The organism is Streptomyces sp. NPDC006384 (assembly GCF_042870695.1).
GTDB lineage: Bacteria > Actinomycetota > Actinomycetes > Streptomycetales > Streptomycetaceae > Streptomyces.
In genome coordinates, this window is the sequence record NZ_JBIAHR010000027.1 from 57,672 (window position 1) to 111,397 (window position 53,726).

At 72.9% G+C, this 53,726-nt stretch carries 35 protein-coding genes, 1 tRNA gene and 1 pseudogene (1 of these 37 only partly in view); 12 read left to right on the top strand and 25 right to left on the bottom strand.

All coding sequences use genetic code 11. The annotated features are described in order from the left end of the window. A protein-coding gene (locus ACFYOJ_RS29905) for a tetratricopeptide repeat protein (RefSeq protein WP_356555316.1) crosses the window boundary here: on the top strand, positions 1 to 1,836 show its 3' portion. It extends 909 nt beyond the left edge of the window; only the last 1,836 of its 2,745 coding nucleotides appear in the window; the start codon falls outside the window, past its left edge; the stop codon is at positions 1,834 to 1,836. 68 nt (positions 1,837 to 1,904) lie between these two features. Here ACFYOJ_RS29905 and ACFYOJ_RS29910 read toward each other — a convergent pair whose 3' ends face one another. Next, complete coding sequence (locus ACFYOJ_RS29910) at positions 1,905 to 2,447, bottom strand: MOSC domain-containing protein (RefSeq protein WP_356555314.1); 543 nt, start codon at positions 2,445 to 2,447, stop codon at positions 1,905 to 1,907. Between the two features lie 201 nt (positions 2,448 to 2,648). Between ACFYOJ_RS29910 and ACFYOJ_RS29915 the strand changes: the two genes are divergently transcribed. Further along, entirely contained in the window at positions 2,649 to 3,206 is a 558-nt protein-coding gene (locus ACFYOJ_RS29915) for a hypothetical protein (RefSeq protein WP_356555312.1), read from the top strand. 62 nt (positions 3,207 to 3,268) lie between these two features. Here ACFYOJ_RS29915 and ACFYOJ_RS29920 read toward each other — a convergent pair whose 3' ends face one another. From ACFYOJ_RS29920 to ACFYOJ_RS29930, 3 genes and pseudogenes are all read right to left on the bottom strand, one after another. Next, positions 3,269 to 5,077, bottom strand: a complete 1,809-nt coding sequence (locus ACFYOJ_RS29920) for a cholesterol oxidase substrate-binding domain-containing protein (RefSeq protein WP_356555311.1) — start codon at positions 5,075 to 5,077, stop codon at positions 3,269 to 3,271. A gap of 246 nt (positions 5,078 to 5,323) precedes the next feature. Then, positions 5,324 to 5,575: pseudogene (locus ACFYOJ_RS29925) on the bottom strand (esterase family protein); the annotation flags it as partial. A gap of 58 nt (positions 5,576 to 5,633) precedes the next feature. Continuing rightward, on the bottom strand, positions 5,634 to 7,292 hold the full coding sequence (locus ACFYOJ_RS29930; protein ID WP_356555309.1) for a phosphodiester glycosidase family protein: 1,659 nt from the start codon (positions 7,290 to 7,292) through the stop codon (positions 5,634 to 5,636). Between the two features lie 338 nt (positions 7,293 to 7,630). Between ACFYOJ_RS29930 and ACFYOJ_RS29935 the strand changes: the two genes are divergently transcribed. The 5 genes from ACFYOJ_RS29935 to ACFYOJ_RS29955 all read left to right on the top strand — a co-directional run bounded on the left by ACFYOJ_RS29935 (position 7,631) and on the right by ACFYOJ_RS29955 (position 15,146). Then, positions 7,631 to 8,149 carry a hypothetical protein gene (locus tag ACFYOJ_RS29935; protein ID WP_356555307.1) on the top strand — a complete coding sequence of 173 codons (519 nt, stop codon included), beginning with the start codon at positions 7,631 to 7,633 and terminating at the stop codon, positions 8,147 to 8,149. Continuing rightward, entirely contained in the window at positions 8,149 to 9,558 is a 1,410-nt protein-coding gene (locus ACFYOJ_RS29940; RefSeq protein WP_356555305.1) for a hypothetical protein, read from the top strand. The genes ACFYOJ_RS29935 and ACFYOJ_RS29940 overlap by 1 nt, the downstream gene beginning before the upstream one ends. After that, entirely contained in the window at positions 9,555 to 10,979 is a 1,425-nt protein-coding gene (locus ACFYOJ_RS29945) for a VWA domain-containing protein (protein ID WP_356555303.1), read from the top strand. Before ACFYOJ_RS29940 ends, ACFYOJ_RS29945 begins: the two co-directional genes overlap by 4 nt. A gap of 67 nt (positions 10,980 to 11,046) precedes the next feature. Next, positions 11,047 to 12,171, top strand: coding sequence for an AAA family ATPase (locus ACFYOJ_RS29950; RefSeq protein WP_356555302.1), 1,125 nt, complete (start codon positions 11,047 to 11,049; stop codon positions 12,169 to 12,171). Then, positions 12,168 to 15,146: a hypothetical protein gene (locus ACFYOJ_RS29955; protein WP_356555300.1), complete on the top strand. Its 2,979-nt coding sequence runs from the start codon at positions 12,168 to 12,170 to the stop codon at positions 15,144 to 15,146. The genes ACFYOJ_RS29950 and ACFYOJ_RS29955 overlap by 4 nt, the downstream gene beginning before the upstream one ends. A gap of 60 nt (positions 15,147 to 15,206) precedes the next feature. Here ACFYOJ_RS29955 and fusA read toward each other — a convergent pair whose 3' ends face one another. The 18 genes from fusA to ACFYOJ_RS30045 form a co-directional block, all read right to left on the bottom strand. Continuing rightward, complete coding sequence (gene fusA, locus ACFYOJ_RS29960; protein WP_356555299.1) at positions 15,207 to 17,264, bottom strand: elongation factor G; 2,058 nt, start codon at positions 17,262 to 17,264, stop codon at positions 15,207 to 15,209. A 408-nt stretch (positions 17,265 to 17,672) separates the two neighbouring features. After that, positions 17,673 to 17,757 (bottom strand) — tRNA-Leu (locus ACFYOJ_RS29965). Between the two features lie 217 nt (positions 17,758 to 17,974). Next, positions 17,975 to 19,183 (bottom strand): sugar phosphate isomerase/epimerase family protein, encoded by a 1,209-nt coding sequence (locus ACFYOJ_RS29970; RefSeq protein ID WP_356555298.1) that lies wholly within the window; start codon positions 19,181 to 19,183, stop codon positions 17,975 to 17,977. Positions 19,184 to 19,306: 123 nt separating this feature from the next. Continuing rightward, the gene (locus ACFYOJ_RS29975) at positions 19,307 to 20,704 is read right to left on the bottom strand and encodes a nucleotide pyrophosphatase/phosphodiesterase family protein (protein ID WP_356555297.1); all 1,398 of its coding nucleotides are present in this window, start codon (positions 20,702 to 20,704) and stop codon (positions 19,307 to 19,309) included. Next, complete coding sequence (gene eboE, locus ACFYOJ_RS29980) at positions 20,701 to 21,876, bottom strand: metabolite traffic protein EboE (RefSeq protein ID WP_356555296.1); 1,176 nt, start codon at positions 21,874 to 21,876, stop codon at positions 20,701 to 20,703. The genes ACFYOJ_RS29975 and eboE overlap by 4 nt, the downstream gene beginning before the upstream one ends. 3 nt (positions 21,877 to 21,879) lie before the next feature. After that, a complete protein-coding gene (locus ACFYOJ_RS29985; protein ID WP_356555294.1) occupies positions 21,880 to 22,728 on the bottom strand; it encodes a TatD family hydrolase in 849 nt (282 codons plus the stop codon). Beyond that, the gene (locus ACFYOJ_RS29990; protein WP_356555292.1) at positions 22,728 to 23,546 is read right to left on the bottom strand and encodes an EboA domain-containing protein; all 819 of its coding nucleotides are present in this window, start codon (positions 23,544 to 23,546) and stop codon (positions 22,728 to 22,730) included. The genes ACFYOJ_RS29985 and ACFYOJ_RS29990 overlap by 1 nt, the downstream gene beginning before the upstream one ends. 13 nt (positions 23,547 to 23,559) lie before the next feature. Next, the gene (locus ACFYOJ_RS29995; RefSeq protein WP_356555291.1) at positions 23,560 to 24,594 is read right to left on the bottom strand and encodes a sugar phosphate isomerase/epimerase family protein; all 1,035 of its coding nucleotides are present in this window, start codon (positions 24,592 to 24,594) and stop codon (positions 23,560 to 23,562) included. After that, on the bottom strand, positions 24,591 to 25,778 hold the full coding sequence (locus ACFYOJ_RS30000; protein WP_356555289.1) for an SCO3242 family prenyltransferase: 1,188 nt from the start codon (positions 25,776 to 25,778) through the stop codon (positions 24,591 to 24,593). Before ACFYOJ_RS30000 ends, ACFYOJ_RS29995 begins: the two co-directional genes overlap by 4 nt. After that, a complete protein-coding gene (locus ACFYOJ_RS30005; RefSeq protein ID WP_356555288.1) occupies positions 25,775 to 26,950 on the bottom strand; it encodes an inositol-3-phosphate synthase in 1,176 nt (391 codons plus the stop codon). Before ACFYOJ_RS30005 ends, ACFYOJ_RS30000 begins: the two co-directional genes overlap by 4 nt. A gap of 148 nt (positions 26,951 to 27,098) precedes the next feature. Then, positions 27,099 to 30,824, bottom strand: a complete 3,726-nt coding sequence (locus ACFYOJ_RS30010; RefSeq protein WP_356555286.1) for a ThuA domain-containing protein — start codon at positions 30,822 to 30,824, stop codon at positions 27,099 to 27,101. A gap of 293 nt (positions 30,825 to 31,117) precedes the next feature. Further along, positions 31,118 to 32,116 carry a sugar phosphate isomerase/epimerase family protein gene (locus tag ACFYOJ_RS30015; protein WP_356555285.1) on the bottom strand — a complete coding sequence of 333 codons (999 nt, stop codon included), beginning with the start codon at positions 32,114 to 32,116 and terminating at the stop codon, positions 31,118 to 31,120. A gap of 14 nt (positions 32,117 to 32,130) precedes the next feature. Next, entirely contained in the window at positions 32,131 to 33,420 is a 1,290-nt protein-coding gene (locus ACFYOJ_RS30020) for a Gfo/Idh/MocA family oxidoreductase (protein WP_356555283.1), read from the bottom strand. Positions 33,421 to 33,502: 82 nt separating this feature from the next. Beyond that, positions 33,503 to 34,555 (bottom strand): substrate-binding domain-containing protein, encoded by a 1,053-nt coding sequence (locus tag ACFYOJ_RS30025; protein WP_356555281.1) that lies wholly within the window; start codon positions 34,553 to 34,555, stop codon positions 33,503 to 33,505. Positions 34,556 to 34,572: 17 nt separating this feature from the next. Then, the gene (locus ACFYOJ_RS30030) at positions 34,573 to 35,592 is read right to left on the bottom strand and encodes an ABC transporter permease (protein ID WP_356555279.1); all 1,020 of its coding nucleotides are present in this window, start codon (positions 35,590 to 35,592) and stop codon (positions 34,573 to 34,575) included. Beyond that, the gene (locus ACFYOJ_RS30035; RefSeq protein ID WP_356555278.1) at positions 35,589 to 37,109 is read right to left on the bottom strand and encodes a sugar ABC transporter ATP-binding protein; all 1,521 of its coding nucleotides are present in this window, start codon (positions 37,107 to 37,109) and stop codon (positions 35,589 to 35,591) included. The genes ACFYOJ_RS30030 and ACFYOJ_RS30035 overlap by 4 nt, the downstream gene beginning before the upstream one ends. A 286-nt stretch (positions 37,110 to 37,395) precedes the next feature. Beyond that, a complete protein-coding gene (locus ACFYOJ_RS30040) occupies positions 37,396 to 38,580 on the bottom strand; it encodes an ROK family transcriptional regulator (protein WP_356555276.1) in 1,185 nt (394 codons plus the stop codon). 244 nt (positions 38,581 to 38,824) lie between these two features. Then, positions 38,825 to 39,772: a beta-ketoacyl-ACP synthase III gene (locus ACFYOJ_RS30045; RefSeq protein ID WP_356555274.1), complete on the bottom strand. Its 948-nt coding sequence runs from the start codon at positions 39,770 to 39,772 to the stop codon at positions 38,825 to 38,827. 318 nt (positions 39,773 to 40,090) lie between these two features. On the opposite strand from ACFYOJ_RS30045, the gene fdhD reads away from it, so the two are divergent. Together fdhD and ACFYOJ_RS30055 are read left to right on the top strand one after the other, a co-directional pair. Continuing rightward, the gene (fdhD, locus tag ACFYOJ_RS30050) at positions 40,091 to 40,921 is read left to right on the top strand and encodes a formate dehydrogenase accessory sulfurtransferase FdhD (RefSeq protein WP_356555272.1); all 831 of its coding nucleotides are present in this window, start codon (positions 40,091 to 40,093) and stop codon (positions 40,919 to 40,921) included. Positions 40,922 to 41,076: 155 nt separating this feature from the next. Beyond that, positions 41,077 to 42,963 (top strand): sialidase family protein, encoded by a 1,887-nt coding sequence (locus ACFYOJ_RS30055; protein WP_356555270.1) that lies wholly within the window; start codon positions 41,077 to 41,079, stop codon positions 42,961 to 42,963. 53 nt (positions 42,964 to 43,016) lie between these two features. Here ACFYOJ_RS30055 and ACFYOJ_RS30060 read toward each other — a convergent pair whose 3' ends face one another. Then, a complete protein-coding gene (locus ACFYOJ_RS30060) occupies positions 43,017 to 44,048 on the bottom strand; it encodes a bile acid:sodium symporter family protein (RefSeq protein ID WP_356555268.1) in 1,032 nt (343 codons plus the stop codon). A gap of 396 nt (positions 44,049 to 44,444) precedes the next feature. Between ACFYOJ_RS30060 and ACFYOJ_RS30065 the strand changes: the two genes are divergently transcribed. Together ACFYOJ_RS30065 and ACFYOJ_RS30070 are read left to right on the top strand one after the other, a co-directional pair. Continuing rightward, positions 44,445 to 46,271 (top strand): AMP-dependent synthetase/ligase, encoded by a 1,827-nt coding sequence (locus ACFYOJ_RS30065; RefSeq protein ID WP_356555266.1) that lies wholly within the window; start codon positions 44,445 to 44,447, stop codon positions 46,269 to 46,271. Between the two features lie 83 nt (positions 46,272 to 46,354). Then, entirely contained in the window at positions 46,355 to 47,191 is an 837-nt protein-coding gene (locus ACFYOJ_RS30070) for an aldo/keto reductase (RefSeq protein WP_356555264.1), read from the top strand. Positions 47,192 to 47,294: 103 nt separating this feature from the next. Here the strand turns inward: ACFYOJ_RS30070 and ACFYOJ_RS30075 are convergent, their stop codons facing one another. Continuing rightward, a complete protein-coding gene (locus ACFYOJ_RS30075) occupies positions 47,295 to 48,221 on the bottom strand; it encodes a class I SAM-dependent methyltransferase (protein WP_356555262.1) in 927 nt (308 codons plus the stop codon). A 147-nt stretch (positions 48,222 to 48,368) separates the two neighbouring features. After that, complete coding sequence (locus ACFYOJ_RS30080) at positions 48,369 to 50,096, bottom strand: glycoside hydrolase family 6 protein (RefSeq protein ID WP_356555260.1); 1,728 nt, start codon at positions 50,094 to 50,096, stop codon at positions 48,369 to 48,371. Between the two features lie 531 nt (positions 50,097 to 50,627). Here ACFYOJ_RS30080 and ACFYOJ_RS30085 point away from each other — a divergent pair. Beyond that, positions 50,628 to 53,549 (top strand): glycoside hydrolase family 48 protein, encoded by a 2,922-nt coding sequence (locus tag ACFYOJ_RS30085; protein ID WP_356555258.1) that lies wholly within the window; start codon positions 50,628 to 50,630, stop codon positions 53,547 to 53,549. Positions 53,550 to 53,726 lie beyond the last annotated feature (177 nt).

Here is a 53,726-nt window from a genome sequence, read left to right on the forward strand (position 1 = left end):
AAGCTGAAGCAGCGCTCCGGTTCCAGTCTCGTCCGCATGCGCGCGCTCCTGGAGGACGAGAGAAGCCGCCTGGACCATCTGAAGTTCGAGAACCGCAGCCTGGCCGCCTGTCTCGTCTTCAGCTTCCAGGGCCTCACGCCGGCCACGCGTTCCTCCTTCGCCATGCTCGCCTCCCTGCCCGCGGGCCGGCTGACCGACTGGCACTTCGCCCGGCTCGCGGCCACCCGTGGGGCCGGTCTCGCGGCCGGCGACGAACTGGTCGAGGTCGCGATGATGGAGACGCTGGACGGGGAAGGGGACGGCGGGGCCGAGAGCGGTTACCGCATCCATGACCTGATCCGTGTCTTCGCCGCCCGCCGGTACGAGGAACTGCCGCCCGAGGAACGGAACGCTCTGGAGGAGCGCCTGGTGAGAGCCTACCGGGACGCCGTCGTCCACTGGGCGGCCCAGCGCGCCCCGGAACTGCGCGCCGAGGTCGATCCCGAACGCGTGCTGGACCTGCGCGACTCGCCGACGACGGCCGCCGAGTGGGTCGCCGCGGAGCAGGACCGTCTCCTCTGGGCGATCGACCGTGCCCGCAGCCTCGGGCTGAACACCGTGGCGGCGGAGATCGGGGAGGCGCTGTCGTATTTCCTCGACGACATCACTCTGGCCCCGAACTCCGCCGACTGGATCTTCCACGTTCCCGGGGAGACCCGGCCGCGGGTGCTGGCCGGTCTCCGCCGGGCACGCGCGAGCGCCGCCCTGACGGCAGGCGACCCGGACAGGGTGCTCTCCCTCCTGAATCCGGACGACGACGACCTGGCCTCGGACGGCGACGACGCGGCGGACAGCTCCGTACGGGCCCGGGACACCGTGCTCGTCGCCCGGGCGCACTCGGTGAAGGGCGACTACCGCACCGCCCTCGACCGCATGACGGCCGCGGTGGACCGGTTCCGTGCGGCCGGCGACTCCTGGCACACCCTCGGGTCCCTCGAGCTGCTGGGCGAGCTGCAGCGCTGGCGCGGCAAACCCGAACTGGCCGAGCAGAGCCAGCGGGAGGCGCTGCGCCTCGCCGAACGGACAGGTGACCTGAGGGCTCAGGCGCGTCTGCGGCGCACCCTGGCCGAGACACTGGGCTATCTGCGCCGCCCGGCGGAGGCGGCTCCCCTGCTCGAGGCGGCCAGGGACGACTTCAGGCTCCTCGGCGACCGCCGCTGGGAGGGCGCGACCGAGTACGCCCTCGGCAAGATCTACCGGCTCATGGGAGAGCGTCAGAAGGCACTCGACTGCTACAGCAGGGCGGAGGGCCTGTTCGGCCCGATGGGCGAGCGGCTGTGGATCGGCCGGGTGAACAACGCCCGTATCCGCGTCCTCGCCGGCCTGGGACGGCTCGACGACGCCGCCGCCACCGCCCGTGAGGCGATCGCGTTGTTCGAGCAGCTCGGCAACGGCATGTGGGTGGCGCACACCCAGCGGGACGTCGGCTGGCTGCACCTGCGTGCCGGACGTCCCCAGGACGCCGAGGCGCCGCTCACCCACGCCGTGGACGCCTGTGCCGCGGCCGGTGACGCCTACGCGGGCGCCATGGCGCGTCACCTGCGCGGCGTGGCCTACCGCGAACTCGGCCGGTACCCGGAGGCCCATGCCGACTTCGACGCCGCGCTGGAGATCTACAGGTCCGGCTCGTACGAGTGGAACGAGGCCGCGGTGGCCCACGACGTGATCCGCGCCCTCCGGGCGGAGGGCCGTACCGAGGAGGCCGACGTCATGGAGCGTGACGTCTCCGCCGCCAACCCGGTCTTCGACCGGATGCGCGGCCGGGACGGGGCGACCGCGGTACCGGACGAGGACTGACGTCCGCAGCAGCATGCTGCCGGAGGCCGACGCCCTGGTGTCACCGCCCGGCCCCGGGGCCGCGTCGGTCAGACCCGGTCCAGGGGCCGGTGCGGGCCGTCGGGAAGCTCCACTGCGATCGTGTCGTCGGGGCGCACCGTTCCGCCCTCCTTCACGATGCTCATGATCCCGGCCTTGCGCACGATGTTCCCGGCCTCGTCGCGGCCGACGACCTGCTTCAGCAGCCCGTCCTGGAAGTTGTCGATCTGTACGCAGGGATTGCGCAGGCCGGTCACCTCCAGCACCGCCTCGTCGCCGATGCGCAGCAGCGTGCCGACCGGCAGGCCGAGCAGGTCTATGCCACGGGTGGTGATGTTCTCGCCGAGGTCGCCGGGGGTCACCTCGAATCCCTCCGCGCCGACCTCGGTGAAGAGCTCTTCGTGGATGAGGTGGACCTGGCGCAGGTTCGGCTGGGTGGGGTCCTGGGCGACGCGTGAGCGGTGCTTGACCGTCACGCCGGCGTGGACGTCCCCCTCCACACCGAGTCCGGCGAGCAGCGTGATGCTGTCCCGGTTCGGCTTGGTGAACGAGTACTCGCCGTTGCTGCTGACCGCCGATACTGTCCCGCTCATCCTCGGCCCTCTCTCCTCCATGCCGATGCATCAGCCACGACCCTACCTCCGGGCCCCGGCGCGCGGCCGCGGTGCGCGGACAAGGCGCTCGCTCTGGTCGCCGCCAACGATGGGAAGAAGGCCGGTGTCTGGATCGTCCAGTACTCCGAGGAGACGGCACCGGGTCCGGGGATCGGCGTAAGGATGGGAGAGCGGCACGCGATGGCCTTCACGAACACATGGGACTGGCGCAGCCTGGAGACGCTGAGCGTTCCGGCGGCCGACCTGCCGGCGTATCTCGACCGGCTTCTCGGGCAGGACCCCGCGGAAAGAGCCCGTGCAGAGGGGGTCCTGTACTGCCAGGTCGCCAACCAGGGACACCTGTACAGCGCCGCCGCTCCCTGCGTCGACGCCCTTACGACCCGTGCCCGGACGGGCGAGCCGCTGACACCGCAGGCCGTGAGCCTCCTCGAGTGCGTGCTGAACGCCCGGAATGCCGGCGTACGCGCCGCGGTGGAGGGCGGGTCCGTCGATGTCGCGGACTACTGCAGGAGGGAGATCCTGGCCGTGCTCCCCCAGTTGCTCCGGTACGCGGACGGTGTGGACGCCGAGTACTTCCGCGAGGTCTGCTATCTGATTCCCCAACTGGCCGATTCCTCCGACGCCGTGCTCTCCTTCCTGCGCAGGTCCGCCTCGTCGTTCGTCGGCGAGCTGCGACAGGTGGCAGCCGACGCGTTGGAGGAGGCCGAAGAGGTGGCCTCGGAAGGACACATGCCGTAGAACCAATGGCCCCCGGGGAGTTATGTGCCAGGCCTCGGGGGGTTATGCGTCAGGCCCCGGGGTCACACCCGTACCAGCCGGTCCGTGAAGTCGTTGCCGAAGACGCCGTGGGGGTCGAGGCGGTCGAGGATGCCGATCGCCTCCGCCCACTGTCCGCGCCCGTAGGAGGCCGGGACCACGGTGCCGATGACCTCCTGGTCGGCCCAGGCCGCGGTGTCGGTGTACCCCCAGCCCTTGGACCACTCGACGCGGGCGAGCGCGTAATCACCGTCGAAGGTGCGCAGCAGGAAGCGTTCCAGGTCGCGGTAGAAGGCGTGCGCACCGGGTGTGGTCGGCTGGGTGAGCACGTCGATCCACACCGCGCAGTCGAACTCCGGGTGGTCGGGGTGCGGCCGGACGACGGACAGCAGTGGCGGACGGGCGCCGGGGGCCGCCGACTCCTCGGGCCTGTCCAGTCCTCCGACGCGGATCTCGACCTGACCGTTGACCGGGTAACTTCCTCGCAGCGCGGCAGACTCGAGTTGTTCGCTGTAGTAGGCGGCGAATTCGGAGACGACTCTTTGCACATCGGCGCGCCGGGTCAGGATGGCGTAGCCGTTCGCGGTCTCGCGCAGGGTGGTGGGGCGCAGGTAGAACTGGAGCGCGTACGCGGGGCCCCACAGATCGGTGGCGAGGGTGGCGGTCAGGCCGGTCGCCGCCACGGTGTACTGGGCGAGACCGAGTTCGGGTGCGAGGAACCAGGCTCCCTCGCCGACGAGGCGCCCCGCGAGGCGGGCGACCGGTGTCGGCAGGACGTCGCTGAACGGGTAGTTGTACGGGTGGCTGACGGGTCGTGAGGTGGCGGGGCGCTCGGGGCTGAGGCTCCACACCTTCAGCCACGGCCGGTCGGTGAAGGCGAACCAGATGGCCTCCACGCGGCCCGCGCGGTCGAGGAAGTCGGCGAAGGTGTTGCCCCGTCCGGCCGCCGCGCTGCCGGGAGCCGCGAACAGTTCGTCACTGCTGATGTCGACGCGGCTGACACAGCGCAGCGGCACCTCCTTCCCCGCCTGGAGCACCACCTCGGTGAGCAGTCCGCGTCCGATGTGGGTGGCCAGCGCCTCGCACTCGTCGTCGGCTCCCCGGTGGAACGTGCGCACCACGTACTCGGCGCGTCCGGTGTCCCAGACGACGGCGGTGAGGGAGAGGACGAGGTTGCTGAGCGAGCCGTAGGTGTGTCCGGGGCGCGGGGCCTCCCCGACGGCCGGGACGCTGGTGCCGTGGGCGTCGATGGCCAGGGTGCCGCCGAGGGTCAGTTCCCCGGGCGCCGGTGTGTTGGTGACTCCGAGGCCGTGGTCGGCGAGGAAGGCCATCAGGGTCTCCAGGAGCACGCCGGTCTGCGCGCGGACGGCACCGGGCGCGCCGGGTGGCGGCGTGACGAGTTCCATGGCGGTGAGGTGGCGGGTGGTGTCCATGAGGAGGACGCGCTCGTCCGGCCGGGACGAGCCGGTGATGGTGAGCGGGGACCAGTTGTGGGCCTTGCCGCGTGCGCGCAGGCGCCAGCCTTCACGGTGGGCCCAGTTGGCCAGGTCGGCGATGTCCTGGGCGGTGCGCGGCGCGCAGGCCCATAACCCGCTGTGGGTGATCTCTCCCGACCAGTTCACGTAGGGGGAGCGGTACGCGACCAGCCCGGCGGGCAGTTCGGGCGCGACCGAGGAAGTGCTCGAGGGGGTGGCAGAGGGGACGGCCACGGCCGGGGATGCGCCCGCCGTCCACGCCTGGATCGGGACGCCGACCACCGCGGCGGTCACCGCCGCCGCCCGTATCACCGCGCGGCGGGAGGGGCGGGAGGTTGTGGCTTCGGCTTCGGCTTCGGGAGTGGGTTGTTCAGTCATAAAATTGAATGTACATAGCCATTCTGTTGAATTGGCGGAAAAGAAGGAAGTGCGACCGAAACGCCCCCACACGGTCCGTGCGCCCGGGAGCACCGCCACGATCCCGTCACCGCCGTCGGCTCCTGCGCGCCGGAGCACGTACAGCGCGGGGGCGTGGTTGTCCCCGGGCGGACGTCGACGCGGAGACCGCCGTCGGCTGGGCGCGCCTGCTCAGTGGTCGATCGCGAGCGCCTTTCGCAGCATCGGCAGTGAGCGGACCTCGACCGTCCGGCCGCCGAGGGCCGCTGATCGTACCGACAGGTCGGCCTGCCGGTCCGCGACCCGGGTGACGGCGACGACCTCCGCGCCGTGCGGTGAGGGGGCGCGGGGCGTCTTCGCCTGCTCACCGGTGGCGGCCAGTGCGGGGACGGTCGGTGCGAGAAGGGCGAGGAGGGCGAGGAGGACGGTGAGGGCGAGCAGGACGCGGGATCGGAGGGGCGGGGCGGTGGTCGCGGGCACGGCGGCTCCCTGTGGTCGGTGCGCTGCGTCGCTGCGTGGACGGTGCGGCCGGGCCGGGTCAGGGCCTCCGGGGCAGGATCAACAGGGCGTCGCCGACCGGGCGTTCGCCTGCCGCGTCGGACGGATCGTTGATGACCTTGCCGTCGGTCACCATCGTCGTCGAGCCGCCTCCGTCGAGGTTGACCGCGTCGCGCAGGCCGAGGGCCTTGGCGATCCTGGCGCTCTCCAGGATGCTCAGGCCGAGGGCCTCGGTGCTGCGTCCGTCGGCCGTGACGAGTACCGTGCGGCCGGCCGCGTCCACTCCGGCGAGGGTGCGCGGGTTGCGTTTGTGGACCCAGCCGTAGTACCAGCTCGGGTCGCCCGGGCGGACCATGCCGTCGGTGGCCGGGGTGACGTGGAGGCGTCCGTCGCGGACCAGTTCGGGGCCGGCGTTGACGATGTCGGTGCCGGGGGACGGGGTGACGCGCCTGCCCCGGTCGTCCAGCAGGGTGGTCCTCACGTCGAGGCGGGCGCCGGGGCGTGCCAGGGCGGTCAGTTCGGCGACGCGTCCGCCGGTCGCCTGGACCGAGGTGCCGCCGGGCGGGAGCGGTCCGCCGCGGGGTGAGCGCAGTTCGACGACGCGGTCGTGGGCGTCCAGTACCGCCTCCAGGCCCTCGCCGGACGGTGTCCGACGGCCGTAGTCGGGGGTGAAGGCGACGAGTTCGTCCGGGTCGGTGCAGGTGACGTCGTGGAGGGGGAGGGAGGTGGGCCGGTCCCCCGCGCCGCCGCCGCAGTTGCGGATCAGGCCCGGTACGCGGTTGACGCCGTCCAGGGCGAGGGTGGTGCCGCGGGAGGTGATCCGGCCCTGCCAGGTGTGGCGGACGATGTCCGTCCGTCTGCCGTCGCCGTGGAGGACCAGGCTGGGGCGTCCGCTCACCGGTTCGCTGAGCAGGCGTCCGTCGTAGACGCCGGTCCCGGCGGGGTCGCCGGGTGCGCCCGCCTTCGGGTCGAGGACGAAGAAGCCCGCGTTGACCGCCGCGGTCGCGTCGGCCGCGTCCGCCAGTTCGCTGGTGGTCTCGCGGTTCTCGATGTCGGGGCCGTAGGACGCCTCCAGGCCGCCGCGGAAGGTGCGCGGGTCGATGGTGAGCACGTCGATGTGCCAGGGGCCGCGGTCGCCGGCCTCGCCGTCCCAGCCGGTGAACACGGCGGAGCCGGTGTGTCCGGCCGACCTCAGCCGTGCTCGTTCGGCCGTCGCGGCGGACTGGGAGTCGAACGATCCGACGCGTACCCGCCAGCCGAGGGTGCCGCCCGCGTAGTCGGCCGTCCTCGCCGTCGTCACCTTCTCGACGCGGGCCGGGAAGCCGTCCCGCCGTAGGGCGGCGGCGAGTTCGTCGGCGCTCGCCCTGTCCTTCAGGGCGGTCGGCGGTGCGTCGGGGTCCGGTGAGGAGTCACCGCCGGGGATGGCGACCTCGACCGTCCAGCGCAGGGACGGGTCGTCGTCGCCGCGCACGATGCGGGTGAGGGTGACGCCCGGTTGCAGGGTCGTCGTGGTGCGGGTCTCGGTGAGGCCGGAGGGGCCGAGCGGGAGGGCGTCGCCGCCCGGCCGTGGGAACGGGTGCGTCCGGGCCGGGGAGGCCTGGGCCGGGGACGCGTGGGCCGGGGACGCGTGGGCCGGCAATGCTCCGCACGTGGCGAGGACGCCGAGAACGGCGCCCGCCGCACACAGTCTCTTCTTCATCTGCACCGCCTGGAGGCACGGGTGTCGGGTTCGGGTCGGGGCCGCGAATCTTCGGCGCACGGCCCTGCGGGCGCGCTTTCGGTGGTTCGTGGACCGGGTACGACCATGCGTCGCCGCTCCTGCCTTCCGCTGACACGGAGATGGACAGTCACCCAACGTCCCTTGCACAAGTAGTGGCCACTTCCGGCTCACCGTCAAGGTGCGGAACAGGGACGACGCCGGGGCCGGCACGCCCCGTCGTCCACAGGCGGCCGTCAGCGGCCGGAGGCGTTGTCAGTGGTCGCCGATAAGTTCGTTCTCGTTCCGCCGGGGTGGCGTGAACGTCCCCTTTCGCATGCATGGGAGATGGTGCGTTGTCGGTCTGGGAGAGGTCGAGCACGGCACGGGTGGTGCCGGCCGCGCGGCCGCGGAAGCTGGCGAAGGTGCCGTTCGTGGAGCTGGCCGACGGGCGGCTGCAGGGCGTGGTGTCCAGCGGGTCGGACATCGGGCGGGTGTACGTGTCGTCGGTGGCCGCGGGGACGTACGCGTTCTCGTGCAGCACGAACAACAACCGGCCCTGCGGCGGGGCGCGCGGCATGTTCTGCAACCACATACGCGCGCTCGTCGGGGAGGCCGTGCTGCAGTACGGCGTCGAGCGCGTCGCGCGGTATCTGAAGGTGGAGGTCGAGGCGGAGGAGCCGGACGCCCAGGCCGTCACCCTGAGGATGACGAGTGCGCGGCCCCCGCAGGACGACAGTTCCGCCGCCGCCCAGGTGTTCAGCCGGTTCCTGCGGCAGCTGACCTACCTCGAACTGGACGCCACGACCGCGCCGCTGCCCGAGATGCAGTGGTTCCCGACGACGAGGGCGGTGGCCTGATGCGTGCCGATCTGCTGTCCGACGGCGTCGACGGACTGGACGAGGCGCTCGCGGCCGTGGACGGCTTCGACGACGTGCTGGTGGGCGGTCTGCTGCGGCCGCAGCCGGCGCAGGCCGGCGGGCTGACCGGGCTGGCCGACGCCGTGGCGGGGTCGCCGCTGGCGGCGCGGGTCGCGGAGGCCGCCGAGAAGACGGCCGCGGGGGCCGGGGGCGAGGACCACTTCGTCGCGCTCGCGGCGGCCCGTACCGCTCTGCTCGGTTCGGTGCACGACGCGCTGATGGGCCGGGTCGGGGAGGTCACCGGGCGGCCGGACGCCGAGACGGCCGGTGCCGTACCGGGCGGGGACGCTCCGGGCGGGGGCGAGGAGCCTGCGGGGAACCTGCTTCTCGCGGCGCGCAGCTGGCTGTGCGATCTCGCCCGGGCCGGGTGGCAGGGCATCGACCACGAGCTCGTCGCCGGGGCCGCGCCGGTGGTCTCCGCGATGCTGCCCGATCCGGCGCTGCGCCGCCCGGCCACGCTGCTGGACGGGTTCGCGGCCGAGCTGGCCGCCTCCTGCCCGGGGGCGACGCTGGAACGGGTGCCGGTGCGGCGCTGGGCCGACCTGTGGTCGCGCGCCCTGCTGCTGACGCTGCCCGGGGCCGCCCGCGCCGGTGCGGTGGCGAAGGTGTCGGGGCGGCTGCTGCCGCTCGGGGTGGACGTGCAGGAGCACGCCACCGCCGTACAGGCGCAGGTGCACGCGGTGCTGGAGCCGTCGGACGGGGGCGCGGCCCGGCTGGTGCGGGCGTCGGTGTCCGCGCCGAAGCCGGACACGGTCGTCGGGGCGGGGCTGTGGCAGCTGCTGCGACCGCGCATGTCGCTGCTCGCGGCGGTGAGCGAGGGCCGTGCGATGGAGCTGGACGCGATGTCCGTCACCGCCGAGGGAGACCTGGTGTGGGACGACGCCCGTGCCCGCGCCGGTGAGCTCGCCGAGGTGTTCGCCACGGCCCGGGTGGCCCTGCCCACCGCCGTCGCCTTCCCGGTGGCGCCGCTGGACCGGCATCCGGCGCGGATGGCCGTGCCCGTGCTGGTGGAGGGGTACGCCGTGGAGGAGGACGAGGACGGGATGGCGCTGGTGGTCGCCGGGCACCGTGTCGCCGTCGACGCCGGCCGGGTGCCGGCCGCGGGGCCGCTCACGCCCAAGGTGGTCGCCGCGTCCGGCGCGTGTGTGGGGCTGCTGCGCTGGGACGCCGGGGAGTTCCTGCTGCAGCCGCTCGCCGTGGAGCGGACGGTGCGGAAGAAGACGGTCGCCGTGCACGCCGGGGCGTGGGCCGGGGGGACGACGGACAAGGCCGGGGTGCGGGCGGAGAAGGCCGCCACCGACGCCGTCACGGTACTGCGCGAACGAGCGGGAAAGCTGCTGCGGAAATGAGCCGTCACACCGACGGGGACGTCCCCGAGCCCGATGCGTACGAGAGCCGGCGGCAGGTGCTGTACTGGCGGCTGCTGGCGCGGCTGTTCGACCCGGAGGAGCAGGCGTCGCTGGAGTCGGCGAGCCTCGCCGTGGTCGAGGACATCGGTCTGCCGCCCGCGCTGCTGGACCCGGGCGCGTCCGTCGACTCCGTGGTGCAGCGGCATCCGGAGCTCGCCGGCGAGTTCGACGGGCTGATGACGCCCGGGCCGGAGGAGGACGGGGCGCGTGACCGGGCCGCCGAGGTGCGGCGTGCGGCGCTGGCGTCGAAGGTGCTGCTGAACGTGTTCGCGAATCCGCCCGGCACCGTCACCGCCGAGCGGCTGGCGCGCTGGCAGTCGGACGCCGGCTGGCTGGAGCGGGCGCTGGGCTGCCGGCCCGGCGAGCTGCGCGGCGGTCGCGGCGGCGCGCACCGGGCAGGTGGCGGGGCGGGCGTCGGCCCCACCGGCACCGGATTCGGCGCGCCCTCCCCCGACCTGAGCCGGCTGATCCCCGAGATCGGCCCGGAACTCGGTGCCATGGAGGGCGATCTGGTCAAGCGCATGCACCTGCGCGAGGTGCTGGCCGATCCGCAGCTGGCCGCGCGGCTGACGCCGAGCATGTCCCTGATCGAGCAGCTGCTGCGGGACAAGGACAACCTCTCCGGCGTGGCCCTGGCCAACGCCAAGGCGCTGATCCGGCGTTACGTCGACGAGGTCACCGAGGTGCTGCGCACCCAGGTGGAGAAGGCCACCGTCGGCGAGCTGGACCGGTCGGTGCCGCCGAAGCGGGTGTTCCGCAATCTCGACCTGGACCGCACCATCTGGAAGAACCTCACCAACTGGAGTCCGGAGGAGGAGCGGCTCTACGTCGACCGTCTCTACTACCGGCACACCAGCCGGAAGACGACGCCGCAGCGGCTGATCGTCGTCGTGGACCAGTCGGGGTCGATGGTCGACTCGATGGTCAACTGCACCATCCTGGCGTCCATCTTCGCCGGGCTGCCGAAGGTGGACGTCCACCTGATCGCGTACGACACGCAGGCGCTGGACCTGACGCCGTGGGCGCAGGACCCGTTCGAGACGCTGCTGCGCACCAAGCTGGGCGGCGGCACCGACGGCACCGTCGCCATGGCGCTGGCCCAGCCGAAGATCGCCGAGCCGCGCAACACGGTGGTGGTGTGGATCTCCGATTTCTACGAATGGCGTCAGCAGGAGCTGTTCGACAGCATGGCCGCCGTTCACCGGTCGGGGGCGAAGTTCATCCCGGTCGGCTCGGTGACCAGCTCCGGGCGCGGCAGTGTCAACCCGTGGTTCCGGGAGCGGTTCAAGGACCTCGGCACGCCGGTGATCTCCGGCCACATCAAGAAGCTCGTGCACGAGCTCAAGACGTTCCTCACCTGACCGGCGGGCGCACGTCCGTCACCCACGCACCAAGTCCCACCGGTCAACGTACGAAAGGTTTTCCCTCATGTCCGACCTGCTGCGCGCGCCCGCCGAGATCAAGTACGCCGAGGAGCTCGACTGGCTGGAGTCGATCGACGACGGCCCGAAGCCGTTCTCGTGGCGGCTGTCGCCGAAGATGGTCCGTCTGTTCATCCTGGGTTCCGAGCGTGCCGACGGCCTGGACCGGGAGGTGTCGCAGAAGTGGTTCGGCGACCGCAGTTTCGTCGAGCGGTCGATCGTGACGCTCGCCTCCGACCGGGGCCTGCTGCTCATCGGCGACCCGGGCACGGGCAAGAGCTGGCTGGCCGAGCTGCTGTCGGCCGCGATCTGCCGCAACTCCACGCTGGTGGTGCAGGGCACGGCCGGCACCACCGAGGACCACATCAAGTACTCGTGGAACGTGTCCATGGTGATCGCCAAGGGGCAGTCGCGGGAGTCGATGATCCCCTCGCCGATCATGACGGCGATGGAGACGGGCGCCATCGGCCGCTTCGAGGAGCTGACCCGCTCCACCAGTGACGTCCAGGACGCGCTGATCTCGATCCTGTCCGAGAAGTACATCTCCGTACCGGAGCTGGAGAGCGGCGGCGGGGACGACAACATCGTGTTCGCCAAGCCCGGTTTCTCGATCATCGCCACGGCCAACAGCCGCGACCGGGGCGTCAACGACCTGTCGTCCGCGCTCAAGCGCCGTTTCAACTTCGTGCGGATCCCGGTGGTGACGAACAAGAAGAGCGAGGCGGAGATCGTCCGTTTCCGCACCGAGGAGCTGCTGCGCCGGCACTCCATCGACCTGGAGGTGCCGCCGACGCTGCTCGACGTGCTGCTGCAGAGCTTCGCCGACCTGCGGGCGTCGGCCGCGGCGGCCGGCAGCGACGACGAGAAGCTGGAGTCGGCGCTGTCGACGGCGGAGCAGATCGGCGTGCTGGAGGACGCCGTCCTGCACAGCAACTTCTTCGGTGAGCGCGCCCTGACCGCCCGTGCCCTCGCCTCCTCGCTGGTCGGTTCCCTGACCCGGCGCGAGCCGGAGGACCTGGCCATCCTCAACAAGTACCTGCACGGTGTCGTCGAGCCGCGCAGCAAGGAGGAGGGCGGCTGCTGGCCCGAGTTCCTGGAGGGCGGCCGCGACGCGATCGCCACGCTGTCATGAGCGGGCCCCGACAGAGCACGTCGTTCGCCGCGCTGCGCGGGCAGTTGCAGGAGGCGGCCGCCGCCTTCGCCGGCGGACCCGACGCGCTGGAGGGCATCCTCCTCGGCATGGTCGACGACGTCGACCGGGCGGTGCGCGAACCGCTGGAGATCTTCCCCGTGTGCCACCACTCCCCCGCCTCGGCGACCGCGATGGCGCGGCGGCTGCGGGAGAAGCAGCCGAAGGTGGTGTACCTGGAGCTGTGCGAGGACATGGCGCCGCTGCTGACCGAGCTGCGCAACTGCCGGCTGCCGGTGGCGGTGCAGGCGTTCGCCGGTGACGTCGACGGTTTCCCCAAGGAGTGGGCGCCGCTGTCGGTCGTCGCGCCCGTGACGGAGGCGTCCGCCGAGTACCAGGCCATCGCGTACGCCCTGGACACGCCGGGAGTGGAGCTGGTCCTCGTCGACCGGTCCGCGGACCACGTCTTCCAGTGGGACGCACGCGGCGAGGAGACGGCGCGGGACGCCGGGGCGGAGGACACGGACGCTCCGGCCGAGGAGGGGGCCGGGCTGCACGGGGAGGCCGTCGGCGTCGAGATCGGCGATCTGCGGCCCCGTTTCGCCGAGCTGGAGGAGCATCTGCTGCGCCACGGCAAGGTGCGGCACTGGTCGGAGTGGTGGCACCAGTACGTCGAGGTGCCGCTCGGTGACGGCGCAGCCGACCACGACACCTACCGTCAGGTGATGTTCCTCATCGGCAGCCTGTTCCGGCGGCTCGCGCCCGGCGACTCCGCCCGGCTGCGGGTGGACGAGGACCGCGAGCGGTACATGTGGACGCGGATGCGCGAGCATCTGGCGGCGACCGGGACCGATCCGGCGGACTGCCTGTACGTGTGCGGGGCGTTCCACGCGGCCAGCCGCGTCGAGGAGTTCGGCGTGCGCGGTGCGGACACGTTCACGATCTCGCCGCGTTCCGCCACCACCTGGCAGTACGGGCTGATCCCGTCCAGTCACGCGGCGATCGAGGCGCAGTTCGGCCTGGCCGCCGGGTCGGTGTCGATCGCCGCGACGGAGTGGGCGAAGAGCCTGAAGCGCACCCGTGTGCGGCCGTACCGGCTGGAGGGTCAGGCGGGCGCGAAGAAGGCGCCGTCGAAGAAGGCCGCGGCGGTGAGGCCCCGCGGTGGGGAGCCCGCCACCGGTGTGACGCCGACGTCCGCTTCCGCCGACCGGCTGTCGGGCTTCCTGCGCAGGCCGCCCGTGCTGGACGGCCTGGACGAGGCCGAACTGCTGGGCTGGTCCGTGGACATCGTCCGCGCGGCCCGGCGAGGCGGCTACCTCGCCTCCACCGCCGACGCCATCGCGGTCTTCGAGACGTCGATCCTGCTGGCCGGCATGCGGGACCGGGCCAAGCCGACGCCGTACGACTTCCAGGACGCGGCGGTCACCTGCATCGAGAAGGACGTCGTGCCGGGGCGGCGGGACGTGCGGCGTCTCGTCGAGATCATGATGGGCGGCGACCGGATCGGCCAGGTCGGCTACGACGCGCTGCCGCCGCTCGCCAAGGACGTGCACGACCGGCTGGCGCCGCTGGGGCTGAAGCTCCAGCAGCGCGGCGTGCAGCGCGCCCTGCTGGACATGGTGTCGCGTCCGGAGCTGCGGGCCTGTTCCGACGTGCTGTGGATGCTGCGGCGGCTGATGCCGCACGGCGCGGCACGGCCGATCATGGGTGAGCGCCGGCTCGGCGAGCAGTCGCTCCAGGAGTCCTGGGACCTGGCGATCGGCACCCACCAGCGGGCGCTGATCGAGCTCGGTTACGAGGGTGTCAGCATCGAGCAGGTGCTGGAGCAGCGGCTGCGGCGCGACGCGTACGGGCCGCAGGCAACGACGGCGACCGTGCTGGCCGCCGTCGAGGACGCGACGCTGTATCTGCGCAGCCGCCGTCTCGCCGACGAGCTGGGCACCCACGCGCTGAAGGTGCTCGCCACCGAACGCAGCGTGGACGGCGCGCCGGAGGTGCTGCGCCGGGTGCGTGCGCTGCTGGCGTACTACCGGACCAGCGAGCCGGTGCTGCCGGGCTGGATCGAGTCGTTCGTCAAGACCGGGTACGCGCACTACTGCACGCTGCTGCCGACGGCGTTCCAGGACGAGGACGCGACGGTCGGGCAGGTCGCGGCGATGCTCGGCTTCCTGTTCAGCATGGAGTCGCTCGCCCTGTCGCTGGGCTGCGACCGGGCCCAGCTGGAGCTGGCGGTCGCCCAGTCGCACCCCGAGGACGCGTCGAAGACGGCGCTGCTGTGGGCGGCGCAGGTGCAGCTCGGCACCCTGTCCCGGGCGGAACTGCGGGAGCGGTGTGACGCGTTGCTCGACAATCCGCTGGTGGTGACCGCGTACCCGCGGTACCTGAGCGGTTTCGTGCACGCGCTGGGGCCGGTGCCGGGGCTGGCGGACGTGGTGGTGGAGGCGGTGTCGAACGCGTTCGGACGTCTGCCGGACGCGGTGCTGCTGCCGTGGCTGCCGCTGCTGATCACCACGCTGCGGTCCGGTGCGTCGGAGCTCGCCCCGCTGCTGATCCGGGAGGCCGGACGGATCTTCCCGGGTCGGCTGGACGCCCTGGACGCGTGGGTGCCGCCGTGGCGGACACCGGCGGCGCTGCCGGGCGGAGGCCTGAGCCGGGCGGGGGCCGCGGAGGCCGGGCGCCGAGGTGCCGCGCTCCTGACGGCCCACCCGGCGGCCTGCGACGCGCTGGCCGGGCTGATGGGCTGCACCGGGGGGTGGGCGGTGCCCGACGCCCCGGCGCCGACGGGAGTCGCCCTGCTGTCCGCGCATCCGGCGGCGTGCGACGCGATGGCGGAGCTGCTGGGCTGCGACGGCGGGTGGACGGGAACGCCGTCGCCTTCCGGAACCGACGGCGGCGTCGGTGCCGGTGCCGGTGCCGAGTTGCTGGCTCGCCATCCGTCCACGGCGCGCACTCTGGAGAGCCTGCTCTCCGGTGGATGACGGACGGGCGGGCGGGCGCCGGGCCCCGGATGCTCCGGGGCCCGGCCGCCTCACCTCACCTCACCGTGTCCGCACCGGCGCGGGTGACGACGCCGGAGCCGGCGCGTAGCCGGTGGGCCGGGCCGTGAAGGTGCCCCGGCCCTGCGTGCGGCTGCGCAGCCGCGTCGCGTAGCCGAACAGTTCGGCCAGCGGCACGGTGGCCGTGACGACCGCCGCACCGGCCCGCGTCTGCGACCCGGTGACCCGGCCGCGGCGGGCCGCGAGGTCGCCGAGCACACCGCCGACCGCGTCCTCGGGCACGGTGACCGTGACTTCCACGACCGGCTCCAGCAGGACCATCACCGCGGCGCGCAGGGCGTCGCGCAGGCCCAGCCGGCCGGCGGTGCGGAAGGCGGTGTCCGAGGAGTCCTTCACATGGGTCTGGCCGTCGGTGAGGGTGACCCGCAGCCCGGTCACCGGGTGCCCCCCGAGGGGGCCCTCGGACAGGGCGTCCCGGCAGCCGGCCTCGACGGCACGGACGTACTCCTGCGGCACGCGCCCGCCGACGACCGCCGAACGGAACACGAAACCACCCTCGGCCCACGGCTCGACATCCAGCACGACGTGCGCGAACTGCCCGGCGCCGCCGTCCTGTTTGACGTGCCGGAAGACGAAACCGGACACGCCTTCGCCGACCGTCTCGCGGTACGCCACGCCCGGACGGCCCACGGCGACCTCGAGGCCGTGCTCGCGCCGGACGCGTTCCACCGCGACCTCCAGGTGCAGTTCGCCCATGCCGGACAGCACGGTCTGCCCGGTCTCCGGGTCGGTGCGCACCGCCAGCGAGGGGTCCTCCTCGGTCAGCCGGGCCAGCGCGGTGGCCAGCCGGTCGGTGTCGGCGGACCGGCGGGCCTCGACGGCCACGTGCACGACCGGTTCGGCCACGCCCGGAGGTTCCAGGACGAGCGGAGCGCCCGGCGCGCACAGGGTCGAGCCGGCGCGGGCGGCCTTCAGGCCGACGACGGCGACGATGTCCCCGGCGACCGCCCGTTCCAGCGGGTCGTGCCGGTCGGCGCGCACCCGCAGGATGCGGCCGATGCGCTCGGTGCGGCGCGTGCCCGCGTCCCACACGGTGTCTCCCTTCTCGAGCGTGCCCGAGTACAGCCTCAGATACGTCAGGCGTCCCGTCGGCGTCGCGTTGACCTTGAACGCCAGCGCGGCCACCGGAGCCGCCGGGTCGGCGGCCCGTTCCTGCTCCGCGCCGTCGTGCGTGCCGCGCACCGGGGGTACGTCCACGGGGGACGGCAGGTAGGCGATCACGGCGTCCAGCAGCGGTTCGACGCCGCGGTTGCGGTAGGCCGAGCCGCACAGCACGATCACGGCCTCACCGGTGCGGGTCAGGTCGCGCAGCGCCGCGGCGAGGGTGCCGGCGGTCAGCGTCTCCCGGTCGCAGAACTCCTCCAGCGCGGCCGGGTGCCGTTCGGCGACCGCCTCCTCCAGCAGGCGCCGCCGATGTGCGGCCTCCTCGCGCAGGGTGTCCGGCACCGGACGCTCCTCGGCCGTCTCCGCGCCGTCCGTCCACACGAGCGCGCGCATGCGCAGCAGGTCGACGACGCCGGTGAAGCCGTCCTCCGCGCCGATGGGCAGCTGCACGGCCAGCGGTACGGGGTGCAGCCGCTCTCGGATCGAGCCGACGGCCGCGTCGAGGTCGGCGCCGGCCCGGTCCATCTTGTTGACGAACGCGATCCTCGGCACGCCGTGCCGGTCGGCCTGCCGCCACACGGACTCGCTCTGCGGTTCCACGCCCGCGACGGCGTCGAACACGGCGACCGCGCCGTCCAGTACGCGCAGCGAGCGCTCCACCTCGTCGGCGAAGTCGACGTGCCCCGGGGTGTCGATCAGGTTGATCCGGTGGCCGTCCCAGGAGCAGCTGACGGCCGCGGCGAAGATGGTGATGCCGCGGTCGCGTTCCTGCGGGTCGAAGTCGGTGACGGTCGTGCCGTCGTGGACCTCGCCGCGCTTGTGCGTCGTGCCGGTGGCGTAGAGGATCCGCTCGGTGACGGTGGTCTTGCCGGCGTCGACGTGGGCGAGGATGCCGAGGTTGCGGACGGTGGTGAGGGGGTTGACGTGGGTGCGCACGGCCCGTGGCCTTTCGCTGGTCGGTGAACAGGGCGGCGCGATTCCCCGGACGAGGACGGAGACGAGGACGGACCGGGGCACCGGCCTCCGCGGGAGGCGGGCGTGCGGGAACGTCAGATGCTCGTCGCGGGCATCCGGTGCCGGCCGCGCAGCGGGCACCGGGCGGCACGAGACACCAGGATCACCTCGGACCGGGTCGGGGGGACGACGGCAGCGGCGCTGATACGCACGGTCCGCCTCCCCTCACTCGTTCTCGGTGTCGTGGCGAGTGTAGGGAGACCGGGACAGGCGGCGCACCGGCTTTTCCCCCGGCGTCCGGGGCACTGCGGCCGACGCGGCCGAAGAAGAAAAACGCGAGATGCCGACCGGGATCTCTCCCGGTCGGCATCTCGCCTCTGCCTGATCTTGTGTCCGAGGGGGGACTTGAACCCCCACGCCCGATAAAGGGCACTAGCACCTCAAGCTAGCGCGTCTGCCATTCCGCCACCCGGACTAGGTGTCTGCCGCCGTGCGGGGCGTTCCCCGCGGCGACATGGACAACCATACCAAGGTTTCGGAGCGCCTTTCACCTGCGTTTTCCTCGTCCCGGGCGACGCCGCGGGGTGTGCGGGCGCGGCGTCGCCCGGGGTTGCACCGGGGGTGACGGAATGATCACCGTCGGCACGCGCCGTACGCGGTACGGAGGTACTGCGGTACGGCGGCGCGTGCGGCTAGCGGCGCCGCTTGCGGAGGGCCGCGAGGTTGTCGTAGCCGGTCTTGGCGTGCCGCAGGGACTGGCCCGGGTCGGTGGCGCTCGGGGCGTTGTCCTGTTCGACCATCGGGTTGTGGTAGTTGCGGTGGCCGACGCGGGTGAAGAAGGTCCGGTAGTCGATGACGCCCGTCCCGAAGGGCACCATGTCGTAGCCCTGGCCGTTGGTGGTGTTGACGACGCCGTCCTTGGCGTGGAACAGCGGGTAGCGCTTGTTGTTGCGTGCCACCAGCCCGGCCGGGTCGAAGATCTTCTCCCTGGTCGAGCCGTCGTGCGCCGTGTAGGTGCGGAACTTGTACTGGGCGACGTGTGCCCAGAAGATGTCCATCTCCAGCCAGACGGACTTCGGGTCGGTGATCTTCAGGAAGTACTCCAGCTTCCGGATGCCGGAGCTGCGGGTCGGGCGGCCCTGGGCGTCCAGGGGACCGCCGTCGAGCAGGAAGCCGTAGGCCGCGTCGTGGTTGTGGGTGTAGAGCTTGACGCCCTCGCGGCGGGCGATGGCGCCGAGCGTGTTCCACTTGTCGGCGGCCACGTCCCAGTCGGCCCGGTGGGAGCTGCCGGTGGGGTCGCCGCCGGTGCCCATGTGCTCCATGCCGAGGATGTTGGCGATCTCCAGGTTCCGCTTGAAGGTGTCCAGGTCCGCCGCGGTCAGCGGCCAGGACGGCGGGATGAAGCCGTGGCTGCCCTGGGCGCGCAGGCCGTACTCGTCGAGCCAGGAGCGCAGCAGCTTCGCGCCGGCGACGGTGCCCAGGTCGGCGCCGCCGGGCGCGTTCGCGTGCTGGCGGTAGCCGGCGAACTCGACCTGACGGTAGCCGTAGCGGGCCAGCTGCTTGAACACCTCGCGGAAGCCGGAGGGCAGGTCCGTGGAGAGGGGGTCGCGGCCCGTGGCGTCGCGCACGGTGTACAGGATGATGCCGCGCTTGCCCGACGGGACGAGGACGTCCCCGCCGCGGTCGTGACCGTGGTCGTGGTCTCCGTCCCGGCCGTGGGCCATGACCGGTGCGGCGCCGAAGACGGGGGCCGCGATCGCGCCGGCCGCGACGGCGGTGCAGGTGGTGAGGAAGCGCCGGCGGCCGACGCCGAGGGTACGGCGCAGTGCCTCGTCCGGGCCGGCGGAGGCCGTGCCGGGGTGGGAGGCGTCGGTGCGGGTGGGGTCGGGGAACAGGGTCACGGGTTCCTGCCTTCTGGGTCGTGGCCTGCGCCGATGTCGTCCGGGCGGGCCGTTGTCAGTGCCGTGTGTTTCACTCTCCGTAGCTGGATCTCGGGGGTCGTCCGCCGTTGTGCGCGGCGTGGATCATCCGAGTCCGGCGAGCCGGAGCAGGAGTTGCTTGACGTCGGTGGCCTCGATGCGGTCGCCGACAGCGCGGGGGGTGGAGCAGATGAGGAGCGGACCGTCGTCGTCGCTCGCAGGGAGGCGGCCGTGGCTGCCGCGAATAGGTGAGGGGTCCAGGGGCACGACCGCCATGCGGTAGCGCATGCCGAGTTTCTTGCGGGCCAGGGCGGTGGCCGCCTTGACCTTGACGTAGGGGTCGAGCGGGTCCATGAACAGCTCGACCGGGTCGTAGCCGGGTTTGCGGTGGATCTCGACGAGCTGTGCGAAGTCGGGCGCGCGGTCGTCGTCGAGCCAGTAGTAGTACGTGAACCAGGCGTCCGGCTCCGCGACGGCGACGAGTTCGCCGGCGCGCGGGTGGTCGAGGTGGTGGGCCTTCTTGCCCTCGTCGTCGAGGAGCGTCTCGATGCCGGGCAGGCCGTCGAGGGCGGCGCGGGTGGCGTCGAGGTCCTCGGGGCGGCGGACGTAGACGTGGGCGATCTGGTGGTCGGCGACCGCGAAGGCGCGGGAGGTCATCGGGTCGAGGTACTCCATGCCGTCCTGGGTGTGGACCTCGAGGAGTCCGGCGCGGCGCAGGGCGCGGTTGATGTCCACGGGCCGGTTCACGCGGGTGATGCCGTACTCGGACAGGGCGACGACGGTGCGGCCTTCGGCGCGGGCGTCGTCCAGGAGCGGGGCCAGGGCCGTGTCGAGGTCGGTGGCGGCCTTCAGGGAGCGGGGGTCGTCGGGGCCGAAGCGCTGCAGGTCGTAGTCGAGGTGAGGGAGGTAGCAGAGGGTCAGGTCGGGGTGGCGGGTGGCCATGATGTGCCGGGTGGCGTCGATGATCCACCGGCTGGATACCAGGTCCGCGCCGGGGCCCCAGAAGTGGAACAGCGGGAAGGTGCCGAGTTTCTCGGTGAGTTCGTCGTGCAGGGCCGGGGGCCGGGTGTAGCAGTCGGGTTCCTTGCGGCCGTCGGCGTAGTAGACGGGGCGGGGGGTGACCGTGTAGTCGGTGTCGGCGCCCATGGCGTACCACCAGCAGATGTTGGCGACGGTGTAGCCGGGGTGGGCGCGGCGGGCGGCGTCCCAGAGCCGGTCGCCGGTGACGAGTCCGTTGTGCTGGCGCCACAGCAGGACGTCGCCGAGTTCGCGGAAGTACCAGCCGTTGCCGACGATGCCGTGTTCGCGGGGATGGGTGCCGGTGAGGAAGGTGGTCTGGGCGGCGCAGGTGACGGCGGGCAGGACGGTGCCGAGCGGGGCCCGGGAGCCGGCCTGGCCGAGTCTCTTGAGGTGGGGCATGTGGTCGAGGAGGCGGGGGGTGAGGCCGACGACGTCCAGGACGAGGAGCGGGGTCGGTCCGCCGGAGGGAGGCGTCGGGGTCATGGCAGTTCCTTGAGGCCGAGGTCGGTCAGCAGGTCGCGGGCGAGGGTGAGCTCGGCGGCGATGCCGTCGGTGAGCTGGGCGCGGCCGCGGGGCCGCAGCTCGGGCGGGAGGGCCTGCCAGGTGTAGGTCTCGACCTCCAGGTGGCGGGTGAGCGGGTGCGGGCCGCCGACGAGGCGGGCCAGGGCGGTTCTCAGCACGGGCAGGGTGGAGGTGAGGGGTGCGGCGGGGGCCGCGTGCAGCGGGACGTGGAAGTGGGCGCGCCAGGGCGCGGTGCCGGGCAGCGGGCCGTCGCCCGCCAGGGCCTCGCCGAGGTCGTCGGTGCCGTGCAGGCCGCCGTCCGCGGTGGTGGTGCGGGTCTGGTGCAGGAAGCGTGGTTCGGCGAAGGCGGCGAGGGCCTCGCGGACTTCGGGAGCGGAGGGGTGTTCGGCGTGCAGGGCGGCGGAGAGCTGGGACTTGACGACGGGGACGCGGGCCTCGGCCAGGGCGTCCAGGGCGGTGTGCGGGTCCTCGAAGGAGGTGGCGAGGTGGCAGGTGTCGACGCAGACGCCGATGCGGTCGTGGGCGACGGCGGTGAGCGGGGCGATGGCGTCGCCGGTGGTCTCCACCACGCAGCCGGGTTCGGGTTCGAGGCCGATGCGGATGGAGCGGCCGGTCAGTTCCTCGAGGGCGTCGAGGCGTTCGGCGAGGGTGACCAGGGCGGTGCGGGCCTTGTCGGCGCGGGTGGTGTCGTAGGCGGTGCGCCAGGCCAGCGGCAGGGTGGAGATGCTGCCCTCGGTGACGTCGTCGGGGAGCAGGCCGGCGAGGAGGCGGGCCAGGGAGGTGGTGTGGTCGAGGCGTTCGGGGTCGGCCCAGTCGGGTGTGTAGACGCGGTACTTGACCTCTTCGGCGCCGAAGCCCTCGTAGGGGAAGCCGTTGAGGGTGACGACCTCGAGGCCGCGCCGGTCGAGTTCGGCGCGCAGTCCGCGCAGGGCGGACGGGTCGGTGACCAGGGCGTGGGCGGCGTCGCGGGCGAGCCACAGGCCGATGCCGAGGCGGTCGCGTCCGAGGCGCTTGCGGACGGGTTCGCAGTGGTCGCGGAGCTGGGCGAGGACGCCGTCGAGGGTCTCGGCGGGGTGGACGTTGGTGCAGTAGGCGAGGTGGACGGTGGAGCCGTCGGGGTGGCGGAAGCGCATCGCTCACTCCCCTCCGCGCAGGATGGAGTTGCCCTCGTGGGTGGCGCCGGACTCCGTCACGTCGAGGCTCAGGCGGCCGCTGAGGCCGTAGAAGGCGACGGGGTTGCGCCACAGCACCCGGTCCACGTCGTCCTCGGTGAAGCCCTCGGCGAGCATCAGGTCGCCGACCTTGCGGGTCTTGAGCGGATCGCTCTTCCCCCAGTCGGCGGCGGAGTTCACCAGGACGCGTTCGGGACCGTACCTGCGCAGGAGGGCGACCATGCGCCGCTCGTCCATCTTGGTGTCCGGGTAGACGGAGAAGCCGAGCCAGGCGCCGCTGTCCCTGGCCTCCTCGACGGTGGTCTCGTTGAGGTGGTCGACCAGGACCCGGTCGGTGGGCAGCGCGGACTCGCGGACCACGTCGAGGGTGCGGCGCAGGCCGGCGAGCTTGTCGCGGTGCGGGGTGTGCACGAGGGCGGGCAGCCCGTGGTCGGCGGCGAGCTGGAGCTGTGCGGCGAGGGCCTTGTCCTCGGCGGGGGTCATCGCGTCGTAGCCGATCTCGCCGACGGCCACGACGCGGTCCTTGACGAGATAGCGGGGCAGTTCGTCCAGGACGGGGGCGCAGCGCGGGTCGTTGGCCTCCTTGGGGTTGAGGGCGATCGTGCAGTGGTGGGCGATGCCGTACTGGGCGGCGCGGAAGGGTTCCCAGCCGAGGAGGGCGTCGAAGTAGTCGCGGAAGGAGTCGGGAGAGGTGCGGGGCTGGCCGAGCCAGAAGGAGGGCTCGACGACGGCGCGGACGCCCGCGGCGTACATCGCCTCGTAGTCGTCGGTGGTGCGGGAGGTCATGTGGATGTGGGGGTCGAAGATGCGCATCAGGACTCCTTGCCGTGGGGGTCGGCCGTGCCGCGCGCGGTGGGCGGCGGCCCGGTCAGGGCCAGGACGCGGTGCAGGTCGTCGGGGACGGGACGGCCCGCGGCGGTGCGTTCGGCGGCGAGCGCGGCGAGCATGCGGGCGAGTTCGGCGTCCCCGGCGGCCCGCCGGTCCAGGTCCGCCACCCGGTCGACGGGGACGCCGGTGAACAGGCACTTCAGTACGGCGTGCCGCCACTGGTGGGCGTCCAGGTGCCGGGCGGCGTACGGACCGAGGGCGGCGGCGACGAGCCGGGTGTCGTTGGTGCGCAGGGCGTCCTCGACGAGCGGGAGGGCGTCGGGGCCGGGCACGAGGTGCGGCAGGGCGTGCAGGACGGCACGGCGTTCGTCGGCGGTGCCCTGGAAGTAGACCCGGGTCAGGGCGTCGGCGGCGGGGCGGGCCGCGTGCAGGATGAGGACGCGGGCCGCGTCGGCGTGGGCCGGGCCGCAGCGGCGGCCGGCCTCGGCGAGGCGCAGTTCCCACACGGAGATCGGGCCGTGGATGCCGGGGTGGGTGGCGGCCTCGTCCAGGGCCTGGTCGAGCCAGGCGCGGGCGGGCCCGTCGAGCCGGGCGGCGAGCGCGGTGCGCAGGTCGGCCGGCGGGATGCGGGCGGGGGTGGTGTCCGGGGTGGTGGGGGTGGAGGGGATGGCTGGAGTGGCGGGGACGGCGGGGGTGGCGGGGACGGCGGGGGTGCCTGGGGTGCCTTCCCCGGTCCGGCCGGGTCCCTGGGTGAGGGTGCCGTCCGCGTCCTGGGCGACACGGCCGGCGTGCGGTCCGGTCATGAGCTGGCTCCCTTCAGAGGGTGGCGGAGGGCTCGCCCCGGTGGTTCGCGGGGGCGGACGCCGCTGCCGCCCGGCGGAGGAACGGGAGGGAGTGTTCGGCGAAGTGTGGCCCCGCGGGCGAGTGGCGGGGCAGTTCGACGACGGTCAGGCCCTGGTAGCCGGTGGCGGCGAGGGCCTCCAGGACGGGCGGGAAGTCGATCTCGCCCTCTCCGAAGGGAAGGTGTTCGTGGACGCCGCGGCGCATGTCCTCGATCTGTACGTGCCGCAGCCAGGGAGCCGCCTCGCGCACGCAGTCGGCGGGCGGGAGGGGCTCCAGGCACTGACAGTGGCCGATGTCCAGGGTGAGGCCGAGGTGCTCGGGGTCCCCGAGGGCGCGGCGCAGTACGTGGAAGTCGGCGAGGGTGGCCAGGAGGTGGCCGGGTTCGGGCTCGACGGCCAGGGGCACGCCGGCGGTGGCGGCGGCGTCCAGGACCGGGGTCAGGGACTCGGTCAGGCGTTTCCAGGCCGTGTCGTCGTCCGTGCCGGGCGGGGTGACGCCGCTGAAGCAGTGCACGGCGTGCGCGCCGAGATCGGCGGCGATCCGGACGGCCCGCAGGAGGAGGCCGGTGCGGCGGGCGCGGGCCTCCGGGGCGGGGTCGAGGAGGGACGGGCCGTGCTTGCGGCGCGGGTCGAGCACATAGCGGGCGCCCGTCTCCACGGTGACCTGAAGCCCGAGCGCGTCGAGCCGGTGCGCGACCCGGCGGGTGCGGGCGGCCAGGTCGGGGGCGAGCGGGTCGAGGTGCATATGGTCGAGGGTGAGGCCGACGCCGTCGTAGCCGAGGTCGGCGAGGAGGGCGAGGGCGTCGTCGAGACGGAGGTCGGCGAGACCGTTGGTGCCGTAGCCGAAGCGGAGGGGGTGCGGGGAGCGGCCGTCCGGGGCCGTCTGCCCATCCAGGACCGCCTGCCCGTGCGGCGCCTGGGACCCGTGCGGCGCCTGGGACCCGTGCGGCGCCTGGGACCCGTGCGGTGTCCGGGGCCCGTGCGGTGTCCGGGGAAGGTGCGGGCTCATGTGATGCTCACCTTCCTCATGGCGGCCCTTCGCGCGAACAGCCGTCCGGCCGGGGCCAGGGCCGCGACCAGGAGCGACGTGGCGGCAGCGCCGGAACGGGCGGCGAGCGCGGCCTGGAGCGGGACCGTGGCGCGGATGCCGCCGCCGACGGCGCGTTGGGTGAGCGGGGGTGAGGGGTTGAGGACGGCGTGGAAGTAGGGGCGGGCGGCCGTGACGGCGTAGGCGGCGCCCAGGGCGGTGGTGAGGGCAGCGGTCACCCGGACCGGCGCCCCGTCCCGGTCCGGCGGCCCGAACACACCGGCGGCCGGGGTCAGCGGCAAGGGCTCGGCCCGCCCCGGGCCCGTCGGTCCGGAGACGCCGGAGGTCGCGTCCGGGAGCCCGGCCGGGGTGGAGCCCGGCAGGCCGGGGGCGGCTGCTGCCCGCCGGCCTGCCGGGAGTCGGGTGCGGCTTTGGGTGACCAGCCGGGTCAGCACGCCCGTCGTCGCCAGGGCCGCCAGCGGCGCCAGGACCGAGCCGCCGGTGGTCTCCCGGCGGGAGACGGCCGTGACCGCGAGGGTGTGGGTGCCGAGCAGCGCGGCGGACGGCAGCGCGGCGCGGGGACCGGCGTCGGTGGCGGCGGCGCCCAGGAGCAGGTCCAGCCCGCGGGCGGCGGCCATGGCGACGGGGCCGGCGGGCGTGTGCTTCAGGGCGAGGTCGTAGGCCCAGACGGTGGCCGCCAGCGGGGTGGCCACGGCGAGGGCGGGGCGCCCGGCACCGGCGGCGAGCGCCAGTCCGGCACCGGTGAGGACGCCGGCCGCGGTGAGCGCGGCGGCCGGGCGGACGCGGCCGGACGGAATCGGGCGGTGCGGGCGCTCCACGGCGTCCTCGGCGCGGTCCGCCCAGTCGTTCAGGGCCATGCCGGCCTCGTACAGGCACAGGGAGGAGCCGATGGCGAGCAGGGTGCGGGGCCCGGGGCGGGCACCGGCCGCGGCGGCGCCGGCCAGGGCGTCGCCGGGGACGGTGAACAGCGCGGGCAGGCGCAGCAGCTCGGCCCAGGCGCCCGCGCGGCCGGAGCGCGGGCGGGGGGTGCCGGGTGCCGTGCCGCCGGTGGCGGTCCGGGCGGCGGCCTCCGTGGCGGGGCCGTCGGCCGCCGTCGTCCCGGCGGGCGTGGACACGCCTCGCGCCGTGGCGACCACGCGGCTCATCGCCGCGCTCCCCGGTCGTCGACGTCGTCCCGCAGCCGCGCGGCGAAGCGCCTCAGCTCCGCGTACTGCTCGGCCAGGGAGGACGGGCCCTCGCCCACCGGGTCCTTGAAGAAGAAACCGAGTTCGCCCAGCGGCCCGGTCAGGCCCTTCTCCCGGGCGCGGGCGGTCAGCCGGGCCAGGTCGAGGACGAGCGGGGCGGCGAGCGCCGAGTCGCAGCCCTGCCAGGTGGTCTGGAGGATCATGCGGGCGCCCAGGAAGCCGTCGAAGGCGATGTGGTCCCAGGCCGTCTTCCAGTCGCCGAGCGCGGGGACGTCGTCGATGTGGACCTCGCCCTCGGGGGCCGCGCCGAGGGTGTCGGCGAGGACGCGTTCCTTGCCGGCGTTCTTGGCGGCGGCGGCCGCGGGGTCGGCGAGGGCGGCGCCGTCGCCGCCGCCCAGCAGGTTGGTGCCGGACCAGGCGCGCACGGCGAGGGCGCGCTGCCGGAACATCGGGCCGAGGACGGAGCGCAGCAGGGTCTGCCCGGTCTTGCCGTCGCGGCCCGCGTACGGCACGCCCGCGGAGTCGGCGAGCGGGGCCAGCGCCGGGTGGTGCAGGCCCGTGGAGGGGGTGAAGTTGACGTAGGGGCAGCCGGCGCGCAGGGCGGCCGCCGCGTAGAGGGAGCTGGGCGGCAGCGTGTCGTCGGTGGGCGCGGGCTCGGTGGAGGCGACGTTCACCACGACGGCGCCCGCGAGGTGCTGGCGGCGCACGAAGTCGCGGATGTCGGCCGCGAACACGTCGATCCACTCGTCCGCGGTGCGGCCGGGGTCGCTTCCGGTGGCGCCGGGCAGGGGGCCGCCGGGCCTGATCTCCCGGTCGGCGGCGGCGAGTTCGGCATGCACGGCGGAGGGGAGCCCGTGCGGCAGGACGCCGCCGGCGGCGAGGTGTTCGGCGCGCTTGGGCAGCGGGCAGTCGAGGGTGTCGTGTCCGCCGAAGACGAGGGACGACAGCGGGGGCAGTCCGCTCGAGGCGAAGTCGGGGGTCTCGGTGACCATGCCGGTGGGCGGATGGAGCCCGGCGGTGACGGCGGCGCAGCCCGCGATCGCGGTCGTCGCCACGGAGCCGCGTGCCCCGATGAGCCAGACGCCGAAGCGCGGGGCCGGGGAGGGGGCGGGCAGGAACGGTTCGGCGGACATGGGCAGCCTCCTTGTCGTACGCGAACCGGGTGGTGGTGCCGGAAGGGGACGAGCGGGGTGCCGGGTGTGTGGCCCGGGGAGACGGCGGGCGGAGGTCCGGCGTCCTCCGCCCGCCGCCGTTCCGGTCACCCCCGAAGGGGGGTTCGCCCTAGGAGGGCAGTTCCTTCAGCTGGATGTTGCGGAAGGAGACCTGGTCGTCGGCGCCGTGGTTCTGCAGGCCGATGTATCCGTCGGTCAGGCTCCGCTGGGGGTCCTTGTTGGTGAAGTCGTTGATCTTGACTCCGTTGAGGAACACCTGGAGGCGTTCGCCCTGGACCTTGATCTCGTAGGAGTTCCACTGGCCGGGCGGGCGCAGGACCTGGTCACGGGCCTTGATGTTCGCCGACTTGAAGGAGTAGACGGAGCCCGTGGTGCGGTCGGGCGCGTCCGTGGCGTCGATCTGGATCTCGTAGCCCTTGTTCACCGCGGACCAGGGGTCGTCGGAGGCCGGGAAGCCCACGAAGATCCCGGAGTTGTCGTCGCCCTGCATCTTCCAGTCGAGCTTGAGGGAGTACGACTTCAGCTCCTTGGCCTGGTACCAGAGCAGGCCCATGCCGCCCTCGGACTCCATCACGCCGCCGTCCTTGACGGTGAACCCGCCGGGGCCGGCCTGCTTCCAGCCGTCCAGGGTCTGGCCGTTGAAGATCTTCCGGTAGCCCTTGTCCGGCTTGCAGTCGGCCTTGACCTGGCCGGTGGAGTACTGCAGTCCGCCGAGCAGGTGGGCGCGGAAGGTCTCGTCGGCGTAGGACTCCTTGGTGTGGCCGAGGCCGGTGTAGAAGGCGCGGCCGCCCTCGTAGGGCCGGCACCAGGCGATCGGGTGGTCGCCCTTCATGGTGCCGCCCTGGTACGTCGTCTCGTCGAGGGTGGCGAGGACCTTGGCCTGCTCGCGCGGGTTGGAGCGGTAGTTGTACAGCTCGTCGGTGTGCTCCCAGGTGTCGCCCATGTGGGCGGTGGCCGGGTGGTCGTGGTCCTCGACGCGGACGGTGGCCTTCTGGATGGCCGGGTGCGAGTGGAAGTAGGCGCCGACGAGACCGCCGTAGAACTCCCAGTCGTACTCGGTGTCGGCGGCGGCGTGGATGCCCATGTAGCCGCCGCCGTTCTCGACGTAGTCCTCGAACGCCTTCTGCTGGTCGGCGTCGAGGACGTCGCCGGTGGTGGACAGGAAGGCGACCGCGTCGTACTTGGCGAGGTTGGCGGTGGTGAACTGCCTGGCCTCCTCGGTCGCCGTGACCGTGATGCCGGCGGGGGCGCCGATCTCCCTCAGGGCGGCGATGCCGGCCGGGATGGAGTCGTGCCGGAAGCCCGCGGTCTTCGAGAAGACCAGGACCTTCTTGCCCTGCTTGAACGGCTCCTTGGAGAACTCGAAGTCGTCCAGGTCGAAGAGGGCGCCGGTGCCGCCCCGGAAGACCAGGTAGATCTCCGTGGTGCGCTTCGGCAGGGCGCGCAGCGGCACGTCGACGTTCTGGAAGGTCTCCCAGCTTCCGGTCGGCGGGATGTACGCCGATCCGTGCAGCGGCCCGTCGGGCGAGCCGGTGCGCAGTTCGACGAAGCCGCCCGTGCCGCCGGAGGAGGCCCGTACGGTCATCTTCTTCTGCCCGTCGAACCGGTAGGGGCTGAAGGAGATCCAGTCGCCGTCGTGGATGTCGCCGACGGTCTTGCCGCCGTTGGCGGTGGCCTTGTCGTACGTCCTCACACCGGACTGGGTCGTGAAGTGCTCGGCCTGGCGGTGCAGCGGCTGGATGACGGTGCGGGCGGTGCCGGTCAGGGCCTCTTGGCCGTTCGCCCCGCCGTCGGTGTAGGCAGCGCCGACGACACCGTAGATGTTGGCGTTGGGATCGTGACCGCCGTCGCCCGGCGGCGGGTTGAGGGTGCCTTCGCAGCCCGTCTCACTGGTCAGCTCGTGGGCGTGGGAGTCGTGGCCGAGGCTGTAGACGACCTTGACCTTGGAGCAGTCGACGGTCTCCTCGGGGTCGGTGACGGTCACCTTGAAGGGGACGGGCTCGCCGAAGGCGGCCAGGCTGCCGTTGCCCGGGACGTCGATCCTCACCTTGGGCTCGGTGTTGCCGACGACGATGCGGACGCTGGCGTTGCCGGTGTTGCCCTCGGGGTCCTTGGCGGTGAAGGTCGCGGTGTAGGTGCCGGCCTTCCGGTACCTGTGGGTGGGGGTGAGGCCCTCGCCCTTGGTGCCGTCGCCGAAGTCCCAGCTGTAGGTGAGGTCCGGGGAGTCGGCGTCCTTGGCGGAGCCGGTGAAGGCGACCTTCAGTCCGGTCGCGCCGGAGGTCCTGTCCGCGCTCGCCTCGGCGATCGGGGAGAAGCCGTCCGCGGCGTTCTCGATGCGGTAGAGCGCGGAGTCCTTGTCGCCCTGGAACCAGGACAGGCCGTAGTCGAGGACGTAGAGGGCGCCGTCGGGGCCGAACTCCATGTCCATGATCTGGGTGCCGGTCCAGGGGAAGTCGTTGATCTTCGCGACCGTGCCGTCGCCGTTCTGCTCGATCCGCTTGATCCAGCGGCGGCCGAACTCGCCCGCGAAGAAGTCGCCGTCGTACTCCTCGGGGAACTTCACCTTGGAGTCGAGGGCCGGGTCGTAGCGGTAGACCGGTCCGGCCATCGGGGACTCGGAGCCGCTGCCGAACTCGGGGACGGAGCCGCCGTCGTAGGGGATCCAGGCGGGCTGGGCGGGCGGCAGGTCGACGAGGCCCGTGTTGTGGCGCGAGGTGTTCTTCGGGGCGCCGCAGTCGAACTTCCCGCCGGAGGTTCTGGTCGCGAAGTCGTAGTCGACGTAGGCGTCGTTGTCGCCGGTGCAGAACGGCCAGCCGAAGTTACCGGGCTTGGTGACCTTGGCGAACTCGACCTGGCCCGCCGGTCCCCGGTTCGGGTTGGCGGCGCCGGCGTCGGGGCCGTAGTCGCCGACGTAGATCGTGCCGGTCTTCTTGTCGACGCTCATGCGGAACGGGTTGCGGAAGCCCATCGCGTAGATCTCGGGGCGGGTCTTCTCGGTGCCCGGCGGGAAGAGGTTGCCCTCGGGGATCGTGTACGAGCCGTCCTCGGCGACCTTGATGCGCAGGATCTTGCCGCGCAGGTCGTTGGTGTTGCCGGAGCTGCGGCGCGCGTCGTAGGCCGGGTTGCGGTTCGGGCGTTCGTCGATCGGCGTGTAGCCGTCGGAGGCGAAGGGGTTGGTGTCGTCGCCGGTGGACAGGTAGAGGTTGCCCTCGGCGTCGAAGTCGATGTCGCCGCCGACGTGGCAGCAGGTGCCGCGGGAGGCCGCGACGTCCAGGACCTTCTTCTCGCTGGCCAGGTCCAGTGTGCCGTTGGGCCTGAGGACGAAGCGGGAGAGGCGGTTGACGCCGTCGAACTTCTTGAAGTCCTCGGCGGTGCCGGTCTCCGGGGCGTCGCCCGCGGGGGTGTCGAGCGGCGGGGCGTAGTAGAGGTAGATCGCCCGGTTCTTCTCGAAGTCCGGGTCGACGCCGACGCCCTGGAGGCCCTCCTCGTCGTGGCTGTAGACGTCGAGCCGGCCGGCGACCTTGGTGACGCCGCCCTGGTCGGTCAGGCGGAGGGTGCCGTCGCGGGAGGTGTGCAGGACGCTGCGGTCCGGGAGCACGGCGAGCGACATCGGCTCGCCCGTCTCGGGTTCGCCCTTGGCGAGCGGCACCTGCTGGAACTGCCCCTCTGCCGCGGCGGGGGCCGCCGGCGCGGCGGGCGCGGAGCCGCCGGGCCGGGCGCCGGCGACGGTCGCCGGGGTGGCCACCGCCAGGGAGAGGCCGGTGATCAGGGCGAGGGCGGTGCGGAGTCCGGGCCGTCTCGTGGTGGCGGTGCCTCTGAGTCTGCTTCTGTGCACGAAGTCCCTCCGGGAACGGAATGGGCCGTACGGAACGGGTGCGAAGGCATGCGTGCGGTGCGGGCGCCGGGGTGCGCCGTCACCCCGGAGACGTGTGTGTCCTGAACACTTCAGGGGACGGTAACCCGGTTCGTCCGGGGCGAACAGCCCTTGGACCGGGCCTGGTCGAACCTTTTTCCCGGTGCAGGACAAAGCGGGGCCCGGGCAGGCCGGACCGGGGACCGGCGGATGTCCCGGCCCCCGTTCCGGCCTGCCGCCGGAGGCGTGGATCAGTGGATCAGTGAATCAGTGGATCAGCTGTTGAAGGCCGCGTCGAAGGACGCGCTGGGCGGCTCGAAGTCGAAGGCCTTCAGCCGGGCGAGCGCCTCGGGGGCGCCCTGGAGCCGGTCCATGCCGGCGTCCTCCCACTCGACGGAGACCGGCCCTTGGTAGTCGATGGAGCGCAGCATCCGGAAGACGTCCTCCCAGGGCACGTCCCCGTGCCCGGCGGAGACGAAGTCCCAGCCGCGCCGCGGGTCGCCCCACGGCAGGTGGGAGCCCAGACGCCCGTTGCGGCCGTCGAGGCGCCTGCGGGCCTCCTTGCAGTCGACGTGGTAGATCCGGTCCCGGAAGTCCCACAGGAAACCGACCGGGTCCAGGTCCTGCCACACGAAGTGCGAGGGGTCGAAGTTGAGGCCGAACGCGGGCCGGTGGCCGACCGCTTCCAGGGCGCGCTGCGTGGTCCAGTAGTCGTAGGCGATCTCGCTGGGGTGGACCTCGTGGGCGAACCGCACGCCCTCGGCGTCGAAGACGTCCAGGATGGGGTTCCAGCGGTCCGCGAAGTCCTGGTAGCCGCGCTCGATCATCGACTCGGGCACGGGCGGGAACATGGCGACCAGGTGCCAGATGGCGGACCCGGTGAAGCCGATGACGGTGTCGACGCCGAGGCGGGCGGCGGCCCGCGCGGTGTCCTTCATCTCGGCGGCGGCACGCTGCCGTACGCCCTCCGCGTCGCCGTCGCCCCAGATGCGGGCGGGCAGGATGGCCTGGTGGCGCTCGTCGATGACGGCGTCGCAGACGGCCTGCCCGACGAGGTGGTTGGAGACCGCCCAGCACTTGAGCCCGTACTTGTCGAGCAACTGGTGGCGGGAATCCACGTAGGACGGGTCCGCGAGGGCCTTGTCGACCTCGAAGTGGTCGCCCCAGCAGGCGAGTTCGAGGCCGTCGTAGCCGAAGTCGCGGGCGAGCCGGCAGACCTCCTCCAGGGGCAGGTCGGCCCACTGTCCGGTGAACAGCGTGAAGTTGCGCGGCATGCGTTCTGGCCTCCTCAGACGGCGGTCGGCGACACGGTGGCGACGGGGGTGTAGACGGCGTTCTTCTCGGCGCTCTCCTCCACGGCCGCCAGCACGCGCTGCACCTGCAGCCCGTCGGCGAAGGAGGGTTCGGGGGCGCGTCCCTCGGCGACGGCGTGGACGAGGTCGCGCACCTGGTGGACGAAGGTGTGCTCGTAGCCCAGGCCGTGGCCCGGCGGCCACCAGGCGTCCAGGTAGGGGTGTTCGGGTTCGGTGACGAGGATGCGGCGGAACCCGGCGTGCTCGCCGGGCTCGGTGGCGTCGTGGTACGACAGCTCGTTGAGCCGCTCCAGGTCGAAGGCGAGCGAGCCGCGCTCGCCGTTGAGTTCGATGCGCAGCGCGTTCTTGCGGCCGGTGGCGTAGCGGGTGGCCTCGAAGGAGGCGAGGGCGCCGGAGGCGAAGCGGCCGGTGAACACGGCGGCGTCGTCCACGGTGACCTCGCCGGTGCCGGCCGCCGACGTGGCGGACAGACCCCGCGCCGTGCCCCCGGGCAGGGGGCGTTCCCGTACGAAGGTCTCGGTGAGGGCGGAGACGCCGGCGAGCCGCTCCCCGGTCAGGTACTGGGCGAGGTCGACGATGTGGGCGCCCAGGTCGCCGAGCGAGCCGGAGCCGGCCTGCTCCTTGCGCAGCCGCCAGGTCAGCGGCGCCTGCGGGTCCACCAGCCAGTCCTGGAGGTAGACCACCCGCACGTGCCGCAGCCGGCCGATGCGGCCCTCGGCGACCATGCGCCGGGCCAGCGCGGTGGCGGGCACCCGGCGGTAGTTGAAGCCGACCATCGCCAGCCGGCCGCGCGCGCCCGCCTCCTCGGCGGCCCGGGTCATCGCCTCCGCCTCGGCGACGCTGTTGGCCAGCGGCTTCTCGCACAGGACGTGCTTGCCGGCGGCGAGCGCGGCCAGCGCGATCTCGGCGTGGCTGTCGCCGGGGGTGCAGATGTCGACGAGGTCGATGTCGTCCCGTTCCACCAGGGCCCGCCAGTCGGTCTCGGTGCTCGCCCAGCCGTACCGGTCGGCCGCACTGCGCACGGCGTCGGCGTCCCGGCCGCAGATCGCGGTCATGACCGGGTCCAGCGGCAGGTCGAAGACCCGGCCGGCGGTGCGCCAGCCCTGGGAGTGGGCGGCTCCCATGAAGGCGTAGCCGACCATGCCGACGCGCAGCGGCGGTCTGGTCGCGGACGTCCCCGCGGCCGTGGCGGTGCTGGTACCGGTGCCGGCACCGGTCGCTGCTGCGTCCGCCCCGGCCCCCTCGGGCTGCTGCGGCTGTCCCATGCGGATGTCCTCCTCGTGATGGTGGCACGGTGGGGGGTGGGCCCCGCCCCGGCCGGTCAGACCGGGGCCGGGGCGGCGGTCCTCACTTGAAGCCCGTGGGCATGTACTGGTCCACGTTCTCCTTGTCGACGACGGCCGAGTAGCAGGTGACCGTCGAGGGGATCTCGAACTCGGCGAGCCCGCCGATCCCCTTGCCCTGGCCGAGGGCGCGGGCCAGGTCGATGGCGGAGGCGGCCATGGTCGGCGGGTACAGCACGGTCGCCTTCAGGACGCCCCGGTCGGCCTTGATGGCCTGGAAGGCGGAGAGCGCGCCGGCGCCGCCGACCATCAGGAAGTCGTCGCGGCCGGCCTGTTCGATGGCGCGCAGCGCGCCGACGCCCTGGTCGTCGTCGTGGTTCCACAGGGCGTCGAACTGCGACTGGGCCTGCAGGAGCTGGGCCATCTTGGCCTGGCCGGACTCGACGGTGAACTCGGCGGCCTGGCGGGCCACCTTCTTGATGTTGGGGTAGTTCTTCAGCGCGTCGTCGAAGCCCTGGGTGCGCTGCTGGGTCAGCTCCAGGTTGTCCAGGCCGGCCAGCTCGATGACCTTGGCGTTCGGCTTGTCCTTGAGCTTCTCGCCGATGTAGTGCCCGGCGTTGAGGCCCATGCCGTAGTTGTCGCCGCCGATCCAGCAGCGGTACGCCTGGGGGCTGTTGAAGATGCGGTCGAGGTTGACGACCGGGATGCCGGCGCGCATCGCCTTCAGACCGACCTGGGTGAGCGCCTTGCCGTCGGCGGGCAGCACCACGAGGACGTCGACCTTCTTGTTGATGAGGGTCTCGATCTGGCCGATCTGCTGGGCGGTGTCGTTGGAGCCCTCGGTGACCTCGAGGGTGACGTCCGAGTACTTCTCGGCGCGCTTCTTGGCGTTGTCGTTGATGGCGTTGAGCCAGCCGTGGTCGGCCAGGGGGCCGGCGTAGCCGATGGTGACCTGCTTGCCGGGCTTGTCGTCTGCGGCCGGCTGGTCGTTCACGGCCGGCTTGTCGTCGCCGCCGTCGCTGGGCTCGTTGCTCGTGCAGCCGGTGAGGAAGGCACCGGCGCCCACTGCGGCGGCTCCGAAGAGCAGTCCTCTGCGGCTCGCGTTGAGTTGCTGCATGGTGGTGAACCCTTTCCTCAGGTCGTGCTCGCGGTACGGCGCTGGACCAGCACGGCGGCGACGATGATCGCTCCCTTGGCGATCTGCTGGACGTCGCTCTGCAGGTTGTTCAGGGCGAAGATGTTGGTGATCGTGACGAAGACGAGAACGCCCAGCACGGAGCCGACGATGGTGCCGCGGCCGCCGCTGAGGAGCGTGCCGCCGATGATCGCGGCGGCGATGGCGTCGAGTTCGTAGAGGTTGCCGTTGGTGTTCTGGCCGGAGCCGACCAGGGCGACCAGCAGGAAGGCGGCGATGCCGCAGCACAGGCCGGACAGCAGGTAGAGGTAGAGCCGCTGTCGGCGGACGTCGATGCCGGCGAGCCGGGCGGCCTCCGCGTTGCCGCCGACGGCGACGGTGCGGCGCCCGAAGGTGGTCCGGTTGAGCAGCAGCCAGCCGATGACCGTGACGGCCGCGAACACCAGCACCAGCGGCGGGATGCCCAGGATGTAGGAGTCGCGTTCGCTGAGGTCCAGGACGCTGGGGACGGTGACGACCTGGGTGCGGCCGTCGGTGATCTGCAGCGCGAGGCCGCGCGCCGAGGCCAGCATGGCGAGGGTGGCGATGAACGGCACCATCCGGCCGTAGGCGATGAGCACGCCGTTGACCAGTCCGCAGCCCACGCCGACGACGACCGCGGTGAAGAGCATGCCGGCGAAGCCGAACTCCTGGGTCGCCACCGTGGTCGCCCACACCGACGCGAGGGCGACGATCGCGCCGACGGACAGGTCGATGCCGCCGGAGATGATCACGAAGGTCATGCCGACGGTGACGATGCCGATCACCGACGCCTGGGTGAGCACCAGTTGCAGGTTGCGGCTGTCGAGGAACGCGTCGGGTTTGGTGATGCCGCCGATGAGGACCAGCACGGCGAGCACGCCGAGCAGGGTGAGGGTGCGCAGGTCGGCGCGGGCCGTCAGGCTCCGCCAGGCGGGCGGACCGTCCACCGGTGCCGCCTTGCCGGTGCCGTCCCGGGGCGGGGACACGTGTTGCGTCATGACGCCGGGCTTCCTTCCATCACAAGGTCGAGTACGCGGTGTTCGTCGAGTTCGCGGGCGGGGGCCTCGTGCACGACGCGGCCCTCGCGCAGCACCAGCACGCGGTCGGCGAGGCCGAGCACCTCGGGCACCTCGCTGGAGACCAGCAGGACGGCGAGGCCCTCGTCGGCGAGGCGTCGGACGACCGCGTACAGCTCGGCACGGGCGCCTACGTCGACGCCGCGGGTGGGTTCGTCCAGGAGCAGGACCTTGCAGCCGCGCAGCAGCCAGCGGGCGAGGACCGCCTTCTGCTGGTTGCCGCCGGACAGGGTGCGCACGGGCACGGACGGGTTGTCGGGCCGCAGGGACAGCTCCCGGGTGGCGGTGCGGGCGGCGTCCAGTTCGGCGCCGCGGTCGATCCAGCCGCCGTGCGAGAAGCGGGACATGGAGGAGACCGACACGTTGCGGGTGACGGACTCCAGCATCAGCAGGGCCTGTGCCTTGCGCTCCTCGGGGGCGAGCCCCAGTCCGGCGCGGACTGCGGCGCGCACGCTGCCGGGCCTGAGCGGGCGGCCCTCGACGAGGACCTCGCCCGTGCTCGGCCTGCGCGCCCCGTAGACCGTCTCCAGGATCTCGGAGCGGCCGGAGCCGACCAGTCCGGCCAGTCCGACGATCTCGCCGGGCCGGACGTCCAGGTCGAGCGGCGCGAACTCGCCCTCCCGGGACAGCCCGCGCACGCTCAGGACGGGTTCCGCCGCCGGCGGCGGCGCGGACGGCCGCTCGGGGAAGACGTACTCGACGTTGCGTCCCGTCATCAGCGTCACCACGTCGCGGGTCGGCGTGGTCCTGGCGGGCAGGCCGCCGGCGACGGCCCGGCCGTCCTTGAGGACGGTGACCCGGTCGCCGATGCGGCGGATCTCCTCCAGGCGGTGCGAGATGTAGACGACGGCGACGCCGTCGGCGGTGAGGTCGGCGACGATGCGGAAGAGGTTGTCGACCTCGTCCGGGTCGAGCGCGGCGGACGGCTCGTCCATCACGATCAGCCGTACGTCGTGGGAGAGCGCCCGCGCCATGGACACGATCTGCTGCTGCGCCGCCGACAGGTCGCCGACCAGCCGCCCGGGAGCGATCTCCGGGTGTCCGAGCCGCTTGAGCAGTTCGGCGGTGGAGGCGCGGGCCGCCTTGCCGCGGACGACGAAGCCGGCGGTGGTCGGCTCGTGGCCGAGGTGGACGTTCTCGGCGACCGACAGGTGCTCCACCAGGTCGAGTTCCTGGTAGATGGTGGCGATGCCGAGGCGCATGGCGGCGATCGGCGAGCGCAGGGTGACCGCCTCGCCGCGCCACCGGATGGTGCCGGTGTCGGGCTGGTGGGCGCCGGCCAGCACCTTGATGAGGGTGGACTTGCCGGCGCCGTTCTGGCCGAGCAGGCAGTGCACCTCGCCGGCCTGGACGTCGAGGTCGACGCCGTCCAGGGCCCGGACTCCGGGGAACGACTTGGTGATGCCGGACATGCTGAGCAGCGGTGGTTCAGGTGCCATGTGTGGTCCCCTCGGCGAGCGTGCGGGCCGGTGTCAGGGCAGCGCGGAGCACGGTGGGGCGGAACAGGTGGGCGGAGCGGAGGTGCGGGTGAGCCGGTGGTACGACGAGCGGGTACGACTGCCGGTCGGACGGGCTGTGCCGGTACGGGTGCGCGGTACTGCTGCTGGTGCGGCTGAACTGTGCGGCTGGGCTGTGCGGCTGGGCTGTGCTGGACTGGTACGGCGGTGCGGCTGGTACGGCGGTGCTGTGCGGTACGGCGGTGCTGTGCGGTGCTGCGGAGCCGGTCTACGCGGGTGAGAACAGGTGGTCGCTGATCAGCCGGGCCCCGCCGATGACTCCGGCGGTGGGGCCCAGCTCCCCCAGGACGATGGGCAGGTTGCCGGTCGCCAGCGGCAGCGACTGGCGGTAGACCTGCGTACGGATCGCGGCGAGCAGGTTGTGGCCGAGGCCGGTCACCCCGCCGCCGATCACCACCAGGCCCGGGTTGAAGAAGCTGACCAGACCGGCGATGACCTGCCCGGTGCTGCGTCCGCCCTCGCGGATCAGGTCGAGCGCGGTGGCGTCGCCCGCGGCGGCCGCGGCGGCGACGTCGACGGCGCTGAGCTCGCCGCCCGCTGCCTCCAGCCGGCTCGCGAGCTCGGCGGACCGGCCCTGCTGGGCGGCCTCCGTGGCGTCGCGGGCCAGGGCGGCGCCGCTGAAGTGCGCCTCCAGGCAGCCCCGGTTGCCGCAGGCGCAGGGGCGTCCGTCGGGCACGGCCTGGATGTGGCCGATGTCGCCCGCGCTGCCCGTCGTCCCGCGGTAGACGCCACCGCCGACGACGATGCCGCAGCCGATGCCGGTGCCGATCTTGACGACGAGGAAGTCGGCGACGGTACGGGCGACGCCCGCGTGCTGCTCCCCCAGCGCCATCAGGTTCACGTCGTTGTCGACCATGACCGGGCAGCCGAGTTCCTGGCTGAGCGCCTCCCGTACGGGGAAGCCGTCCCAGCCCGGCATGATCGGCGGGGCCACCGGCACGCCCTCGGGGAAGCGGACCGGCCCCGGGACGCCGATGCCGGCGCCGTCGAAGCCCTCCGCGAGCCCCGAGGCCCGCAGCTTGGCGGCCATGGTCAGCACCTGCTCGAAGACCGCGACCGGTCCCTCGCGTACGTCCATGGGCTGGTTGATGTGCCCGAGGATCTCCAGCTCGGCGTTGGTGACCGCGAGGTCGATCGAGGTCGCGCCGATGTCGACGCCGAGGAAACGCAGTCCGGGATTGAGGCGGATGTTGTGGCTGCGGCGCCCGCCGCGCGAGGCGGCGAGTCCGTCGGCCACCACGAGCCCGGTCTCCAGCAGCCGGTCGACCTCGACCGCCAGCTTGGACCGGGACAGGTCGACCTGGTCGCCGAGCTGGGCGCGGGAGTTGGGGCCGCCGTCGCGCAGCAGTCGCAGCAGCCGGGCCTGGTGGGCGTTGGCAGGTCGTGCGGTCATACGTCTCACGAGCCCCTCCCCGCCTCGATCGGCATGAGCGTGCCGGTTCCGGCCACGTCCGTGGCGTGCTTTCGGAGGGAACGTAGCAGCGGGCGCCGGGTGTGGGAAGAAGTCACGCACGAATTGCCGCGACCTTTCTCCACTGAGAGGACAAAGAAAGCCGCCGCGCGCCGGGAAAGGAACAGCGGGGGAAGCAGTGCGGGGAGCGGCGGGAGGGACGGCGTTCACCCCCCGCCGGGGCCGGTCACGGGCAGCGGACGACCTGCCCCGCGTAGGAGAGGTTGCCGCCGAAACCGAAGAGCAGCACCGGGTCGCCGGAGCCGATGTCCCCCCGTTCGACCAGCTTGGAGAAGGCGAGGGGGATGCTCGCCGCGGAGGTGTTGCCGGACTCCACGACGTCGCGGGCGACGACGGCGTTGACGGCGCCGATCTTCGCGGCGAGGGGTTCGATGATGCGCAGGTTCGCCTGGTGCAGGACGACGGCGGCGAGGTCGGCCGGCTCCAGCCCGGAGCGCTCGCAGGCCTGCCGGGCGATGGCGGGCAGTTTCGTGGTGGCCCAGCGGTAGACGCTCTGTCCCTCCTGCGCGAACCGCGGGGGCGTGCCCTCGATGCGCACGGCGTTGCCCATCTCGGGCACCGAGCCCCACAGGACCGGGCCGATCCCCGCCTCCTCGCCCGGGGCGCAGGCCTCCACGACGGCGGCCCCCGCCCCGTCGCCGACGAGCACGCAGGTGGTGCGGTCGGTCCAGTCGGTCACCTCGGACATCTTGTCCGCGCCGATGACCAGGGCGCGGCTCGCCGAACCGGCCCGGACGGCGTGGTCGGCGGTGGCCAGGGCGTGGGTGAAGCCGGCGCAGACGACGTTGAGGTCCAGCACGGCGGGCCCGGGCATGCCGAGGCGGGCCGCCACCCGGGCCGCCATGTTCGGCGAGCGGTCGACGGCGGTGGAGGTGGCGACCAGCACCAGGTCCACGTCCGCGGGCGTCAGCCCGGCCGCGGCGAGCGCCTTCCCGGCGGCGTGGCCGGCCAGCTCGTCGACGGGCTCGTCGGGTCCGGCGATGCGGCGGGTGCGGATGCCCACGCGGCTCCTGATCCACTCGTCGCTGGTGTCGACCATGGCCGTCAGGTCCTCGTTGGTGAGGACCCCGGCGGGCTGGTAGTGGCCGACGGCGGTGATGCGCGTGCCGTTCATGGGTGGGATCCTCGCTGCCTCGGGGACGGGATCCACCAGTGTGATCAGTGACCGGTGAGTACGACGGCAGGTGAAGCGACAGGATTCGGGCGCCCGCCTTGTCGCCTTCGGTCAGCATCCTCGCCGCCCGTCGTGCGCGCGTACTTCTGCGTGGGCCGCGACCCGGGCCTCCTCATGCAGGACAATGAGCCCCGGAGGTCACCCCGTCGCACACGGCGGCCCGGTGACCCGCGGCGGCCCGCGCGACCGGGGGCCGCCCCGGCCACCGGCACGCACCGGACCGGACCGGCCGGGACGAGGGCTACGAGGGGCGCGGACATGGGACGAGTCACGGAACGACGCAAGGTGATCCGTATACGGGACGGAGCGGTCTCCACCCGCCCGGACACCCTGGTCGCCGAGGAGCCGCTGGAGATCCGGCTGAACGGCAGGCCCCTCGCGATCACCATGCGCACTCCGGGCGACGACTTCGCGCTGGCGGCCGGTTTCCTGGTCAGCGAGGGTGTCCTGGCCGAGCGGGACGACCTGCAGAACATCGTGTACTGCGCGGGGGCCACGGTCGACGGTTCCAACACGTACAACGTGGTGGACGTGAAGACGTCCCCGGACGTGCCGGTCCCCGACATCACGCTGGAGCGGAACGTCTACACGACCTCCTCCTGCGGTCTGTGCGGCAAGGCCAGTCTGGACGCGGTGCGCACCACCGCCCGGTGGCCGATCGCCGACACGCCCCCGGTCCGGGTCACCCCGGAGCTGCTGGCGGACCTGCCCGGCCGGCTGCGCGCCGCCCAGCGGGTCTTCGACCGCACCGGTGGCCTGCACGCGGCGGCTCTGTTCACCGAGGACGGCGAGCTGGTGGACGTGCGGGAGGACGTGGGCCGGCACAACGCGGTCGACAAGCTGGTCGGCCGCGCCCTGCAGAACGGCGACCTGCCGCTGTCCCGGTCCGTGCTGCTGGTGTCGGGCCGGGCCTCCTTCGAGCTGGCGCAGAAGGCGGTGATGGCGGGCGTCCCGGTGCTCGCGGCGGTGTCGGCGCCGTCCTCGCTGGCGGTGGACCTGGCCGCCGAGACCGGGCTGACGCTGGTGGGCTTCCTGCGGGGCACCTCCATGAACGTGTACGCCGGCGAGGACCGCGTCGCCCAGGACTGACCCGCCTTGCCCGGCACCGGACAGGACGGGCGCGACGGGCACGGGGAACGACACGTACCCGCCCCCTCGGGCGGGTGTCGGCGGAAACGTCCTCATGTACTGATGTAGTGATGTGCTGACGACCGGCCTCCAGCCGCCTGAAGGGCACCCCGTTCATGCCGTCAGCTCCCCGTTCCCGTCCGCGTCTTCCCCTGGCCGCCTGCGCGGGCCTGCTCGCCCTCGCCGCGACCGCGGCGGCCCCGCCGCCCGCCCGCGCCCACCCCGCGCCCCGGGCCGGGGAGTTCGAGCAGCAGGTCCTCTTCGAGGCGTCCCGGCACCCCGGTTACGCCTGCTTCCGCATCCCGGCGATCGTGCGCACGACCGGCGGCACGCTCCTCGCCTTCGCCGAGGGCCGCGTCCTCAACTGCGGTGACGCGGCCGACATCGACATCGTCCTCAGACGCTCCACCGACGGCGGGCGCACCTGGGGGCCGCTCCAGGTCGTCAACGACGGCGGCGGCGACACCCACGGCAACCCGGCGCCGGTCGTCGACCGGACCACGGGCCGGATCCTCCTGCTCGAGACGTACAACGCGGGCCGCACGGACGACGCCGGCTGCGCGGTGCCCTGCGAGCGCGCCCCGCACGTGCAGCACAGCGACGACGACGGCCGCACCTGGTCCGTACCCCGCGACCTGACGGCCCAGGTCCGGCCGCCCGGCTGGAACTCCTGGTACGCCACCGGGCCCGTGCACGGCGTCCAGCTCACCGGCGGCGGCCGTGCCGGGCGGCTCGTGGTCGGCGTCAACGCCGAGTCCTGGGACGGCACCCGGGTCACCCGCAACCACGCGGCACTGATCGTCAGCGACGACGGCGGCGACCACTGGAAGGTGGCGGCCACCGACACCTGGCCCGTCGCCGCCGACGGCACCTTCCGGCAGAAGCCGTCCGAACTGACCCTCACCGAACGCACCGACGGCTCGCTCCTGGTCAGCGGACGGGAGGAGGGAGGCACCGACCTGGGCCACCGCACACAGGCCGTCAGCCTCGACGGCGGCGACAGCTTCGCCGCCCCCTTCCGCGCCCTGCCCGGCCTCTACACCCCGCAGGTCCAGGGCGCGACGCTCCGGCTCGGTGACCGTCTGCTGCTGTCCGCCCCGGCCGACCCCGACCGCCGCCGGACCATGACGGTCCGCTCCTCCTACGACGGCGGCGCGACCTGGGACAGCGTCGACCGCTCCACGGTGATCACCCGGGACTGGGCCGGCTACTCCGACATGGTGGCCGTCGACGGCACCACCGTGGGCCTGCTGTACGAGGCCGGGACCGCCGACGCCCGCGACGAGATCCGCTTCGCCCGCTTCACCGAGGACCGGCTGCGTCCGCGCCGGGGCCCCGACCCCGCCACCCCCGACCTCGCCCCCGGTGCCGCGCCCGCGGCCGTCCTGGGCGGCGCCGTGCCGGTGGCGGACGGCGCGGTGGGCGGCGCGCTGGCCTTCGACGGCGCCGACGACGCCGTACGCCTGCCCTACCGCGAGCGGCTGCGGCTCGGCTCCGGGGATTTCACGGCGTCCCTGCGGTTCCGGTACACGGCCACCGCCGGGGAGCAGCCGCTGCTGTGGATGGGCGGGGTGGGTCCCCGGCAGCCGCAGGTGTGGCTGCGCGCCGAGCCGGCCGCCGGCCGCGTCCAGGGGCTGATCAGCGCGCGGGAGGGCGCCGCACCGCCCCGGTCGGCGTGGGTGCGTGCCGAGGGCGCCCGCAACGACGGCCGCTGGCACCACCTGGCGCTGCGGCGCGGCGGGGGCCGGCTGACGCTGTTCCTGGACGGTACGGAGGTCGGCGCGACGGACGTGCCCGGCTCGGTCAGCCGGAACTCGCCGTTCGGCGTGCACATCGGGGAGCGCGTGGACGGGCGGGCCCGCTTCACCGGCGCGATCGACGAGGTGCAGGTCTGGGACCGGGCGCTGTCCGCCGAGGAGATCGCCGCCGGGAACCCCGCCTCGGCCGCCGGGGACACCGTCCTGCGGCTGCCCCTGGACCGGGTGGACGCCCCGGGCACCTGAGACGGGCCTCGGCGTACCGGCACCGCAGCGCCACCGCGCCCCGGCACCGCGGTTCAGCCGGTGCGCCGCCCGGTGCCGGCCGGGGCGCGGGTGTCGCCGTCCGGCGCGGGCTGCCCGGGGGCGTCGCGCGAGCGGCGTCCGGCGATGACCGCGCACACCATGAGCTGCATCTGGTGGAAGAGCATCAGCGGCAGCACCGCCAGCGAGGCGTGGGCGCCGAACAGGACGCTCGCCATGGGCAGGCCGGAGGCGAGGGACTTCTTGGAACCGGCGAACTGGATCACGATCCGGTCGGCCCGGCCGAAGCCCAGCGCCCTCGCTCCGTACCAGGTCAGCAGCAGCATGACGGCGAGCAGCACCGCCTCCACGGCCAGCAGGGCGGCCAGCCGGGCCGGGCTCACCTGGTGCCAGATGCCCTGCACCATGCCCTCGCTGAACGCGGTGTACACGACGAGGAGGATCGAGCCGCGGTCGACGAGCCCGAGGACCTTCTTGTGCCGGGCGACGAACTCTCCGATCCACCGGCGCAGCACCTGCCCGGCGACGAACGGCACCAGCAGCTGCAGCACGATCTCGACCACCGAGTCGGCGGAGAAGCCGCCGCCGCTGCCGCCGAGAAGGGCTGCGGCCAGCAGCGGGGTGAGGACGATGCCGGCCAGCGAGGAGAAGGAGCCCGCGCAGATCGCGGCGGGCACGTTGCCGCGGGCGAGGGAGGTGAAGGCGATCGACGACTGGATGGTGGAGGGGACCAGGGTGAGAAAGAGCAGGCCCTGGTAGAGGGGGTCGGTCAGGACGGACGGGACGAGTCCGCGGGCCGCGAGGCCCAGCAGCGGGAAGACGACGAAGGTGCAGGCGAGCACGGTGACGTGCAGGCGCCAGTGCCGTAGTCCGTCCAGCGCCTCACGGGTGGAGAGGCGGGCCCCGTACAGGAAGAAGAGGAACGCGATCGCGAGCGTGGAGGCCCCGGAGGCGACGTCGGCACCCGTCCCGCGGGCCGGCAGCAGCGCCGCGAGGCCCACCGTCCCGAGCAGCAGCAGGATGTACGGGTCGATCGGTATCCGGCGTGGCCAGCGCAGGCGTTTCACGGTGCTCCACTCACTCGTTCACGGTCGTCCGGCGGGGCACGTGCCCCGCTCCATCCTGCTCCCCCGCCCGGCGGCCGGGAATCCGGGGGTCCCGGGGACTCCGGCGTGCCCGCCCCGGAGGAAGCAGCGGCAGCAGAAGAGAGGAGGACGGGACACGACGACACCGTACCGCCGGTAACAAGGTCGTACAGATTCGGTGGAGATCACACCACCGAATCCCGCGCGACCGTCGGGAACGTGCCCGGCACTTCCCCATGTGGGCGCATTTTCCCCCGCCGGCCGACGCCTTTGTGCACAGTTCCCGGCCCCTTCGGCCCTCCCGGCCCCGCCCCGCGTGGGGTAGCTTTCACCGCCTGTGCGGGGACGTCACCAGGAACCAGCGACGGGGAGCGGGGTTTGCGCGAGTTCACCAGCCCTCCGTCCGCACCGGCACCGCCGGTGGGCGGTCTGGCCGACGTCGTCTTCCGGCACGCGGAGGAGGACCCGGGGCGCATCGCGCTGGCCCGCAAGGACGCGGACGGTCAGTGGCGGGACGTGAGCGCCGGCGAGTTCCGCGACGAGGTGCTGGCCCTCGCCAAGGGACTGCTCGCCCAGGGGGTCCGCTTCGGCGACCGGGTCGCCCTCATGTCCCGCACCCGCTACGAGTGGACGCTCTTCGACTTCGCCCTGTGGAGCATCGGCGCCCAGGTGGTGCCCGTCTACCCGACCTCCTCGGCCGAGCAGTGCCTGTGGATGCTGCACGACGCCGAGGTCACGGCGGCGGTCGTCGAGCACGAGGACCACGCGATGACGATCGCCACCGTCATCGACCGGCTGCCGCGCCTGCGCGGACTGTGGCAGCTGGACTCCGGCGCCGTACGGGAGCTGTACGAGGCGGGTGCCCGCGTCGACGACGACACGGTGCACCGGCACCGGCGGGCGGTCACGCCCGACTCGCCCGCCACCGTCATCTACACCTCGGGCACCACGGGCCGCCCCAAGGGCTGCGTCCTGACGCACGGCAACCTCATGTACGAGGCGGACACCGTCATCGCGCGCTGGGAGCCGGTGTTCCACTCCCGCAAGGGCGACGAGGCGGCGACCCTGCTGTTCCTCCCGCTGGCGCACGTCTTCGGACGGATGGTGGAGGTCGCCGCGGTCCGCGGCAGGGTCCGCTTCGGCCACCAGCCGCAGCTGAACGCCGCGGCTCTGCTGCCCGATCTGGCCGCGTTCCGGCCGACGTTCGTCCTGGCCGTGCCGTACGCCTTCGAGAAGGTGTTCCACGCGGCCCGGCGCAGGGCGGAGAAGGAGGGGAGGGGCGGCGCCTTCGAGAAGGCCGTAGAGGTGGCGGTGAAGTACGCGGAGGCGGTGGAGGCCAGGGCCTGGGGCACCGGCCCGGGTCCCTCGGCGGGCCTGCGCGTGCAGCACCAGCTCTTCGACAGGCTCGTCTACGCCAAGGTGCGGGCCGCGATGGGCGGGCGCCTCCGCAACGCCATGTCGGGCGGCTCGGCGATGGACCGGCGCCTCGGCCTGTTCTTCGCCGGCGCCGGCATACAGATCTACGAGGGCTACGGCCTGACCGAGTCGACGGCGGCGGCCACCGCCAACCCTCCCGGGCGCACCCGCTACGGCACCGTCGGCCCGCCCGTGCCGGGCGTCACCGTGCGCATCGCGGACGACGGCGAGATCTGGCTGCGCGGCGACAACGTCTTCCAGGGCTACCTCAACGACCCGCAGGCCACCGCGAGGACCCTGCGCGACGGCTGGCTGGCCACCGGCGACCTGGGCTCGCTCGACGAGGACGGCCACCTCACCATCACGGGCCGCAAGAAGGAGATCCTGGTGACCTCCGGCGGCAAGAGCGTCAGCCCCGGCCCGCTGGAGGAGCGGGTCCGGGACCATCCGCTGGTCGGCCAGTGCATCGTCGTCGGCAACGACCGTCCGTACGTCGCGGCCCTGATCACGCTCGACCAGGAGGCGGTCGACCACTGGCTGGCGATGCGCGGCAAGCCCCGGCTGCCGCCGGCCGAGCTGGTGCGCGACGCCGCCCTGGAGAAGGAGGTGCGGCGCGCGGTCGTCACGGCCAACACGCTCGTGTCGCAGTCCGAGGCGATCCGCACCTTCCGCATCCTGGCCCGGCCGTTCACCGAGGAGGACGGGCTGCTGACGCCCTCGCTCAAGCTCAAGCGCAAGGCCATCGAGAACGCCTTCGCCGCCGAGGTCGAGGCCCTGTACCGGACATGATTTCTCCGGTCAGGAATGCATCGCGCCCCGTGATCGTTGACCATGGGAGTACCACCTGACCACAACCGAAGGATCACGAGCTCGTGAGCAGCAAGGTCCCCCCGATCATCCTGAACAACGGCGTCGAGATGCCCCAGCTGGGCTACGGCGTCTGGCAGGTGCCGGACGACGAGGCCGAGCAGGCCGTCGTCACGGCCCTGGAGGCCGGGTACCGCAGCATCGACACAGCGGCGATCTACGGCAATGAAGAGGGCACCGGCAAGGCCATCGCCGCCTCCGGCATCGCCCGCGAGGATCTCTTCGTCACCACCAAGCTCTGGAACAGCGACCAGGGGTACGACGCCACCCTGCGCGCCTTCGACACGTCGCTGGCCAAGCTCGGCCTCGACTACGTGGACCTGTACCTGATCCACTGGCCGCTGCCGGCGCAGGACCGCTACGTCGACACGTACAAGGCGTTCGAGAAGCTGTACGCCGACGGCCGGGTCCGGGCCATCGGCGTCTCCAACTTCCTTCCGGAGCACCTGGAGCGGCTGATCGGCGAGACGTCGGTCGTCCCGGCCGTCAACCAGATCGAGCTGCACCCCCACCTCCAGCAGCAGGCCTCCCGCGACTTCCACGCGGAGCGGGGCATCGCCACCGAGGCGTGGTCCCCGCTCGGCCAGGGCAAGGGGCTGCTGGAGGTCCCGGCGATCGTGGCGATCGCCCGGAAGCACGACCGCACCCCGGCCCAGGTCGTGCTGCGCTGGCACCTCCAGCTCGGCAACGTCGTGATCCCGAAGTCCGTGACGCCGTCGCGGATCGAGGAGAACATCGACGTGTTCGGCTTCACCCTGGACGACGAGGACCTGGCGGCGATCAGCGCGCTCGACGAGAACCGGCGTCTGGGCCCGGACCCGGCGGAGTTCAACGGCGCCTGACGGCTCCCCCGTTCGCCGTCCGGCCCACGCGGGCGGCGAGGGCGCAGGGGCCCGGTCCGCACCACGGACCGGGCCCCTTCTCCATGCCCGTCGGCCCCCGCCGTCAGTCCGCGGGCCGTACCGCCGTGTGGACGGTGTGCGCCAGCAGGACGAACACGTCGGGCCGCCGGTGCACGCTCGCCGCGTCCTCGGGGTCGAGCAGCCGGTCGAGGGTGGCGCGGTCCTCGGCGTCGAGGCTGTCGCCGAGGCGCTCCCGCGTCCGGGACAGGGAGGCGGTGACGTACGCGCGGGCCTCGTCGGGGAGGGGTGCGGGCAGGTCCAGCAGGAAGCTGCGGGTGCCGGTGTGCCGCAGTCCCGCCGCGGTCAGCAGCGCGGGCCAGTCCTCCGTCTCGGCGACGGTGCCGGGCAGGCTCGCGCGCATCCCGGCGAACGCGTCCTCCTCCGCGGCGTGCAGCCTGGCCTGCAGTCCCGGGCGGCCGATGCCGATGTCCCGGGGCAGGAAGCGGGCGGGCAGGCCGCCCTCCAGGATCGCCAGCGTGCCGCCGGGGGCGAGGTGCCCGGCGAAGGCGGCGAGGGCGGCGCGCTGGTCGCCCAGGTGGTGCAGGCTCTGGCTCGCCCACAGCAGGTCGGCGGGGTACTCGAGGTCGCCCAGGACGTCCGGCAGGTCACCGGTGAGGGTGCCGAAGCGGTCGGCGACGCCGAGCCGGGCGGCCCGGTCGCGGGCCCGTTCCAGGAGGGGCCCGGCCCCGTCGACGGCGACGACCCGGGCGTCCGGGAAGGTCTCGGCGAACAGGCAGGAGACGACGCCGGGGCCGCTGCCCGCGTCGGCGATCAGCCCCGGCGCCGGCACCTGCCGGGCCAGCCAGGCCAGGGCCTGCCGGTACAGGGGGGTGAGCAGCTCCGCCTGTGCCTCCAGCAGCGGGGCCATCGCGGCCCAGTCGAGGCCGGCGTGGTCGTGGTCGTGGTGATGGCCGGGCTCGTGCCCCTGGTGGTGATGGTCGTCGTTCCTGTGCTCGTGGTCGTGCGCCATGCCGGTCAGCCTTCCGTTCGCGGTGCCGCCAGGGTGCGACGACCCGCCGGACGGAAGCAAGTCACCTTGCCGTAATCGCAAAACCGCCGTGCGGGACCCGGCCGTGCGGCCGGGTCCCGACGGTGGTTCAGCCGTGCGCCTGCCCGCTCACGGCAGGGGCGGGTAGGCGTTCTTCATCAGTTCCTGGAACTGCGCGGAGAACCAGTGCCCCGACAGCGGGGCGTCCGGGAGGGCGCCGGACATGTTGTTGCCGTTGCGGGCGTTGCCGGTGTACGTCGGGTCGCACATCCGGTCGAAGCCCTTGCCCTCGTCGTTCGGGATCTCCTTGCTCGCGCCGTCCGACTCCCCCGGCGGCTTCATCCACACGTAGGCGTCGATGCCCGGTTCGGGGTTGGCCTGCGGCCGTTCGCCGAGGCCCGCCCCGGACTGGTTGCACCAGTTGCCGAGGTGGATGCGGCGGTCGTAGCGGCCGCCGTTCACGTAGGTGTCGACGCTGGTCGTGGCGCCGGGTCCGGTGGGCCGCTGGGTGCCGCCCCAGCCGTTGCGGGAGGTGTCGATGAGCATGCCGATGTTCTTGTCGAAGCCGATCGAGACCAGCTTGTCGCGCATGGCCTGCGCGTAGGACAGCTCGTCGGTGTAGCGGTTCCAGTCGACCCACTTGGACTGGCGCACGGACGTGCCGTTCACCGTGTCCGTGATCTTGAAGTGGTCCTCCTTGAGCGCGCTGTAGTTGGCGGTGTTGACGATGAAGCCGTGGACGTCGTTCACGGTCGCGCCCTCGGTGGTGGCGGCCGTCTTGAACATCTCGGCCGAGGCGCCGAAGTTGTCGTCCCAGCCGAGCCAGCCGTGGTGGCCGGCGTCGATGTAGTTGTAGACGTGGGGGATGTCGCCGAGCTTGTTCAGGGCGTAGCCGATGCCCTTCTGGTAGTTGCCGTTGGCCTTCATCACGTCGCAGTTGGCCGTGGCGGTCGGGCGGCCGGTGACGTTGGTGACGAGGTTGGGCAGCGAGTCGATCTCGACCGTGGTGACGATCCGCAGCGAGGCGTACTTCGGGTCGGCGAGGATCGCGGCGATCGGGTCGATGTACTGCGTCTTGTACTTGTCGATCTCCGTGGGGCCCAGTTCGCCGTTGGAGGCCAGGGCCGCGCAGTCGCGTCCGGGCAGGTTGTAGACGACGAGCTGGATGTACAGCTCGTCCGCCCCCTTCTGCTTCAGCGCCTCGTCGAGGTGGTCGCGCAGGCCCATGCCGTCGCCCACGCCCTCGATGGCCGCGATCCGGTCCAGCCAGACGCCGGTGGGCTGGTCGGCGATCCGGCCGCCGCCGGGCTCGGCCTTCGCCTTGGCGGACCACTCCGGGTTCACGTACCCCTTGGCGCCGGCGTACGGGTTGTCCACCCGGCCGGAGGGACCACCGGGGTCCGGCGGGTCGGTCGGGTCGGGATCGGGTGAACCGCCGTCGTCGACGTTGCAGGTCACGCCGTTGAGGGTGAACGTGGCCGGGACGGCGTTGCTGCCGCTGTAGGTGGCCTGGAAGCCGAAGCTCGCCGAACCGCCGGTGGGGAGCGCGCCGTTGTACGACTCGTTGGCCGCCGTGACGGCGGAGCCGTTCTGGCTGACCTTCGCGTTCCAGCTGTTGGTCACCTTCTGGCTGCCGGCGTACGTCCAGCCCAGCGTCCAGCCGGAGGTGGCGGCGCCGTTGTTGGTGACGGTCACGGCGGCGGTGAAGCCGGAGCCCCAGTCGTTCTGCACCTTGTAGTCGACGGTGCAGGCGGCGGCCGCCGCGCCGGCGCTCGCCGAGTGGGCGGTGAGCGCCGTGCCGGAGGCGCCGGCGACCAGCGTCAGTGCGGCGAGCATCGCGGTTCTGGTACGGGTCATGAGCGGGGTTTCCTTCCGTCGTCGGGGTGCGGGTGCGGTCGTACGGAGTCACGCGTGCCGGACACCGGCCACCGCCGGACGGCATGGGGCTGCCGTCGCGGCCGGAGGCAGGAGCGGCCTGCGTGCGGGAAGAGGCTGACCACGGGTGGAGCTGTGCACCGGTACGTCGGCCCGTCGCGCGCCGGACCGGCCGCGACGGCGGCCGGACGTCCTGGGCGCGGAGGGTGGAACGGGGGGTGTCGCATGAGCGAGTCCTTGCAGCCGGGGCGCGCCACGACGGGCGCGCCGACTGGTGGAACCGCTCCCACTGGTGAAGTGAAGGTAGCGCCAAGTGTCGGTAAAGAACAGAGGAGTTGCCGACTTTCGCCCCATGCCGCCCAACGAACCCTGTCGAATCTTTTCGACTCTTCACACATCTTGACCGCCCGGAACCCCCTCTTCACTATGGGAGCGCTCCCGCTGGTTCAAGGCTTGACGCTTCCCCCCATCCCCCCCACCCCTCTTCGCGAGCCGCAAGGAGGAACCAGCACCATGCATCCCGGACACAGACCAGGACGCCGCGGCAGACGGCGCCTGTGGACGGCCGCCGCGGCGGCCCTCGCACTCCCCCTCACCATGATCGGCGTCGGCACGGCCCCCGCCCAGGCGGCGGCGGTCCGGTGCAGCGTCGACTACCGGACCAACGACTGGGGCTCCGGCTTCACCGCCGACCTGACCCTCACCAACCGCGGCGCCGACGCCATCGACGGCTGGACGCTGACCTACTCCTACACGGGCGACCAGAAGCTGGCCAACGGCTGGAACGGCGCCTGGTCCCAGTCCGGCCGGACGGTCACCGTGAAGAACGCCCCGCACAACGCGCGCATCGCGGCCGGCGCCGCCGTCTCCGCCGGCGGGCAGTTCACCTACAGCGGCACCAACACCGCGCCGACGGATTTCGCGGTCAACGGCACCCCGTGCACCGGCGCGCACCAGCCGCCGGTCACCGTGCTGACCAGCCCGGAGCCGGGCGCCGTGTACACGCGGGGAGAGACGGTGCCCCTGGCCGCCACGGCCGCGGCCGCCGACGACGCCACGATCAGCAAGGTGGAGTTCTACGACGACACCACCCTGCTGGGCACCGACACCAGCGCGCCCTACACGCACGCGGCCACTGGTTTGACCGTGGGCAGTCATTCCCTGGTGGCGAAGGCCTACGACAGCACGGGCGCCTCCGCCGCCTCCGTCCCGGTCGGCATCACGGTCGCCTCGGGACCGACCGTGGTCGCCTCTCCCTCCCAACTGGGCGTCCAGCAGGGCGAGTCGGGCACCTACGAGGTCAGGCTGTCCAAGCAGCCGGCCGCGGACGTGACGGTGACGACGGCGCGGGCGAGCGGCAACGCCGGCCTGTCCGTCACCGGCGGGGCGAGCCTCACCTTCACCCCCTCGAACTGGGACACCGCCCAGAAGGTGACCGTGGCCGCCGACGCCTCCGGCACCGGCTCGGCGGTCTTCGAGTCGACGGCCCCGGGCCACGGCAAGGCCACGGTGACGGTGACCCAGCTGGCGGCGGCGAAGGAGTACGACGCCCGCTTCCTGGAGCTCTACGGCAAGATCACCGACCCGGCGAGCGGCTACTTCTCCCCGGAGGGCATCCCGTACCACTCGGTCGAGACGCTCATCGTCGAGGCACCGGACCACGGCCACGAGACCACGTCCGAGGCGTACAGCTACCTGCTGTGGCTCCAGGCCATGTACGGCAAGGTGACCGGCGACTGGTCCAGGTTCAACGGCGCCTGGGAGATCATGGAGAAGTACATGATCCCCACGCACGCCGACCAGCCCACCAACTCCTCCTACAACGCGTCCAAGCCGGCCACCTACGCCCCTGAGCTGGACACGCCCGAGGAGTACCCGGCGAAGCTCGACGGCACCGTGTCCGTCGGCCCGGACCCGATCGCCGCCGAACTGAGGTCGGCGTACGGCACGGACGACGTCTACGGCATGCACTGGCTGCAGGACGTCGACAACACCTACGGCTACGGCAACTCGCCCGGCAAGTGCGAGGCGGGTCCCTCCGACACCGGCCCCTCCTACATCAACACCTTCCAGCGCGGCGCGCAGGAGTCGGTGTGGGAGACGGTGCCGCAGCCCACCTGCGACGCCTTCAAGTACGGTGGCAAGAACGGCTACCTGGACCTCTTCACCGGTGACGCGTCCTACGCCAGGCAGTGGAAGTTCACCAACGCCCCGGACGCCGACGCGCGCGCCGTGCAGGCCGCGTACTGGGCGGACATCTGGGCGAAGGAGCAGGGCAAGGGCACGGAGATCTCCGGGACCGTCGCCAAGGCCGCCAAGATGGGCGACTACCTGCGCTACGCGATGTACGACAAGTACTTCAAGAAGGTCGGCAACTGCGTGGGGCCGGCGAGCTGCCCGGCCGGCACCGGCAAGGACTCCTCGCACTACCTGCTGTCCTGGTACTACGCCTGGGGCGGTGCCACCGACACCTCGGCGGGCTGGGCCTGGCGCATCGGCTCCAGCCACACCCACGGCGGCTACCAGAACCCGCTGGCCGCGTACGCCCTCAGCACCTACGACAGCCTGAAGCCCAGGTCGGCGACGGGCGCGGCGGACTGGGCCAAGTCCCTGGACCGGCAGATCGAGTTCTACCGCTGGCTCCAGTCCGACGAGGGCGCCATCGCGGGCGGCGCCACCAACAGCTGGGCGGGCCGCTACGCGACACCGCCGGCCGGCACACCGACCTTCTACGGCATGTACTACGACGAGAAGCCGGTGTACCACGACCCGCCGTCCAACCAGTGGTTCGGCTTCCAGGCCTGGTCCATGGAACGGGTCGCCGAGTACTACCGGCAGAGCGGCGACGCGCGGGCGAAGGAGGTCCTGGACAAGTGGGTCGACTGGGCGCTGTCGGAGACGACGGTCAACCCGGACGGCAGCTTCCGGATGCCCTCGACGCTGAAGTGGTCGGGGCAGCCGGACACCTGGAACGCGGCCTCCCCCGGTGACAACGCCGGCCTGCACGTCACCGTCGTGGACTACACGAACGACGTCGGTGTGGCGGCGGCGTACGCCAAGACCCTGACGTACTACGCCGACCGCTCGGGCGACACGGAGGCGGCGGCGACCGCCAAGGCCCTCCTCGACGGCATGTGGGAGAACAACCAGGACGCGCTCGGCATCGCCGTCCCGGAGACCCGCGCCGACTACAGCCGCTTCGACGACCCGGTGCACGTACCGGAGGGCTGGACCGGCACCATGCCGAACGGCGACACCATCGACTCGTCGTCGACCTTCTCCTCGATCCGCTCCTTCTACCAGGACGACCCCGCCTGGTCGAAGATCGAGAGCTACCTCGCGGGCGGTGCCGCGCCCACCTTCACCTACCACCGCTTCTGGGCGCAGGCGGACATCGCCCTCGCCATGGGCACGTACGCGGAGCTGCTCGAGTAGCCCTCGTCGGCTCCGTGTGACCGGTCCCGCCGCCCGGCGGCGGGACCGGCCCGGCGGGGGGGCGCCCGCCCCCCCCCGGGGCCCCCCGGGGGGGGGGGGGGGGCCCCCCCCCCCGGCGGGGGGGGGCCCCCCCGGGGGGGCCCCCCGGGGGGGGCCCCCCGGGGGGGCCCGGCGGGC

What these genes read in the sequence shown, in the direction of transcription:
- ACFYOJ_RS29910 (WP_356555314.1), bottom strand. Translation starts at nt 2,447, where the DNA reads ATGAGCGGGACAGTATCGGCGGTCAGCAGCAACGGCGAGTACTCGTTC.
- ACFYOJ_RS29915 (WP_356555312.1), top strand. Translation starts at nt 2,649, where the DNA reads ATGGCCTTCACGAACACATGGGACTGGCGCAGCCTGGAGACGCTGAGC.
- ACFYOJ_RS29920 (WP_356555311.1), bottom strand. Translation starts at nt 5,077, where the DNA reads ATGACTGAACAACCCACTCCCGAAGCCGAAGCCGAAGCCACAACCTCC.
- ACFYOJ_RS29930 (WP_356555309.1), bottom strand. Translation starts at nt 7,292, where the DNA reads ATGAAGAAGAGACTGTGTGCGGCGGGCGCCGTTCTCGGCGTCCTCGCC.
- ACFYOJ_RS29935 (WP_356555307.1), top strand. Translation starts at nt 7,631, where the DNA reads ATGGGAGATGGTGCGTTGTCGGTCTGGGAGAGGTCGAGCACGGCACGG.
- ACFYOJ_RS29940 (WP_356555305.1), top strand. Translation starts at nt 8,149, where the DNA reads ATGCGTGCCGATCTGCTGTCCGACGGCGTCGACGGACTGGACGAGGCG.
- ACFYOJ_RS29945 (WP_356555303.1), top strand. Translation starts at nt 9,555, where the DNA reads ATGAGCCGTCACACCGACGGGGACGTCCCCGAGCCCGATGCGTACGAG.
- ACFYOJ_RS29950 (WP_356555302.1), top strand. Translation starts at nt 11,047, where the DNA reads ATGTCCGACCTGCTGCGCGCGCCCGCCGAGATCAAGTACGCCGAGGAG.
- ACFYOJ_RS29955 (WP_356555300.1), top strand. Translation starts at nt 12,168, where the DNA reads ATGAGCGGGCCCCGACAGAGCACGTCGTTCGCCGCGCTGCGCGGGCAG.
- ACFYOJ_RS29975 (WP_356555297.1), bottom strand. Translation starts at nt 20,704, where the DNA reads ATGACCCCGACGCCTCCCTCCGGCGGACCGACCCCGCTCCTCGTCCTG.
- eboE (WP_356555296.1), bottom strand. Translation starts at nt 21,876, where the DNA reads ATGCGCTTCCGCCACCCCGACGGCTCCACCGTCCACCTCGCCTACTGC.
- ACFYOJ_RS29985 (WP_356555294.1), bottom strand. Translation starts at nt 22,728, where the DNA reads ATGCGCATCTTCGACCCCCACATCCACATGACCTCCCGCACCACCGAC.
- ACFYOJ_RS29990 (WP_356555292.1), bottom strand. Translation starts at nt 23,546, where the DNA reads ATGACCGGACCGCACGCCGGCCGTGTCGCCCAGGACGCGGACGGCACC.
- ACFYOJ_RS29995 (WP_356555291.1), bottom strand. Translation starts at nt 24,594, where the DNA reads ATGAGCCCGCACCTTCCCCGGACACCGCACGGGCCCCGGACACCGCAC.
- ACFYOJ_RS30000 (WP_356555289.1), bottom strand. Translation starts at nt 25,778, where the DNA reads ATGAGCCGCGTGGTCGCCACGGCGCGAGGCGTGTCCACGCCCGCCGGG.
- ACFYOJ_RS30005 (WP_356555288.1), bottom strand. Translation starts at nt 26,950, where the DNA reads ATGTCCGCCGAACCGTTCCTGCCCGCCCCCTCCCCGGCCCCGCGCTTC.
- ACFYOJ_RS30015 (WP_356555285.1), bottom strand. Translation starts at nt 32,116, where the DNA reads ATGCCGCGCAACTTCACGCTGTTCACCGGACAGTGGGCCGACCTGCCC.
- ACFYOJ_RS30020 (WP_356555283.1), bottom strand. Translation starts at nt 33,420, where the DNA reads ATGGGACAGCCGCAGCAGCCCGAGGGGGCCGGGGCGGACGCAGCAGCG.
- ACFYOJ_RS30025 (WP_356555281.1), bottom strand. Translation starts at nt 34,555, where the DNA reads ATGCAGCAACTCAACGCGAGCCGCAGAGGACTGCTCTTCGGAGCCGCC.
- ACFYOJ_RS30030 (WP_356555279.1), bottom strand. Translation starts at nt 35,592, where the DNA reads ATGACGCAACACGTGTCCCCGCCCCGGGACGGCACCGGCAAGGCGGCA.
- ACFYOJ_RS30035 (WP_356555278.1), bottom strand. Translation starts at nt 37,109, where the DNA reads ATGGCACCTGAACCACCGCTGCTCAGCATGTCCGGCATCACCAAGTCG.
- ACFYOJ_RS30040 (WP_356555276.1), bottom strand. Translation starts at nt 38,580, where the DNA reads ATGACCGCACGACCTGCCAACGCCCACCAGGCCCGGCTGCTGCGACTG.
- ACFYOJ_RS30045 (WP_356555274.1), bottom strand. Translation starts at nt 39,772, where the DNA reads ATGAACGGCACGCGCATCACCGCCGTCGGCCACTACCAGCCCGCCGGG.
- fdhD (WP_356555272.1), top strand. Translation starts at nt 40,091, where the DNA reads ATGGGACGAGTCACGGAACGACGCAAGGTGATCCGTATACGGGACGGA.
- ACFYOJ_RS30055 (WP_356555270.1), top strand. Translation starts at nt 41,077, where the DNA reads ATGCCGTCAGCTCCCCGTTCCCGTCCGCGTCTTCCCCTGGCCGCCTGC.
- ACFYOJ_RS30075 (WP_356555262.1), bottom strand. Translation starts at nt 48,221, where the DNA reads ATGGCGCACGACCACGAGCACAGGAACGACGACCATCACCACCAGGGG.
- ACFYOJ_RS30080 (WP_356555260.1), bottom strand. Translation starts at nt 50,096, where the DNA reads ATGACCCGTACCAGAACCGCGATGCTCGCCGCACTGACGCTGGTCGCC.
- ACFYOJ_RS30085 (WP_356555258.1), top strand. Translation starts at nt 50,628, where the DNA reads ATGCATCCCGGACACAGACCAGGACGCCGCGGCAGACGGCGCCTGTGG.